54 protein-coding genes (2 of these 54 only partly in view) are annotated in these 56,603 nt (G+C 63.3%); 37 read left to right on the top strand and 17 right to left on the bottom strand.

Translation table 11 applies throughout. The features are described from left to right. From ACU5AZ_RS12195 to ACU5AZ_RS12145, 11 genes are all read left to right on the top strand, one after another. Positions 1 to 42, top strand: partial view of a DeoR/GlpR family DNA-binding transcription regulator gene (locus tag ACU5AZ_RS12195; protein WP_446822632.1) — the final stretch only. 762 nt of this gene lie to the left of the window's left edge; only the last 42 of its 804 coding nucleotides appear in the window; the start codon falls outside the window, past its left edge; the stop codon is at positions 40 to 42. Positions 43 to 78: 36 nt separating this feature from the next. Continuing rightward, positions 79 to 1,068: a rhamnose ABC transporter substrate-binding protein gene (gene rhaS, locus ACU5AZ_RS12190; protein WP_446822631.1), complete on the top strand. Its 990-nt coding sequence runs from the start codon at positions 79 to 81 to the stop codon at positions 1,066 to 1,068. A gap of 107 nt (positions 1,069 to 1,175) precedes the next feature. Beyond that, positions 1,176 to 2,696 carry a sugar ABC transporter ATP-binding protein gene (locus ACU5AZ_RS12185; protein WP_446822630.1) on the top strand — a complete coding sequence of 507 codons (1,521 nt, stop codon included), beginning with the start codon at positions 1,176 to 1,178 and terminating at the stop codon, positions 2,694 to 2,696. After that, positions 2,693 to 3,670, top strand: coding sequence for an ABC transporter permease (locus ACU5AZ_RS12180; RefSeq protein ID WP_446822629.1), 978 nt, complete (start codon positions 2,693 to 2,695; stop codon positions 3,668 to 3,670). Before ACU5AZ_RS12185 ends, ACU5AZ_RS12180 begins: the two co-directional genes overlap by 4 nt. After that, positions 3,671 to 4,672 (top strand): ABC transporter permease, encoded by a 1,002-nt coding sequence (locus tag ACU5AZ_RS12175; protein WP_446822628.1) that lies wholly within the window; start codon positions 3,671 to 3,673, stop codon positions 4,670 to 4,672. Then, positions 4,669 to 4,998, top strand: a complete 330-nt coding sequence (rhaM, locus tag ACU5AZ_RS12170; protein WP_446822627.1) for an L-rhamnose mutarotase — start codon at positions 4,669 to 4,671, stop codon at positions 4,996 to 4,998. Before ACU5AZ_RS12175 ends, rhaM begins: the two co-directional genes overlap by 4 nt. Before the next feature lie 3 nt (positions 4,999 to 5,001). After that, the gene (locus ACU5AZ_RS12165) at positions 5,002 to 6,384 is read left to right on the top strand and encodes an FGGY-family carbohydrate kinase (protein ID WP_446822626.1); all 1,383 of its coding nucleotides are present in this window, start codon (positions 5,002 to 5,004) and stop codon (positions 6,382 to 6,384) included. A gap of 337 nt (positions 6,385 to 6,721) precedes the next feature. After that, the gene (gene kduI, locus ACU5AZ_RS12160; RefSeq protein ID WP_446822625.1) at positions 6,722 to 7,546 is read left to right on the top strand and encodes a 5-dehydro-4-deoxy-D-glucuronate isomerase; all 825 of its coding nucleotides are present in this window, start codon (positions 6,722 to 6,724) and stop codon (positions 7,544 to 7,546) included. After that, positions 7,546 to 8,289: a 2-dehydro-3-deoxy-D-gluconate 5-dehydrogenase KduD gene (kduD, locus tag ACU5AZ_RS12155; RefSeq protein ID WP_446822624.1), complete on the top strand. Its 744-nt coding sequence runs from the start codon at positions 7,546 to 7,548 to the stop codon at positions 8,287 to 8,289. Before kduI ends, kduD begins: the two co-directional genes overlap by 1 nt. Positions 8,290 to 8,548: 259 nt before the next feature. After that, the gene (locus tag ACU5AZ_RS12150) at positions 8,549 to 9,355 is read left to right on the top strand and encodes an HpcH/HpaI aldolase family protein (protein ID WP_446822623.1); all 807 of its coding nucleotides are present in this window, start codon (positions 8,549 to 8,551) and stop codon (positions 9,353 to 9,355) included. 148 nt (positions 9,356 to 9,503) lie between these two features. Further along, complete coding sequence (locus ACU5AZ_RS12145) at positions 9,504 to 10,397, top strand: aldo/keto reductase (RefSeq protein ID WP_446822622.1); 894 nt, start codon at positions 9,504 to 9,506, stop codon at positions 10,395 to 10,397. 106 nt (positions 10,398 to 10,503) lie between these two features. On the opposite strand, the gene ACU5AZ_RS12140 is transcribed toward ACU5AZ_RS12145, so the two are convergent. Beyond that, complete coding sequence (locus tag ACU5AZ_RS12140) at positions 10,504 to 12,540, bottom strand: oxidoreductase (protein ID WP_446822621.1); 2,037 nt, start codon at positions 12,538 to 12,540, stop codon at positions 10,504 to 10,506. Between the two features lie 129 nt (positions 12,541 to 12,669). On the opposite strand from ACU5AZ_RS12140, the gene ACU5AZ_RS12135 reads away from it, so the two are divergent. Next, positions 12,670 to 13,299, top strand: a complete 630-nt coding sequence (locus ACU5AZ_RS12135; RefSeq protein ID WP_446822620.1) for a TetR/AcrR family transcriptional regulator — start codon at positions 12,670 to 12,672, stop codon at positions 13,297 to 13,299. Positions 13,300 to 13,332: 33 nt separating this feature from the next. Here the strand turns inward: ACU5AZ_RS12135 and ACU5AZ_RS12130 are convergent, their stop codons facing one another. The 8 genes from ACU5AZ_RS12130 to ACU5AZ_RS12095 all read right to left on the bottom strand — a co-directional run bounded on the left by ACU5AZ_RS12130 (position 13,333) and on the right by ACU5AZ_RS12095 (position 23,887). Beyond that, positions 13,333 to 14,811 carry an amidase gene (locus ACU5AZ_RS12130; RefSeq protein WP_446822619.1) on the bottom strand — a complete coding sequence of 493 codons (1,479 nt, stop codon included), beginning with the start codon at positions 14,809 to 14,811 and terminating at the stop codon, positions 13,333 to 13,335. 39 nt (positions 14,812 to 14,850) lie between these two features. Continuing rightward, positions 14,851 to 15,981, bottom strand: a complete 1,131-nt coding sequence (locus tag ACU5AZ_RS12125; protein WP_446822618.1) for a M20/M25/M40 family metallo-hydrolase — start codon at positions 15,979 to 15,981, stop codon at positions 14,851 to 14,853. A 31-nt stretch (positions 15,982 to 16,012) separates the two neighbouring features. Beyond that, positions 16,013 to 17,176 (bottom strand): M20 aminoacylase family protein, encoded by a 1,164-nt coding sequence (locus ACU5AZ_RS12120; RefSeq protein WP_446822617.1) that lies wholly within the window; start codon positions 17,174 to 17,176, stop codon positions 16,013 to 16,015. 26 nt (positions 17,177 to 17,202) lie between these two features. After that, a complete protein-coding gene (locus ACU5AZ_RS12115) occupies positions 17,203 to 18,705 on the bottom strand; it encodes a M81 family metallopeptidase (protein WP_446822616.1) in 1,503 nt (500 codons plus the stop codon). A 54-nt stretch (positions 18,706 to 18,759) separates the two neighbouring features. Further along, complete coding sequence (locus ACU5AZ_RS12110) at positions 18,760 to 20,388, bottom strand: ABC transporter ATP-binding protein (protein WP_446822615.1); 1,629 nt, start codon at positions 20,386 to 20,388, stop codon at positions 18,760 to 18,762. Continuing rightward, on the bottom strand, positions 20,385 to 21,263 hold the full coding sequence (locus ACU5AZ_RS12105) for an ABC transporter permease (RefSeq protein ID WP_446826000.1): 879 nt from the start codon (positions 21,261 to 21,263) through the stop codon (positions 20,385 to 20,387). The genes ACU5AZ_RS12110 and ACU5AZ_RS12105 overlap by 4 nt, the downstream gene beginning before the upstream one ends. Before the next feature lie 5 nt (positions 21,264 to 21,268). Continuing rightward, positions 21,269 to 22,210 carry an ABC transporter permease gene (locus tag ACU5AZ_RS12100; protein WP_446822614.1) on the bottom strand — a complete coding sequence of 314 codons (942 nt, stop codon included), beginning with the start codon at positions 22,208 to 22,210 and terminating at the stop codon, positions 21,269 to 21,271. An 87-nt stretch (positions 22,211 to 22,297) separates the two neighbouring features. After that, entirely contained in the window at positions 22,298 to 23,887 is a 1,590-nt protein-coding gene (locus tag ACU5AZ_RS12095; RefSeq protein WP_446822613.1) for an ABC transporter substrate-binding protein, read from the bottom strand. Between the two features lie 183 nt (positions 23,888 to 24,070). Here ACU5AZ_RS12095 and ACU5AZ_RS12090 point away from each other — a divergent pair, with 183 nt between their 5' ends. The 12 genes from ACU5AZ_RS12090 to ACU5AZ_RS12035 all read left to right on the top strand — a co-directional run bounded on the left by ACU5AZ_RS12090 (position 24,071) and on the right by ACU5AZ_RS12035 (position 34,644). Then, positions 24,071 to 25,030 (top strand): LysR family transcriptional regulator, encoded by a 960-nt coding sequence (locus ACU5AZ_RS12090; RefSeq protein ID WP_446822612.1) that lies wholly within the window; start codon positions 24,071 to 24,073, stop codon positions 25,028 to 25,030. Positions 25,031 to 25,232: 202 nt separating this feature from the next. Then, positions 25,233 to 26,159: a dihydrodipicolinate synthase family protein gene (locus ACU5AZ_RS12085; RefSeq protein ID WP_446822611.1), complete on the top strand. Its 927-nt coding sequence runs from the start codon at positions 25,233 to 25,235 to the stop codon at positions 26,157 to 26,159. A gap of 1 nt (position 26,160) precedes the next feature. After that, on the top strand, positions 26,161 to 26,919 hold the full coding sequence (locus ACU5AZ_RS12080) for an SDR family oxidoreductase (protein WP_446822610.1): 759 nt from the start codon (positions 26,161 to 26,163) through the stop codon (positions 26,917 to 26,919). 78 nt (positions 26,920 to 26,997) lie between these two features. Continuing rightward, positions 26,998 to 27,411, top strand: coding sequence for a VOC family protein (locus ACU5AZ_RS12075; protein WP_446822609.1), 414 nt, complete (start codon positions 26,998 to 27,000; stop codon positions 27,409 to 27,411). Positions 27,412 to 27,634: 223 nt separating this feature from the next. After that, positions 27,635 to 28,480 (top strand): transporter substrate-binding domain-containing protein, encoded by an 846-nt coding sequence (locus ACU5AZ_RS12070; protein WP_446822608.1) that lies wholly within the window; start codon positions 27,635 to 27,637, stop codon positions 28,478 to 28,480. Between the two features lie 20 nt (positions 28,481 to 28,500). Next, positions 28,501 to 29,268, top strand: coding sequence for an amino acid ABC transporter ATP-binding protein (locus ACU5AZ_RS12065; RefSeq protein ID WP_446822607.1), 768 nt, complete (start codon positions 28,501 to 28,503; stop codon positions 29,266 to 29,268). A 7-nt stretch (positions 29,269 to 29,275) separates the two neighbouring features. Further along, entirely contained in the window at positions 29,276 to 29,959 is a 684-nt protein-coding gene (locus tag ACU5AZ_RS12060; RefSeq protein WP_446822606.1) for an amino acid ABC transporter permease, read from the top strand. A 10-nt stretch (positions 29,960 to 29,969) separates the two neighbouring features. Further along, positions 29,970 to 30,635, top strand: a complete 666-nt coding sequence (locus ACU5AZ_RS12055) for an amino acid ABC transporter permease (RefSeq protein ID WP_446822605.1) — start codon at positions 29,970 to 29,972, stop codon at positions 30,633 to 30,635. Positions 30,636 to 30,659: 24 nt separating this feature from the next. Beyond that, positions 30,660 to 31,586, top strand: coding sequence for an N-carbamoyl-D-amino-acid hydrolase (locus tag ACU5AZ_RS12050; protein ID WP_261928561.1), 927 nt, complete (start codon positions 30,660 to 30,662; stop codon positions 31,584 to 31,586). A 12-nt stretch (positions 31,587 to 31,598) separates the two neighbouring features. Next, positions 31,599 to 33,059: a dihydropyrimidinase gene (gene hydA, locus ACU5AZ_RS12045; protein ID WP_446822604.1), complete on the top strand. Its 1,461-nt coding sequence runs from the start codon at positions 31,599 to 31,601 to the stop codon at positions 33,057 to 33,059. Then, positions 33,056 to 33,718 carry an aspartate/glutamate racemase family protein gene (locus ACU5AZ_RS12040; protein WP_446822603.1) on the top strand — a complete coding sequence of 221 codons (663 nt, stop codon included), beginning with the start codon at positions 33,056 to 33,058 and terminating at the stop codon, positions 33,716 to 33,718. Before hydA ends, ACU5AZ_RS12040 begins: the two co-directional genes overlap by 4 nt. After that, entirely contained in the window at positions 33,715 to 34,644 is a 930-nt protein-coding gene (locus ACU5AZ_RS12035) for a LysR family transcriptional regulator (protein WP_446822602.1), read from the top strand. The genes ACU5AZ_RS12040 and ACU5AZ_RS12035 overlap by 4 nt, the downstream gene beginning before the upstream one ends. Positions 34,645 to 34,702: 58 nt before the next feature. On the opposite strand, the gene ACU5AZ_RS12030 is transcribed toward ACU5AZ_RS12035, so the two are convergent. Both ACU5AZ_RS12030 and ACU5AZ_RS12025 read right to left on the bottom strand, forming a co-directional pair. Then, complete coding sequence (locus ACU5AZ_RS12030; RefSeq protein ID WP_446822601.1) at positions 34,703 to 35,557, bottom strand: D-amino-acid transaminase; 855 nt, start codon at positions 35,555 to 35,557, stop codon at positions 34,703 to 34,705. 16 nt (positions 35,558 to 35,573) lie between these two features. Further along, positions 35,574 to 36,353 carry a LamB/YcsF family protein gene (locus tag ACU5AZ_RS12025; RefSeq protein WP_446822600.1) on the bottom strand — a complete coding sequence of 260 codons (780 nt, stop codon included), beginning with the start codon at positions 36,351 to 36,353 and terminating at the stop codon, positions 35,574 to 35,576. A gap of 186 nt (positions 36,354 to 36,539) precedes the next feature. Between ACU5AZ_RS12025 and ACU5AZ_RS12020 the strand changes: the two genes are divergently transcribed. The 10 genes from ACU5AZ_RS12020 to ACU5AZ_RS11975 all read left to right on the top strand — a co-directional run bounded on the left by ACU5AZ_RS12020 (position 36,540) and on the right by ACU5AZ_RS11975 (position 45,845). Further along, positions 36,540 to 37,520 (top strand): TRAP transporter substrate-binding protein, encoded by a 981-nt coding sequence (locus ACU5AZ_RS12020; protein ID WP_446822599.1) that lies wholly within the window; start codon positions 36,540 to 36,542, stop codon positions 37,518 to 37,520. Positions 37,521 to 37,594: 74 nt separating this feature from the next. After that, positions 37,595 to 38,137, top strand: a complete 543-nt coding sequence (locus tag ACU5AZ_RS12015; protein ID WP_446822598.1) for a TRAP transporter small permease subunit — start codon at positions 37,595 to 37,597, stop codon at positions 38,135 to 38,137. Then, positions 38,137 to 39,441 (top strand): TRAP transporter large permease, encoded by a 1,305-nt coding sequence (locus tag ACU5AZ_RS12010; protein WP_446822597.1) that lies wholly within the window; start codon positions 38,137 to 38,139, stop codon positions 39,439 to 39,441. Before ACU5AZ_RS12015 ends, ACU5AZ_RS12010 begins: the two co-directional genes overlap by 1 nt. Positions 39,442 to 39,451: 10 nt before the next feature. Beyond that, positions 39,452 to 40,162 (top strand): 5-oxoprolinase subunit PxpB, encoded by a 711-nt coding sequence (gene pxpB / locus ACU5AZ_RS12005; RefSeq protein WP_446822596.1) that lies wholly within the window; start codon positions 39,452 to 39,454, stop codon positions 40,160 to 40,162. Then, a complete protein-coding gene (locus ACU5AZ_RS12000) occupies positions 40,159 to 41,109 on the top strand; it encodes a 5-oxoprolinase subunit C family protein (protein ID WP_446822595.1) in 951 nt (316 codons plus the stop codon). The genes pxpB and ACU5AZ_RS12000 overlap by 4 nt, the downstream gene beginning before the upstream one ends. Beyond that, positions 41,106 to 41,750 carry a GntR family transcriptional regulator gene (locus ACU5AZ_RS11995; protein ID WP_446822594.1) on the top strand — a complete coding sequence of 215 codons (645 nt, stop codon included), beginning with the start codon at positions 41,106 to 41,108 and terminating at the stop codon, positions 41,748 to 41,750. Before ACU5AZ_RS12000 ends, ACU5AZ_RS11995 begins: the two co-directional genes overlap by 4 nt. Next, positions 41,747 to 42,694, top strand: coding sequence for an NAD(P)-dependent oxidoreductase (locus ACU5AZ_RS11990; RefSeq protein WP_446822593.1), 948 nt, complete (start codon positions 41,747 to 41,749; stop codon positions 42,692 to 42,694). Before ACU5AZ_RS11995 ends, ACU5AZ_RS11990 begins: the two co-directional genes overlap by 4 nt. Further along, on the top strand, positions 42,691 to 43,956 hold the full coding sequence (locus tag ACU5AZ_RS11985) for a hydantoinase/carbamoylase family amidase (RefSeq protein WP_446822592.1): 1,266 nt from the start codon (positions 42,691 to 42,693) through the stop codon (positions 43,954 to 43,956). The genes ACU5AZ_RS11990 and ACU5AZ_RS11985 overlap by 4 nt, the downstream gene beginning before the upstream one ends. Continuing rightward, a complete protein-coding gene (locus ACU5AZ_RS11980) occupies positions 43,953 to 44,591 on the top strand; it encodes a GntR family transcriptional regulator (RefSeq protein ID WP_446822591.1) in 639 nt (212 codons plus the stop codon). Before ACU5AZ_RS11985 ends, ACU5AZ_RS11980 begins: the two co-directional genes overlap by 4 nt. Positions 44,592 to 44,678: 87 nt before the next feature. Then, positions 44,679 to 45,845, top strand: coding sequence for a M24 family metallopeptidase (locus ACU5AZ_RS11975; protein ID WP_446822590.1), 1,167 nt, complete (start codon positions 44,679 to 44,681; stop codon positions 45,843 to 45,845). 121 nt (positions 45,846 to 45,966) lie between these two features. Here ACU5AZ_RS11975 and ACU5AZ_RS11970 read toward each other — a convergent pair whose 3' ends face one another. Continuing rightward, positions 45,967 to 46,956 (bottom strand): helix-turn-helix transcriptional regulator, encoded by a 990-nt coding sequence (locus tag ACU5AZ_RS11970; protein WP_446822589.1) that lies wholly within the window; start codon positions 46,954 to 46,956, stop codon positions 45,967 to 45,969. A 187-nt stretch (positions 46,957 to 47,143) separates the two neighbouring features. Between ACU5AZ_RS11970 and ACU5AZ_RS11965 the strand changes: the two genes are divergently transcribed. From ACU5AZ_RS11965 to ACU5AZ_RS11955, 3 genes are read left to right on the top strand one after another with little or no spacing between them, the layout of a single operon-like run. After that, on the top strand, positions 47,144 to 49,303 hold the full coding sequence (locus ACU5AZ_RS11965; protein WP_446822588.1) for a TonB-dependent siderophore receptor: 2,160 nt from the start codon (positions 47,144 to 47,146) through the stop codon (positions 49,301 to 49,303). Positions 49,304 to 49,307: 4 nt separating this feature from the next. After that, a complete protein-coding gene (locus tag ACU5AZ_RS11960) occupies positions 49,308 to 50,408 on the top strand; it encodes an ABC transporter substrate-binding protein (RefSeq protein ID WP_446822587.1) in 1,101 nt (366 codons plus the stop codon). Further along, positions 50,405 to 51,307 carry an alpha/beta hydrolase gene (locus tag ACU5AZ_RS11955; protein WP_446822586.1) on the top strand — a complete coding sequence of 301 codons (903 nt, stop codon included), beginning with the start codon at positions 50,405 to 50,407 and terminating at the stop codon, positions 51,305 to 51,307. The genes ACU5AZ_RS11960 and ACU5AZ_RS11955 overlap by 4 nt, the downstream gene beginning before the upstream one ends. 147 nt (positions 51,308 to 51,454) lie before the next feature. On the opposite strand, the gene ACU5AZ_RS11950 is transcribed toward ACU5AZ_RS11955, so the two are convergent. The 5 genes in view from ACU5AZ_RS11950 to ACU5AZ_RS11930 are tightly spaced (at most 24 nt apart) and all read right to left on the bottom strand, a layout consistent with a single transcriptional unit that may run on beyond the window. Further along, on the bottom strand, positions 51,455 to 52,879 hold the full coding sequence (locus ACU5AZ_RS11950) for an aldehyde dehydrogenase family protein (protein WP_446822585.1): 1,425 nt from the start codon (positions 52,877 to 52,879) through the stop codon (positions 51,455 to 51,457). 17 nt (positions 52,880 to 52,896) lie between these two features. Continuing rightward, entirely contained in the window at positions 52,897 to 54,591 is a 1,695-nt protein-coding gene (locus ACU5AZ_RS11945; protein WP_446822584.1) for a GMC family oxidoreductase, read from the bottom strand. A 4-nt stretch (positions 54,592 to 54,595) separates the two neighbouring features. Continuing rightward, entirely contained in the window at positions 54,596 to 55,384 is a 789-nt protein-coding gene (locus ACU5AZ_RS11940; protein ID WP_446822583.1) for an ABC transporter permease, read from the bottom strand. Positions 55,385 to 55,387: 3 nt separating this feature from the next. Further along, the gene (locus ACU5AZ_RS11935) at positions 55,388 to 56,260 is read right to left on the bottom strand and encodes an ABC transporter permease (protein ID WP_446822582.1); all 873 of its coding nucleotides are present in this window, start codon (positions 56,258 to 56,260) and stop codon (positions 55,388 to 55,390) included. Between the two features lie 24 nt (positions 56,261 to 56,284). Continuing rightward, positions 56,285 to 56,603, bottom strand: partial view of an ABC transporter substrate-binding protein gene (locus tag ACU5AZ_RS11930; protein WP_446822581.1) — the 3' portion only. The gene runs 722 nt beyond the window's last position; the window shows 319 of its 1,041 coding nt (coding positions 723-1,041); its start codon lies off the right edge, out of view — the gene reads right to left on this strand; it ends in the stop codon at positions 56,285 to 56,287.

The following is a 56,603-nucleotide window of genomic DNA, read 5'->3' as shown; positions in this document are numbered from 1 at the left end:
GCGGATAAGACTGCAAGGGAGCGACCTTCGTCCGTGGCATGAGCCCGGGAAGGCATTTATCAGCAAGGGAGGACCAAGATGAGTCTGCTGAAGAAACTGGCAATGACGACCGCGATCGCCGCGGCCATGATGACAACCCAGGCCATGGCAGCCGAGCGCATCGCGCTGGTCGTCAAGTCGCTCGGCAACGGCTTCTTCGACGCCGCGGCCAAGGGCGCGGAAGAAGCCGCCAAGGAACTGGGCGATGTGGAGGTGATCTATACCGGCCCGACATCGGCCACCGCCGAAGGTCAGATCGAAATCATCAACTCGCTGATCGCCCAGAAGGTCGATGCGATCGCGATTTCCGCGAACGACCCGGACGCCGTCGTCCCCGCGCTCAAGAAGGCCATGGAACGCGGCATCAAGGTCATCTCGTGGGATTCCGGTGTCGCCCAGGACGGCCGCATGCTGCACCTGAACCCGTCCGACACCAACCTGATCGGCGAAACGATCATCAAGCTTGCCGCCGACTACATGCCGGATGGCGGCGAAGTGGCCATTCTCTCCGCCTCCTCGACGGCGACCAACCAGAACGCCTGGATCGACGCTGCCAAGAAGGTGCTTCCGGAGAAGTTCCCGAACATCAAGCTCGACGCCGTGGTCTATGGTGACGACGACTCCGTCAAGTCGACCAACGAAGCCAAGGGCCTGATCGCCACCTATCCCAACCTGAAGGCGATCATCGCACCGACGACCGTCGGCGTCGTTGCCGCTGCCCAGGTCGTCACCGACCAGAACCTGATCGGCAAGATCAACGTCACGGGCCTCGCTCTGCCGTCCGAGTTCAAGAAGTTCATCGACAACGGCGCCTCCCAGGCCGTCGCGCTCTGGAACCCGATCGACCTCGGCTATTCGGCCGTCTACCTGTCCGACCAGCTGATCAAGGGCAAGGAAGCCAAGCCCGGCGAGACCTTCTCGATCGGCAAGGTCGGCGAGATCACGCTGGATGACACGAACTCCGCCGCCATGGCAGCGCCGTACCAGTTCGACAAGTCGAACATCGACAAGTTCTCCAAGATCTACTGACAACCGGACGACACCGGCCGGCGGGGCATTGCTCCGCCGGTCTTTTTCCCTCGATTGCAGGCCGCCGAACATTCGGCGCAGCCAACGACGCTCCGATCTCTAGCGCGATGACCATGCAAACCCAGAAGCCACCAAAGATCACGCTCTCGGGCATATCGAAGAGCTTTCCCGGCGTGCGCGCGCTGCACCGTGTCGCCCTCGACCTTTATCCCGGCGAAGTGACCGCGCTGATCGGCGAAAACGGCGCCGGCAAGTCGACGCTGGTCAAGACCATGACCGGCATCTACCAGCCGGACGAAGGCGAGATCAGGGTTGATGGCCGGCCGGTCGCGCTCGCCTCCCCGCATGCCGCTTTCCAGGCGGGCATTACCGCCATACACCAGGAAACCGTCCTCTTCGACGAATTGTCGGTGGCCGAAAACATCTTCCTCGGCCATGCGCCGAAGACGCGTTTCCGGATGATCGACTGGCAGGCCATGAACAGCCGCGCGCGCACGTTGCTTGCCGACATCGGCGCCGGTCATATTCACGCCGAAACGCGGCTGAAAGACCTCAGCATCGCCAACAAGCACCTCGTCGCCGTCGCGCGGGCGCTCTCCATCAATGCGGAGATCGTCATCATGGACGAACCGACGGCTGCCCTTTCGCACAAGGAAATCCAGGATCTCTTCGCGCTGGTCGAGATTTTGAAGTCCCAGGGCAAGGCGATCCTGTTCATCTCTCACAAGTTCGACGAGATCTACCGGATTGCCGACCGCTACACCGTCTTCCGCGACGGCGAAATGGTCGGCCACGGGCTCTTGAAGGACACCTCGCAGGACGAGATCGTGAAGATGATGGTCGGCCGCGCTGTCGACCAGGTGTTTCCGAAGAAGCAGGTCGAGCCCGGCCCGGAAATCCTGAAGGTGGCCGGCTACTGTCATCCCACGGAATTCGCCGATATCGGCTTTTCGCTGCGCCAGGGCGAAATCCTCGGCTTCTACGGCCTCGTCGGCGCCGGCCGCAGCGAGTTCATGCAGTCCCTATTCGGCATCACCAAGCCCTCCAAGGGCGCGGTCAACATCGATGGCCAGATCGCCGTCATCCGCTCGCCGGCCGAAGCCGTCGCGAGGGGCATCGTCTACGTGCCGGAGGATCGCGGCAAGCAGGGCGCCGTCACCGGCATGCCGATCTACCAGAACATCACCCTGCCCTCGCTCGCCTCGACATCGAAGAATGGCTTCCTGCGGCTGGCCGAAGAGTTCAAGCTGGCGCGCGAATATGCCGAGCGGCTGGACCTTCGCGCAGCATCCCTCGATCAGAATGTCGGCAATCTGTCCGGCGGCAACCAGCAGAAGGTCGTCATCGCCAAGTGGCTGGCGACGAAGCCGCGCGTCATCATCCTCGACGAGCCGACCAAGGGGATCGACATCGGCTCCAAGGCCGCCGTGCATGAATTCATGAGCGAACTGGCTTCCCAGGGCCTCGCCGTCATCATGGTCTCCTCCGAACTGCCGGAGGTCATGGGCATGAGCGACCGCATCATCATCATGCGCGAGGGCCGCATCGCCGCGGAGTTCGTCAACGACAAGGAGCTGAAGCCGGAAATGCTGGTGCGCGCGGCCGCAGGCATTGGAGAAGCCGCATGAAGTCCCTGTTCCGCTCACGCGAGATCTGGCTGCTGCTCGTCATCGCCGCAATGATCTTCGCGACCGATCTGCGCGCCCCCGGCTTCGCCTCGCTGCCGCGGCTGGAGGACATTCTCGAGGACACGTCGATCCTGGCGATCCTCGCGCTCGGCCAGATGATCGTCATCCTGACCCGCTCCATCGACCTGTCCATGGCGTCCAATCTGGCGCTCTCCGGCATGATCGTCGCCCTGATCAACCAGTATTATCCCGGCGTGCCGGTTCCGGTCCTGATGGCGATTGCGGCACTCTCGGGCCTTCTGCTCGGCGCCTTCAACGGTCTTTTCGTCTGGCGTCTCGGCATTCCAGCGATCGTCGTCACTCTCGGCACGCTCACCATCTATCGCGGCGTCATCTTCCTGATCGCCGGCGGGCAATGGGTGAATGCCGATGCCTTCACGCCGGATTTCGTCGCGCTCACCCGCATCGAACTGCTCGGCCTGCCGCTGCTCATCTGGTATGCGGCAGCGATCATCGCCGCCTTCTACGTTCTGATGACCCGCACCTCGCTCGGCCGCGCCTTCTACGCCATCGGCGTCAATCCGACCGCGGCGGTCTATGCCGGCATCAATGTCGGCAAGACGACCTTCTGGGCCTTCTGCCTGTCCGGCCTTCTCTCCGGCTTCTGCGGCTATCTCTGGGTGTCGCGCTATGTGATCGGCTCGGTGGAGGTCGCCAAGGGCTATGAATTGACCATTGTCGCGGCCTGCGTCATCGGCGGCATCTCGATTTCCGGCGGGGTGGGCAAGGTGGCAGGCGCCGTGCTCGGCTCACTGTTCCTCGGCGTCATCAACGTGGCACTGCCCGTCATCAACATCTCGCCCTTCTGGCAGATGGCGATTTCCGGCGCCGCGATCATCCTGGCGGTGGTGCTGAACAGTCGCGGCGAAAAGCGCGGCGCGCGGCTGATCCTCAAGACTGCGGAGACTGCATAAGTGACCGATGTAGCGCACGAAACCAGACTGATCCCCGACCGGCTGGAGAAGCCGTGGCGCGCGGCCTTCTTTTCCTGGCCGACGCTGCTCCTTGCCGTCGCCGTGATCCTTTTCATCGTCAATTCCTTCGCATCGCCCTACTTCCTGTCGCCCTGGTCACTTTCGGATGCGACCTTCAACTTCACGGAAAAGGCGCTGATCGCGCTCGCCATGGCGCTGCTGATCATTGCCGGCGAGATCGATCTCTCGGTTGCCTCGATCATCGCGCTTGCCTCCACCATGATGGGCCTTGCCCTGCAATACGGCGTCGACACGCCCGGCCTCGTTGCCATCGGCATCGTCACCGGCATCCTCTGCGGCATGTTCAACGGCTTCCTGGTCACCGGGCTCGGCCTGCCGTCGATCGTCGTCACCATCGGCACGATGAGCTTCTTTCGCGGCATTTCCTACATCGTGCTCGGCGACCAGGCCTTCAAAGGCTATCCGGAAAGCTTCGCCTTTTTCGGCCAGGGTTACGTCTGGTGGGTGATTTCCTTCGAATTCGTACTCTTTCTCGCCTTTGCGGTGCTCTATTACGTGCTGCTGCACCGGACCAATTTCGGTCGCCACGTCTTTGCCATCGGCAACAATCCGGTTGCAGCCCAGTTTTCCGGTATCCGCGTGCAGCGGGTGAAATTCCTGCTGTTCTGCCTGACCGGCGTCATGTCAGGCATCGCGGCCGTGCTGCTGACATCGCGACTGGCCTCCACCCGCCCCTCGATCGCCGTCGGCTGGGAACTTGAAGCCGTCACCATGGTCGTGCTCGGCGGCGTCTCCATTCTCGGCGGCGCCGGCACCATCCAGGGCGTGGTGATCGCCGCCTTCATCATGGGCCTCGTCACCTTCGGCCTCGGCCTTCTCAATGTGCCGGGCATCGTCATGTCGATTTTCATCGGCGCGCTGTTGATCTTCGTCATCGCCCTGCCGATCGTCTATCGCAAGATCAGGGAGCGGCGCGCATGACCCGCGACAGCATGGAAAAGCACGCCTTCAAGATGTTCCTGAACCCCGGCATGATGGCGGAATACAAGCGCCGGCACGACGAGATCTGGCCGGAACTGGTCGACCTGCTGCACGAGGCCGGCGTCTGCGACTATTCGATTTTTCTCGACGAGGAAACGAACGTGCTGTTCGGCGTCCTCTGGCGGCGCAAGGACCACACCATGGCCGACCTGCCGAACACGGCCGTCATGCAGAAATGGTGGGCCCACATGGCCGACATCATGGCGACAAACGAAAAGAACGAGCCGGTCGCCATTGACCTCACACCCGTCTTTCATATGGACTGAGCCATGGGCCACACCGCCGTCATCGATATCGGCAAGACCAACGCCAAGGTGGCGCTGGTGGACATGGACAGTCTCGCCGAGATATCGGTCGCCCGCCGTCCGAACACGGTTCTCGCCGGCCCGCCCTATCCGCACTACGATATCGACGGCCTGTGGACCTTCATTGTCGACGCCCTGAAAACGCTGCAGGCCGATCACGGCATCGACGCGATCACCGTGACGACGCACGGCGCATCGGCGGTGTTGCTCGATGCGAGCGGCGATCTCGCCGCACCAGTACTCGACTACGAGCATGACGGTCCGGACAGCCTCACCGCAGAGTATGACGCCGTCCGGCCGACCTTTTCCGAAACCGGTTCGCCGCGCCTGCCGATGGGCCTTAATCTGGGGGCGCAACTCTTCTGGCAATTCCGCACCTGGCCGGAGATGAAAGCCAGGACGGCGAGGATACTCACCTATCCGCAATACTGGACCTACCGGCTCTGCGGCGTCGCCGTCAACGAAGTGACGTCTCTCGGCTGCCATACCGACCTGTGGGATCCGAATGCCCGGCGCTTTTCCTCACTCGTCGAGCGAGAGGGCTGGACCGCCTTGATGGCTCCGCCGGCGCGCGCAACCGACCGGCTCGGTACGGTTCTGCCGGAGATCGCTGCTTATGCCGGCCTGAAGCCTGAAACCCCGGTCTATTGCGGCATCCACGATTCCAACGCGTCGCTCTACGCCCATCTCGCCCGGCGGCAGGCACCATTCTCTGTCGTATCAACCGGCACCTGGGTCATCTCCATGGCGATTGGCGGCGACAGCGGCCGCCTCGATCCAGCGCGCGATACGCTGATCAACGTGAACGCCCTCGGCGACCCGGTGCCCTCCGCCCGCTTCATGGGCGGCCGCGAGTTCGAGCGCCTGATTGGAGCCGGTTACCAGCCCGGCACCGACGCCGAGATCGAAAGGGTGCTGGCAGACGCGATCATGCTGTTTCCGGCGGTCGAGACGCAGTCCGGCCCCTTCCAGGGCCGCGCCTTCTCCTGGAGCCGCGACGAAAACCTGATTGCGCCCGGCGAACGCCACGCCGCCATGTCCTTCTATCTCGCCATGATGACCGCAACCGGCCTGGATATCACGGGCGCCGCCGGACCCGTCCTCGTCGAGGGACCGTTTGCCGCCAACGCCGCCTATTGCGCCATGCTGGCGTCTGCCACCGGACGCCCGGTCCACGCCGTCTCCGGCACCGGAACAAGCGTCGGCGCCGCATTGCTCACGGCTCGCCATGCGCCGGAGAAGGTGCAGGAGAACGACAGCGAACATCTGCCGCAATCTCGCATGAAAGCCTATGCGGATGCGTGGAACGCGGCTATCGGCGCAAACCCTCACCCGACGACGGACTGAAATATTTTTGCATAATCTCCAACTGGCAATGTGACGACGAAAATCGACATATTCACTGTCATTATCTCCATATGTCCGAACGAAATGCGGATCACTCGAAGCGCTTATTGAAATATTTTCATCGATTTAGATGCGATTTCTTGACGTTCGGGTGCAGACATTCCGCGTAAACTGAACTATCTAGCCTCTGACACTTGAAACGCCGATGCCGGGGTTTCGCGGGCGGATGCAATGACGCCGCATCGTGTTCTTCCGGCAGCCAGGGCAGCAGGTTTCTTGCGGCCGACGGCCCCTGAACAGCCCTGGACCGAGAACAGGAACCAGGAGGATTGCACCCATGCTGAAGGTCGAGACCCGTCACGCCATTCACCCCGAACACGCCAAATCCATGGATACGCAAGCGCTGCGGAAGAACTTCCTGGCCGAGGGCATGTTCGCCGACGGCGAAATCCGCCTGATCTACACCCATTACGACCGCTTCGTCATGGGCGGCGCCGTTCCGGCCGGCAAGTCACTGACGCTCGACCATGTGGACGAAACGAAGACACCCGTCTTCCTCGACCGCCGCGAAATGGGCATCGTTAACATCGGCGATGCCGGCACCGTCGTCTCCGACGGCAAGACCTACGAGATGGCGCGCGGCGACGTTCTCTATCTCGGCATGGGCTCCGGCCCGGTCACCTTTGAAGGTGCCGGTCGCTTCTACATCACCTCCGCCCCGGCGCATCGCACCTTCCCGTCCAGGCTGGTCACGCTGGCCGATTGCCTGGAAGTGAAGATGGGCGACGTCGAGAATTCCAACAAGCGCACCATCAAGCAGTTCATCCATCCCAAGGTCATGGAAAGCTGCCAGCTGATCCTCGGCTACACCTCTCTCGAGGACGGCTCCGTCTGGAACACCATCCCGTCGCACATCCACGACCGCCGCATGGAAGCCTATCTCTACTGGGGCATGGACGAGAAATCCCGCGTGCTGCACCTGATGGGCGAGCCGCAGGAAACCCGCCACCTCTTCATCGGCAATGAGGAAGGCGCGATTTCGCCGCCGTGGTCCATCCATTCCGGCGCCGGCATCGGCAAATACACCTTCATCTGGGCGATGGCCGGCGACAATGTCGACTACACCGACATGGACTTCATCCAGCCGATGGATCTGCGCTGATGCTGAACCTTTTCTCGCTTGAGGGCCGCAAGGCCCTGGTCACCGGTGCCAACACCGGCATCGGCCAGGCGATCGCCGAAACGATGGCCGCCAGCGGTGCCACTGTCGTCTGCGCCGGCCGCCGCGCCTGCGATGAGACCGTCGCCAATATTGAAAAGGCCGGAGGCAAGGCGGAAAGCCTGCTGATCGACTTTGCCGATCCGATGGCCGCAAAGGACATCTTCAAGGATGCCGGCTTCGACCTGCTCGTCAACAATGCCGGCATCATCCGCCGCGAGGACGCTGTCAACTTTTCCGAACAGGACTGGGACGACGTCATCGACACCAATCTGAAGGCGCTGTTCTTCACCTGCCAGGCGTTCGGCCGCGAGCTTATCGCCAGGGAAAAGCCCGGCGCGATCGTCAACATCGCCTCGCTGCTGAGCTTCCAGGGCGGTATCCGCGTTCCGTCCTACACGGCCTCCAAGCACGGCGTCGCCGGCGTCACCAAGGCTCTTGCCAACGAATGGGCAAAGTTCGGGATCACCGTCAACGCCATTGCTCCGGGCTATATCGTCACCAACAACACGGAAGCGCTGCGCAACGACCCGGAACGCTCGAAGGCGATCCTCGACCGCATTCCGGCCGGCCGCTGGGGCGAGGCTGAGGATATCGCGGGCACCGCCGTATACCTCTGCTCGCGGGCCGCGAAATACGTGACCGGCTCGGTTCTCAACGTCGACGGCGGTTGGTTAGCCCGCTAAGCACCCACCGGAACCGAAGTGGAAAATGATGGGGCGTCGTGACCGGTTTCCGGCACCGGCGCCCCTTCTGCATTCTGGGGCTTCGAGAACAATTCGATGATGCAATTCAATCGGAAAATGGGTATCGGTATGATCCCGAAGCCCGACTTGTTTGCCCCGACGGACCGCCACTGACGCCGGCTCGCCGCGGTGAAAAATCCCACGGCAATCTCAATCGCGGCAGCACTGAAAGCTGCCGTCGGCACAAAGGACATTCTTGATGAACGCGTTAAAGCAGCGGCTTCTCGCCGGTGAGTTCGTAACGGCAGCCTGGGCGGAAATGGGATCCGCCGACAATGCCGAGGTCATGGTCTACAACGGCTGGCCGGTCATCGTCATCGACGGCGAACATGGCATTGGCGACCTGGAAACATGGGTCGGCATGTCCCGCGCCATCGAGGCGGCCGGCGGCCATGCCGTGCTGCGCGTGCCGAACAGCCAGCCCTGGATGCTGAACAAGATCCTCGACCGCGGCATCCGCTCGATCATCGTGCCGCGCGTCAATACGCCGGAAGAAGCACAGATCATTGCGGACGCCTGCCGCTATCCGCCGCGCGGCAATCGCGGCTATGCTGCGCCGATCCTGCGCGCGTCCAATTACAGCTCCCGGCCCGACTATGCACTGAAGGAAGCCCATGACGACGTGCTGGTCATGGTCCAGTGCGAACATGTGCAGGCGGTCGAGAATATCGCTGCGATCGCCTCCATCGACGGCATCGACGCGATTTTCATCGGCCCCAACGATCTTGCCGGCTCGATCAACCATCTGGAACGCCTGACCGAGGCAGAGCCGCAGGCGCTGATCAAGCGCGCCGAAAAGGGTTGCCTGGAGAACGGCAAGATGCTGGCGACCATTGCCGGCGCCGGCCGCAGCTGGTCTGATCTCAAGGCGATCGGCTATCGTTTCGTCGTCGGCCCGAACGACGTCTCGCTGCTGATCAGCGGCGCCCGGCAGGCCGCAGCCGAGCGTGATCAATCCCTTGGCTCAGACGCCACGTCCGCTGCCAAGCCCGGCGCTTCCTACTGATCGAAAGATTCGTGCAAACCAGACGGGGCCGGACATTTTCGACCCCCAAGATTCTGCCGCCGCGAAAGATCTGTTCGCGCCGAATGCAATATGGACGCGAGCCGGCGGCAACGCCGGCGACGCCACTCGAAAACGGAGTTCGCCACTGATGGAACGCATCGACATCGCCCCCGGCCTCACACTCAGCCGCCTCGTCTACGGCATGTGGCGGCTCGCGGAAGACACGGACACATCACCGGCGCACATCGAGGCAAAGGTGGAAAAGTGCCTGGAACAGGGTATCACCACCATGGACCACGCCGACATCTACGGCGGTTACACGGTGGAAGGCCTTTTCGGCACCGCACTGAAGGCTGCGCCGGCATTGCGCGACAAGATCGAGATCGTCACGAAATGCGGCATCGTCGCGCCTGCCGGTCGCCATGCCGCCGCCCGCGTCAAACACTACGACACGTCCGCCGCCCACATCAACGCCTCGGTCGAGGCCTCGCTGAGGGACCTTTCGACCGATCGCATCGACCTCTTGCTGATCCATCGCCCGGATCCGTTCATGGATGCGGATGAAACCGGCCCGGCGCTGGACGCGCTGGTCAAATCCGGCAAGGTCAGGAGCGTCGGCGTTTCGAATTTCCGCCCCTGGGATTTCGCGCTTCTACAGTCGTCGATGGAAGAAACGCTGGTCACCAACCAGATCGAACTGAGCCTAACGCACACCCCCGCCTTCACCAACGGCGACCTGGCCTTCCTGCAGGAACGCATGATTGCGCCGATGGCATGGTCTCCGCTCGGCGGCGGTTCGCTGTTTGATGGCTCACGGCCGGACCTGCTCGATGCCCTGAAGCGGATCGGTGCGGAACAGGGTGTCGACGAAACCGCGGTGGCGATTGCCTGGCTGCTCGCGCACCCCGCCCGCATCATGCCGGTGCTTGGTACCAACCGGCTCGACCGGATCGCCCGCATCGCCGACGCCGCAAAGGTCGAGATCGACCGGCAGACATGGTTCGAACTCTACACGATCGCCACCGGAAAAGACGTTCCCTGATCGTGATTGCCGGCAATTGGCCGCCCCGCAAATCGCTCGGCGGCTTCACCACATCGACAGCGCTGAGGCCTGAAAGCCCGACCGAAGCCCCAGCGTCGACGGCAGATCAGATATCCTTGGCGAGCCTCAACGCGTCGTAGATGGCCGCATGCGTGTTGCGCGCGGCAACCGCGTCGCCAATGCGAAACAGCTGGAACGCGCCGTCCGGGTTGCGGACCACCGCCTGCGGGGCTCCGGCAATCAGCGCATCCTGGGCAATCTCGCCCTGGTTGGATGAAAGCGGCTTCAGTTCGAAGTAGAGATCGTCGAGTGGAATGGTGCCGTTGTTGATCACGATCTGGTCGAAGGCCCGTGTCTTGGTGACGCCGCCGTAATCGCTGCCGATATGGGCCAGCAGCTCGTTGCCGCTCTTCTCCACCGCCTCCAGACGGTAAGTGACGGTGAACGTAGCATCCAGCTTCTGCAGCGAGCGCATGTAGGGCGTCAGGTTCATAGCCATCACCTCCGGCGCAAACGACCGGTCCGGCGTCATGATCTCGACCTTGCCTCCGGCCTTGGCAATGAATTCGGCCGCCTGCAGCCCGGCATGGTCGCCAGCATCGTCGAAAATCAGCACGTTGCTTCCGGGCTTCACGTCGCCGGAAATGATATCCCACGCAGAGACGACCAGTTCATTGCCGCGCGACAGGACTTCGGTATGCGGCAGGCCGCCGGTGGCGATGATCACGACATACGGCTTCTCGGCCTGGATGGCATCGGCTTCGGCCCATGTGTTGAAGTGGAAGGTGACGCCAAGCTTTTCGCACTGGCCCATGCGCCATTCGATGATGCTGATCATCTCGCGTCGACGCTCGCTTTGCGCCGTCAGGCGGATCTGTCCGCCCGCCTTGTCCGCGGCTTCGAACACCACGACCTCATGGCCACGCTCGGCGGAAACGCGGGCGGCCTCCAGGCCGGCGGGCCCGGCGCCGACAATCACCACCTTCCGGCGCTTTTCGGCCTTGGGAATGATGTGCGGCATCGTCAGTTCGCGGCCGGTCGCGGGATTGTGGATGCAATAGGCCTCACCCCCCTGATAGATACGATCGAGACAGTAGTTGGCGCCGACGCAAGGACGGATGTCTTCCTCGCGCTTCTCGATGATCTTGCGGACCAGATGCGGGTCCGTCAGGTGGGCGCGGGTCATGCCGACCATGTCGACCTTGCCGGCGGCGATCGCGTGCCGGGCAGTGGCGACATCGGGGATCTTTGCCGCATGGAAGGTCGGGAAGTTGGTCGCGGCGCGGATTTCGCCGGCAAAATCGAGATGCGGCGAGTTTGCCATGCCCTGGATCGGGATGACGTCGGTCAGGCCGGGATCGGTGTCGATATGGCCGCGGATGACGTTGAGATAATCGATCAGGCCGCTGTCTTTCAGGCGCCTGGAAATCTCCATGCCGTCCGATTTGCTCGTGCCACCAGGCAGCCGCTCGTCGGCGGTGTAGCGAACGCCGAGAATGAAGTCGTCGCCGACCCGTTTCCGTATCGCCCTGAAGACGTCGAGACAGAAGCGCAGGCGATTGTCCAGCGAGCCGCCATAGGGGCCGTCGAGTTCGTTGGTCAGCGGCGAGACGAACTGGTCGATCAGGTGTCCGTAAGCTTCCAGTTCCACCCCGTCCATGCCGCCGGCCTTCATCCGTTCGGCGGCGTCGGCGAAATCCTTGATCACCCGCTCGATATCCCAGTCCTCGAGCTTCTTCGGATAGGCCCGGTGCGCCGGCTCGCGGTGATGCGAAGGTGCCAGCACCGGCAGCCAGTCGCCCTTGTCCCAGCGCGTGCGGCGGCCGAGATGGGTGAGCTGGATCATGATCGCCGCCCCCTGCTCGTGCACTGCATCGGTCATCTCCCGCACCCACGGCACGATCTCGTCCTTGTAGGCGAGCAGGTTGTTGAACACGGGCGGGCTGTCCTTCGACACCGCCGCCGATCCGGCGGTCATCGTCAGCGCCACGCCGCCCTTGGCACGCTCCACCGTATAGGCCCGATAGCGCGCCTTCGGCATGCCGTCTTCCGGATAGGCCGGTTCGTGCGAGGTGACGATGATGCGGTTTCTGAGCGTCAGATGCTTGAGCTGATAAGGCTGGAGAAGGGGATCGTTCGACATGGTGCGAGCTCCGCGCGGGCTGTTTCTGAAGCGAAGCTAAGGCGAAATGTACACAGGTGTCAATTTTAAAAATGGACACAGCTGTACATTTTGGTTGAGCGTGTCCGGCAGCGCTGTTAGAAATCGCCCATGGAAGAGACGACGAACGAGAGCGGTTGGCGCGGATCGCGGGAGGGCTGGCTCGACGCGGCCTCGGAAGCCTTGCTGGAGGCGGGCGTCGATTCGGTGAAGATCCTGCCGCTCGCAAAGAAGCTCGGCCTGTCGCGCACCAGCTTCTACTGGTTCTTCAAGGACCGGGAGGAGTTGCTTCAATCTCTCGTCGGAAGATGGCGCGAAAAGAACACCGGCGGCCTCGTGCAGCAGACACTCGCACCGGCTCTGACGCCGGCCGAGGCTATGCTCAATATCTGCGACTGCTGGCTCGACAGCCGCCTGTTCGATTCAAAGATGGAATTCGCGATCCGAAGCTGGGCGCTGCAGTCCGACGACATATCGGCGGACGTGAGAAAAGCCGACCAGGAGCGGCTCGGTGCGCTGCGCCAGATGTTTGTCCGCTTCGGGCTTTCCGAGGTGAATGCCGACGTGCGGGCTCGAACCACCTACCTCGTCCAGATCGGCTACATCACCATGCAGACCGAAGAAGACATCGAGACGCGCATGCAGCGAATTCCCGACTATATCGAGGTTTTGACCGGAACCACGGCAACGCAAGCGGAATTGCAGCGCTTCGCCGCCCGCCACGGTTACCGTCCGGTCTGACCCATCCCGCCGCTGGCCGGCAGGGTTCCCCCGCTAGCGTTCCGCTGTCACATGCGCCATTGACCGGCGGCCCTGGTTCCATTTGCCGTCGATCGCCCGCTCGACCTGTGCGGCAAGCTGCAGCAGCAGCCCGTCATTGCCCTGCCGACTCTGGGCGTGGATGCCAAGCGGCAGGCCGCTCTCGAGCGTTGCCAGCGGCATCGAGATGCCCGTCGTGCCGCAGAGATTTGTGAGCGGCGTATAGGCGAAAAAGCCCCAGAGATTGCCGAACCAGTCGAGCGCCGACGGATTGTCGGTAATCGTCAGATACTCGGTCGTCCCGAGCTTCGGCGTTTCCCGCGCCGTCGTCGGCGTCAGGATCACATCCCAGTCCTCGAAGAAGGCACCGAAGGCGCGGGCGGTATCGTTGAACGCCAACTGCATGTCCGAACGCTCGGTATAAGTCGCGTCCTTGCCCTGCTCCCAGATGCGGATATTCATCGGTTCAATGAGATCGGCAGGCGGCCGATCGAGCCCGCGAGACCGAAGGAGATTGTTCACCGTCTGCGCGAAGTTGGTGATGTAGCAAGTGGTCTGCGCACGGTAGGCCTTCTCGAAATCGACCTTCGGCACGACCCACTCGACACTATGGCCGAGGCTTTCGAGGAAGCGGGCCGCCCGCTCCAGCTCGCCGACGATATGCGGCGTCGCCTTGTAGGCTCCCCATTCGTGCGAGACGGCAATTTTCAAAGGCTTCGGGTCGCGCTCGATGAGCTTGAGGAAGGGAACCTCGGGCGACCAGTAGGGCATGAACTCCCCCGGCGCGCCACCCCGGCAATTGTCGATGAAGGCGGCCGTATCACGCACGCTGCGCGTCAGGCACCCTTGCGTGGAGACCACCGAGGTGAAGTCCGAGCCGTAGGGCGCGATGGAAAACGTGCCGCGGGTAGTCTTCATCCCGATCAGCCCGTTGACGCCGGCCGGGATGCGGATCGAGCCGCCGCCATCGCTGCCATGCGCAATCGGCACGGCGCCGGCTGCAACGGTCACCGCAGCGCCGGCCGACGATCCGCAACTGGTATAATCGGTGTTCCACGGGTTGCGGGTGACATACATGGCCGGGTTCTCCGCCGAACTGCAGCAGCCGAATTCCGGCGTCGTGGTGCGGCCGATGATGTTGAGGCCGGCCCCCTTGATGCGGGTGGTCAGGTGACTGTCGGAGGATGGCCGATTGCCGGTCATGCAGAGCGAGCCCATCTCCTGCAGCCGTCCGCCGACCGTCGGGCCGAGGTCCTTCATGAGAAAGGGCAGGCCGGCAAAGAAGCCGGAAAGATCCGTTCCGATCAGACCGGGATCGGCAACCGTATCCTCGAACACTTCGATGACGCCGTTGATCGCCGGATTGACTGCAGCGATCGCCTCGGCCGCCTGGACTGCGAGCTCGCCCGGCGTCACCTCACCGCGCCTGATCAGCTCCGACAACGCGACGCCGTCGCTTGCAGCCCATTCGTCCCAGCTCATCGTCAGCGTCATCGCCGCAATCCTTTCGTTCCGTCAGTCGGTGTCTTGCAATCAGTCGAGACGCATCATCAGGCCGGCGATCAGCCGGGCCCGCTCGACGAGGCTGTCGATGAAAATGTGCTCGTTCTTGGTATGGAGGCCCCTGCCACGCGCGCCGATCGAATCGAGCGTCGGGATGCCGAGCGCGCCGGTGAAGTTGCCGTCGGAACCACCGCCAGCACTGCCGTGGTCGAGATGGAAGCCGATATCGCCGGCGACCCCCTTGGCGATCTCGTAGAGCGCCATCGTGCCGTCGTCCGGCTCCCAGACCGGCCGCGTCACCGTGCGCCAGACTTCCGTCGTGATGTCGTTTTCCTCGCCCGCCAGCGCCAGCATCCGCTCGACACCACGGTCGAGATCGGCTTGCCGCTTGGCCATCGAGAGAACCTCGATCTCGCAGCTGTCCGCGACGCAGTTGACCCATTGTCCGGCATGGATGACGCCGACCGAGAAGGTGCAGTCCTCGCCCGTCATCGCCTCGATCTCCAGGATCTTGCGGGCCATGCCGTTGATCGCCGATCGGCCGTCCTTCAGGGCCCAGCCGGCATGGCTGGCGCGGCCGCTCGTCTTCACCTTGAAGCGCGCGATGGCATAGCGGCCGGTCACCGCATTGCACTTCGGGTCCGCCGGTTCGGGGACGAGCACATACTTGCTCTTGCGGGCCACCATCTCGATCAGCTCGCGGGTCGAAGGCGTACCAACCTCCTCATCCGGGGTGAACAGGATGGTGACCGGTAGCGGTGTTTCGACGCCGGCTAGCGCCAGACGTCGCATCGCTTCGACGGCAAGGTAGCAGCCGGCCTTCATGTCCTGGATGCCGGGGCCGTAGCAACAGCCGTCCTCGATCCGGAACGGGTTGACCTTGAGCGTGCCGACCGGATGGACTGTGTCGAGATGGCCCGAGATCAGGATGCCGGGCTTGCCATAGTCCTTGTGCGGAAAACGCGCGCGCACCGAGCCGCCATAGCCCATGCGCCCCGGTATGCGCTCGACCGTGGCGCCGGCAGCCGAAAGATCGTAGGCGGCGAGGTCCATCATGCGGTCGACGGCGGCCGGATCGAAGGTCGGGCTCTCGCATTCGACCCAGGGCTTCAGCGCCGTGAGCATTTCGTCTGTATCGAAGGGGATGTCATTGGGGTTCATGTCCATATGGCCCTCAAAGGTAAGAATAGATTTACGCAGCGCCGAGGCGGCGTTCGACGATACGGGCCATGATGGCGGCTCCCACCGGCAACAGGTTGTCGTCGAAGGTGAAACCGGGATTGTGGACGGGCACCGTGCCGGCATGGCCGATGCGGCAGTAGACGCCCGGCGCAGCCGCCAGCATGTCGGCGAAGTCCTCGCTGCCCATCACCGGCTCGACATCGGTGAAGACATTCTCCGCACCGACGATGTCGGCGGCGGCCTCGGCATAGCCGGCAACCAGCTCTTCCGTGTTCATCAGCACGTCGAAGGCGTTGCGGTGATCGAGACGGACATCCAGGTCGTAGGTCGAGGCAATCCCGCGGCAGACGGCTTCCATCCGCTCCTTGACGAGCTTGCCTACCTCGCGGTCGAGGAACCGGACCGTGCCGGTAATCGTCGCCTTTTCCGGGACCACGTTATAGGCCGTGCCCGCATGGATCTGGGTGACGGACAGCACCGCGCTCTTCAGCGGCTTGACGTTACGCGACACGATCGACTGCAGGGCCTGGACCAGCGCGGTCGCGGCGACGATCGGATCCTTCGAATGCTCCGGCATGGCGGCATGCGAGCCGACGCCGGTGATGTGGATGTCGAAGAAATCGGCGCCCGCCATGGCGGCACCGGGCTTGATCTCGACCTCGAAGGGCTTGCCGTTTGGGGAATTGTGCATGCCGTAGATTTCGTCACAGGGGAATTTCTCGAACAGGCCGTCGGCAATCATCTGCCGCGCGCCGCCGAGCCCTTCCTCCGCCGGCTGGAAGATCATCACGGCGGTACCGGCGAAATCCCGATTGGCCGCCAGATAGCGCGCCGCGCCGAGAAGCATGGTCGTATGCCCGTCATGGCCGCAGCCATGGAACTTGCCGGGGACCTTCGAGGAGTATGGAAGGTTGGTCGTCTCATCCATCGGCAGCGCATCCATGTCGGCGCGCACGCCGATCATCTTGCCCTCGCCCTTCGTGCCGCGGATGACGCCGATCACCCCGGTCTTGCCGAAACCCGTATGAACCTCGACACCATAGCTTTTCAGCCTCTCGATGACGATGGCGCTGGTGCGCACCTCCTCGAAGCCGATTTCCGGATGGGCGTGAATATCGCGCCTGATATCGACCAGTTCTCCCTTGAAGCTGTCGATCTTTTCGAGCACGGACATGGCATTTCTCCTTGTTTGCTTGGCATTCAGCCGAAGACGGGACCGTTCGGCGCGAGCTTCATGCCCTTTCTGAGCCGCGTCCACGGCAGCGAGACGGGCGAAACCGGCATCGGGCCGGGCGCGGCGCAGATGATGATCTCTTCGGCGATGGGGGTGAAATCGGCGCGGAAATGCACCGAGCTCTTGTTGACGAGGATCGCCGCTTTTGTCGGCTCGATGCCGACGAAGCGGTACATCGCCTGATCGGCGAGCTGGACCTTGTGCGAACCGACGACGACGCGCACACCGCCGATTTTCAGGCAGGCCGAGAGGCCGAGCTCCATGTCGCTGTCGCCATAGTAGGGACCGGTAGTCCGAAAGCGTCCGTCGGAGAGCTTTTCAACGGTAAACGTCCCTTCGAACGTACTGTCGCCGGGAATGCCGGACTTACCGCCGACGGCAAGCAGCAACGTCGCACCCTCGCCCGCCGCATGCGCAGCCTTGGCGGCATCGACGTCGTAGATGACGCCGATGGCAGCGTTTTCAGCCCCGCAGGCGACCAGCGCCTTCAGCATGCCGGCGGTGTCGCTGTTGCCGCCGGCGCCGGGGTTGTCCTGCGTATCGGCGATGACGATCGGACGGCTTGCGGTCCTTGCCCGCTCCATCGCATAGAGCACGCCCTCTTCCGGCCCATAGACCTTGCCATCGAATGCATCTTCAAAGCCTTCGACAAAAGCCGCAATCTCCGTTGCAGCACGTTCCACCTCGTCCGCCGTGTCGCCATAGGCGATGACGACCGGACCGCAGCCTTCAAAATCGGCTGCCGGAAAGCCGGGGAAGAACGAGAGCGATGTCACGCCGTCCTTTTCCATTGCAGCAACGCGCTCGTAGATGGTCCGGCAGGGTTCGGCCTCCGTCGCCTGCCAGGAAATCGGGATCAGGAACGGCATGGTCACCAGCGCCTTTTCCGGCCGCTTTCCGCTTCTCAGGATGCGGTCGAGTGCCGCCGCCGTCCGCTGGCCGGTCTCGGCCATGTCGACATGCGGGTAGGTGCGATAGCCGACCATGACGTCCGAATTTTCAACCATCAGCGGGGTGATGTTGCCGTGCAGGTCGAGGCTGACGGCAATCGGGACATCCGGGCCGACGGCCTGCCGCAGGCGCCGCAGGAGCTCGCCCTCGCCATCATCGGCATTTTCCGCCACCATGGCACCATGCAGGTCGAGATAGATGCCGTCGAGCGGTCCGAGGGCCACGATCCTGTCGATCAGTTCGGTGACGATCTTTTCGTAAGCCTCGGCTTCCACATGGGCGGACGGCGTCGCACCGCACCAGAGCGTCGGCAGGACCTCCCAGCCAGCCCTGGCGGCATAGTCGGCCGCTCCGGCGATGCCGATATTGACGCCTTTGACCTTCACCGGGATCTCGCCGCCGCGGACCATCGGCAAGGGACCCCATCCCTTCTCGAAATCCGCATAGGTCGCCTTGCTCGGCGCAAACGTGTTGGTCTCGTGCATGAAGCCGCCGATGGCGATGCGTTTGGCGCACATGAAAAGTCTTCCTCCGTCACCCGGCTTCTCCGGCCGGTAAGGATGTCAAATGGATCAGGCGGGGATCGCAGTGCCGAAGGCGCGTCCCTTGCCGGGGGCGGCGTCGAACAGCGACCTTGTGTATTCGTGCTGCGGATTGGCAAAGATCGCGGCAGTCTCGCCGAGTTCCACCACCTCGCCGCGATGCATGACCGCGATCCGGTCGCACACCTGCGCCGCGACCCGGAGGTCGTGCGTGATGAAGAGAACGGCGAGATTGAATTCCTCGCGCACTGTATCGAGCAGCTCCAGCACCTGCTTTTGCACCGAGACGTCGAGCGCGGAGACGGATTCGTCGGCGATCAGGATCTCCGGTTCCATCGCAAGCGCACGGGCGATGCAGATGCGCTGGCGCTGGCCGCCGGAAAACTGGTGCGGCAACCGGTCGAGCGCGTCCGGCGAAAGCCCCACGAGGCCCATCAGCTCCCGCGCCTTTTCAAGCGCCTGCTTCTCCGGCACGCCGAAATTGACCGGCCCCTCGATGATCGACTGGCCGACGCTGACGCGCGGATTGAGCGAGCGATAGGGATCCTGGAAAACGATCTGCACCTTGCTGCGCATCGGCTTCAAAAGCCGCTGGCTGAGATTGGCGATATCCTGCGAACCGACCAGGATGGCACCGGACGTCGGATCGACGAGCCGGACGACGCAGCGCGCCAGCGTCGACTTCCCCGAGCCGCTTTCGCCGACGATGCCGAGGGTTTCGCCCTTGCGCACCCTGAGGTCGACGCCCTTCAGCGCATGGACGACCCGCTCCTTCTTCAGGAAGCTCTTGCCGCCATAGGTCTTCTCCAGCTTCACCGTTTCGAAGGCGACCTTGTTGGCCGATTTCGACGGACGGCTCGGCGGCGTCATGCCCGGCACGGCGGCCATCAGCATCTTCGTGTAGTCATGCTGCGGCCGCGACAGCACGTCGTCGACCGCGCCCGTCTCCACCACCTCGCCGCGCCGCATGACGACGACGCGATCGGCGATCTCGGCCACCACGCCGAAGTCGTGGGTGATGAACAGGACGCCGGTGCCGCGCCGCTCCTGGATGTCGTTGACGAGGCTCAGGATCTGCGCCTGGGTGGTGACGTCGAGCGCCGTCGTCGGTTCGTCGGCGATCAGCAGGCCCGGATCGAGCACCAGCGCGCTGGCGATCATGATGCGCTGCCGCTGGCCGCCGGAAAGCTGGTGCGGATAGGCGCCCGCCATCGCCACCGGATCGGGCAGGTTGACCGCCTTCATGATGTCGATCACCCGCTCGTAGCGTTCCTTCGCCGACAGGCTGGTATGGATGCGCAAGACTTCGTCGATCTGCTCGCCGACCTTGATGACCGGATTGAGCGCCGTCATCGGCTCCTGGAAGATCATCGCCATCTCGGTGCCGCGCATGGCGCGCAGTTCCCTGAGGCTCTTTTCGACGACGTTCTTGCCGTTGACGAGAATGCGACCGGAGGCGACCTGCAGCTCCTTCGGCAAGAGACCCATGATCGCATGCGAACTGACCGATTTTCCCGATCCGCTTTCGCCGACGACGCAGACGATCTCGCCGCGATTGACCGTCAGCGATACATTGCTGACGGCGTTTTCGCGGTCCGCGCCCTTCGGCAACCGGACGGTCAGGTTTTCGATCGACAGGACTGGTCCTTCGCCGCTCATGCCATTTTCCTTGCAATGCGGGGGTCGAGCCTGTCACGCAGGCCATCGCCGAGCACATTGACGGCGAGGATGGTGAGCGCGAGGGCAAGCCCCGGAAACAATACGATCCAGGGGGCAAGCGGAAAGAAGACGCGGCCTTCCGCCATCATGTTGCCCCAGCTTGGAAATTCAGGCGGCGTGCCGGCGCCGAGGAAGGACAGGATCGCTTCGGTCAGCATGGCGTTGGCGCACACATAGGTCGCCTGCACGATCAGCGGCGGCACCGTGTTGGGGAAGATGTGCCGATAGAGGATCTTCAGGAGCGGCGTACCGAGCGAGACGGCGGCTTCCACATAGGGTTCCTCTCGCACCGTCAGCACCACGGAGCGCACAAGCCGGACGATGCGCGGGATCTCCGGCACCGAAATCGCGATGATGACGGTATAGAGATTGGCCGTACCGGACACCGCCACCAGCGCGATGGCGAGAAGAATGCCCGGGATCGACATCAGGCCGTCCATGAAGCGCATGACGATCGCGTCGACGGCGCGGAAATAGCCGGCGAACAGACCCGTCACCAGGCCGATGACGACGCAGATCAGCGAGGCGCAGATGCCAACCGTCAGCGAGACCCTCGTGCCGTAGACGACGCGGCTCCACACGTCGCGGCCGAACATGTCGGTTCCGAGCCAGTGCTCGGCCGACGGCGGTTTCAGCCGCTGCGACGGCGTCATGGCGATCGGATCGACCGTGCCGAGCCACGGCGAGAAGACCGCCGCAAGCACCATGATCGTGATGATGACGCCGCCAGCGAAAGCGAAGGGATAGCGGCGTGCGACCCGGATGAGACCGGCGGCAAAGCCACCGGTGCGGCCGGGGCTGATATTTTCCGGCACGGTGCTCAATAGCGTATCCTCGGGTCGACCAACGTGTAGATGATGTCGATCAGCAGGTTCAGCATCACATACAGGAAGGAGAAGAACAGGATGAGGCCCTGGATGATCGGATAGTCGCGCTTCTGCACGGCATCGACCACAAGACGGCCAAGGCCGGGAATGTTGAAGACCGTCTCGGTGACGACGACGCCACCGATCAGGAGTGCGACGCCGAGACCGATGACGGTGATGATCGGCACGGCCGCATTCTTCAGCGCATGGACAAGCAGGACCTTGCTTTCAACCTGTCCCTTGGCGCGGGCGGTGCGGATATAGTCCTCCTGCAGCACTTCCAGCACGCTGGCGCGGGTCATACGGGCAATCAGCGCGATGAAGATCGCCGAGAGTGCCAGAACCGGCAGCACGGACTGGCGCAGGAAGCCGAAGAGGTCCGTAAACGGGCTCTTGTAGCCCTGCACCGGCAGCCATTTGAGCTGGATCGAAAAGCCGTAGATCAGCACGTAGGCGACGACGAAAACCGGTACCGAGAAGCCGATGACCGAGAGAATCATGATCGCCCGGTCGATCCAGCTGCCTTCCTTCCACGCGGCCAGCACCCCGAGCGGCACGGCGACCAGCGTCGAATAGATGATCGTCACCAAAGACAGCATCATCGTCGGCTCGAGCCGCTGGCCGATCAGGGTCGTGACGGGCAGGTTGGTGAAGATCGAAATGCCGAGATCACCGCGAAGCAGACGCCCTGCCCAGATCAGGAACTGCATGAGCAGCGGCTGGTCGAGACCGAGGCGCTCGCGGATGGCGGCGATCTGCTCGGGCGTTGCATAGTCGCCGGCAATGACGACCGCCGGATCTCCGGGCGCGAGCCTCAGGAGAAGGAAAACGATGAAGGCGACGATGACCAGGACCGGTATCGTTGCCAGCACCCTTTTCAGGATGAAGAACCACATGGGCGCTCCCTGCTGACTGGAATTCGATGTCCGGGGCGGGGCTTCTTCAGCCCCGCCGCCATTGTCGTTCTATTCGAGGGGCCGGTGTCAGACCTTTTCCATGTTCCAGAAGAACTGGACAGGCGACTGGATCATGCCCTTGACGCTGTCGGAATAGCCGCAGGGAACGAAGAAGGTCCCGAGGTTTGCAAAAGAGGCGATCGCGAAGATGCGCTTCTGCACTTCGGCGGCGATCTCCTTCTGCTTGTCGAGGTCGGTCGCCTCGGCGAACTGATTGCGCAGTTCCTCGAGCTTCTCGTCGGATGCCCAGCCGAACCATCCCTTTTCGCCGTTGCCGCCGAACTGGACGTTGGCCAGCGGATGGACGGAATCGCCGCCGATCCACCAGGTGAAGAAGATGCTCCAGCCGCCATTGTCCATGTCTTCCTTAGACGCGCGGCGCGACAGAACCGTCGACCAGTCCATCGCCTGCAGGTCGACATTGATGCCCATGGCGCGCAGCTTTTCGGCAGCGACCAGCGCGAAAGCCGAAAGGACCGGGTTGTCGGTCGATTGCAGCACGACCAGCTTCTCGCCCTTGTAGCCGGATTCGGCGACCATCTTCTTGGCGGCTTCCATGTCTCCGTCCACCTTGTCCGCATCCGCGTCGGTGGCAAAGGTGGAGCCGGCCGGATAGATGCTCGGGCTGACCTTGTAGTACTCCGGATTGCCGATCGCCGACTGCAGGAAATCTTCCTGCTTGAAGCCCTTGGCGATGGCGACGCGCAGCTTCTCGTTGGCCGTCGGGCCGACAAGGCTGTTGAAGCGAGCCATGCCCATGGAGCCGAGCGTATCGAGAACCGCCGTCGAAATGCCCTCATTGCCGCCGACCAGCGGCGCCAGATCCGGCTGAACCTGTTCCCAGTAGTCCACTTCACCGGAGATCAGGGCGTTCATCGCCGTCGTCGGATCGCCGATCGTCAGCCACTCCACGCGATCGGCCTTGGCAACCTTGCCGCCGGCGGCGGCCGATACCGGCTCCGAACGCGGAACGTATTTCTCGTTGCGCAGATAGACGACCTTGGAGCCCGGCACCCATTCGTCGGCCTTGAAGATGAACGGTCCCGAGCCGATCGACTCCTTGATCTGCTCGCTGGCATCCGTCTCGGCGATGCGCTTCGGCATCATGAAGGGCACGTTGGAGGAGATCTTGCCGAGCGATTCCAGCACCAGGCCGTAGGGCTTGGACAGCGTCATGACGATCGTCTTGTCGTCGGCGGCTTCGAGCTTGGAGATGACGCCGAACAGGCGCTGGCCCATGCCGTCGCGCTTGCCCCAACGGGTGAGCGACACGACGCAGTCTTCGGCGGTCACCGGCGGTCCGTCGTGCCAGGCGAGGCCGTCACGCAGCTTGAAGGTCCAGGTCAGCCCGTCGTCGCTCTTCTCGTAGGTGTCGACCATCTGCGGCTGCGGCTTCAGGTCCGCATCCATCGCAAACAGCGTGTCGTAGATCATGTAGCCGTGGTTGCGGGAAATGTAGCCGGTCGTCCAGATCGGATCGACGATCTTGAGGTCGGCATGGGGAATGACCTTCAGGAGCGGCGTGTTGGCATAGGCCGAGCCGATCCCGAAAGGCAGGACCGTCGCGGCTGTTGCGGCGGCTGCCGTGCCCAGAAACTGCCTGCGTGAAATGTGCATCTGTCAGTTCTCCTCGTTATATTTTTTGATCTGTCCGACATCGGCTACCGCTTTGGGTCGTGGCGCCGCATCGCGATTTTATGCTCAAAAAGTGAGCTTCCAAGAGTGTTGCCTATTTCTTGTCGCTCCATAAAGTGTATTCTGATTAGATTGTTTCTCTATTTTATGTAGTAATAGACCCCCATGAATTTGACGCTACGGCAAATCCGCTACGTGTGCGAGGTCGCCCGCCAGGGTAGCATACAGAAGGCCTCGCAAGCGCTGCGAATATCCCAGTCATCGATCCTGGCGGCAATAGCGATGGCGGAAAGCCAGCTCGACGCCAAGATCTTCGACCGCCGGCAGTCGCGCGGCGTGCTCGTCACATCGGAAGGCGAACGCTTCCTCAATGCCGCCCGCGCCCTGATGACCGCCGAAGGCGAATTCTCGCGATCGATCGGGCTGCTTGGGCAGGGCAAGCCGGACAATGCCCGCATCGGCTGCTTCGTGCCGTTCGGGCCTGCTTACATGATAGACGTGCTGAAGGCCTACCAGGAGCGCTGCGGCATCGGGTCCATCGACCTGATGGAAGGCGGGCAGCCGCAATTGCGTGAATGGCTGGCGACCGGAGAGATCGAATTCGCCGTCACCTACGACATCGGCCGCGGCATGGGCGACGGCCATACGCCGATCTGCGAACTGCCGGCGCATGCCGCCCTGCCCGCTAGCCACCCGCTGGCCAACCGGGAGAGCGTCGCTCTGGCGGACCTGGTGGACACGCCGTTCATCCTGCTCGACCTGCCGGAAACCTCGGTCTACCTGATGACCCTTTTCGACGTCATCGCCAAGCGCCCGCATGTCGCGCTGCGCTCCACGTCCTACGAGACCGTCCGGGCGGCGATCGCCAACGGCATGGGATTCTCACTGCTCAACACGATCCCGCGTAACGATTTCAGCCGCGACCGAGCCCATATCGTCCGCGTTCCGCTGACCGACCAACTGCCGGCGCCCAAGGTCATCGTCGCCGACCTCTACGGACACCGGAAGCCTGCCCACGTCACGATGTTCATCGAGATCCTGAAAGACTACTTCAGCCACCTCCCCCGCGTCGGCATCGGCACCCCCTCTGGACGGCAGGAGCCCCAGTCCCCGGCTGCACAGTGAAAGGCGGAAACGTCGAAAGCGACCACCTTGCCTGAAGCGGTCGCGTCTTGTTTTTGAAATACCGTTGGTATACTGAAAATTGAAGTTGATTCAGTTTCGTCCCGTGGCAGCGTGCCGATATGCGCGCTGGAGCGGTCGCGGCAGCTCCATTCTGTCGCGATGACTGCCCCGCGGTTCCGACAAAAATGAAGAGGAAAGCCTCATGAGCCTGCTGACCAGCGACGCCAAAGGCGTTTTCGTGATCGCAGTGACACCATTCACGGAGACGGGCGCGATCGACGCCGCCAGTGTCGACAGCATGGTGGACTTCTATTTCGACAAGGGCGCGGACGGGCTGACGATCCTCGGCATTATGGGCGAAGCGCCGAAGCTGACACTGGCCGAGTCGGTCGAGGTTGCCCGTCTGACGCTGGCGCGCGCCGAGGGCCGCCCCGTCGTCGTCGGTGTATCGGCGCCCGGCCTGGCTGCGATCGGCGAACTGACGGCAAGGGTCATGGATCTTGGTGCGGCAGGCGTGATGGTCGCGCCGCCCGGCTCCCTGAAGACCGACGAGCAGATCGTCACCTATTACGGCAACGTGGTCGAGACGATCGGCAAGGACGTGCCTCTGGTGCTGCAGGACTTTCCGCTGACCACCGGCATCCACATCTCTCCCCGCACCCTGACCGCAATCTTCGACGCCCATCAGAGCATCGTGATGCTGAAGCACGAGGATTGGCCCGGACTGCAGAAGATCACGGACCTGCGCAAGGCCGAGGCCGAGGGGCATCGCCGGGTCTCCATTCTCTGCGGCAATGGCGGCGTCTTCCTGCCAGAAGAGATGCGTCGTGGTGCCGATGGCGCTATGACCGGCTTCGGCTATCCGGAGATGATGGTCGATGTCTGCCGGCTGACCGGTTCCGGAGACTTTGACGCCGCGCAGGACGTGTTCGACTGCTACCTGCCGCTGGCGCGATACGAACAACAGCCCGGTGCCGGTCTGGCGGTGCGCAAATACGTGCTTGCCAAGCGTGGCGCTATCGCCAGCGCCGCCCAGCGCAAGCCGGGTGCTGCGCTGTCGCCGGCAGCCATTGCCGAAGTCGAAAACCTCATCACCCGTCAGACGGCCAAGCTCGCAGGATTGAAGTAACATGGATCTCGGATTGAAGGGACGCAAGGCGCTGGTTCTCGGCGCCAGCCGGGGACTGGGCGCCGCCATCGCCGCGGCACTGGCGGAAGAAGGTGCCATCGTCTACGCCGCAGCCCGCAATGTACCGCAGGACGGCATTGCAGACGGCATCACGCCGGTGACGCTTGATCTCGCAGACCGGGGCTCGGTCGAGGCATTGACGGCACGCCTCGTCTCCGAAGGCGGCGTCGACATTCTCGTCAACAATACCGGCGGACCGAAGCCCGGACCTGCGGCCGGACAGGACATGTCCGCCTGGGCATCCGCGTTCGAACAGATGGCGCTGTCGATCTTCTCCATCACCGACGCCCTCCTCCCCGCCATGATCGAGCGGCGCTGGGGCCGCATCATCACGGTCGGCTCCTCCGGCGTCGTCCAGCCGATCCCCAACCTCGCTCTGTCCAACGGCGTGCGCGGCGCGATCGGCGGCTGGTCGAAGACGCTGGCCGCGGAGGTCGCCGGACATGGGGTCACCGTCAACATGATCCTGCCCGGCCGCATCGAGACCGACCGCCTGCGTGAACTCGACGCCAACAAGGCGGCCAAGACCGGCATGTCGGCGGAGGACGTGCGAAAAGCCTCCCACGGCGACATCCCCGCCGGCCGCTACGGCACGCCCGAAGAATTCGCCGCGGTTGCGACCTTTCTCGCCAGCGAGAAGGCAAGCTATGTGACCGGAACCCAGATACGGGTCGACGGCGGTCTCGTCAGAGGGTTCTGACATTCCCCGCCTTTCGGTCGCTCCGCAACGGAGCGGCGCCTCTCCACGAATATGCGAACGACACAAACGGAGCCATCAATGCGTTCTCTCTTCCATCTCGCCTACCACGTCACCGATCTCGACGCCTCGCGCAAATTCTACGGCGACGTGCTCGGCTGCGAAGAAGGCCGATCGACCGACACCTGGGTCGACTTCGACTTTTTCGGCCATCAGATCTCGCTCCATCTCGGCAAGCCCTTCGAAGTCACCCGCACCGGCAAGGTCGGCAATCACATGGTGATGATGCCGCATCTCGGCGTCATCCTGCGGCTCGATGACTGGTTCGCGCTCGCAAAGCGGCTGGAGGATGCCGGCATTGCCTTCGACATCCCGCCTGTCGTCCGCTTCGAGGGCGAACCGGGCGAACAGCGCACCATGTTCTTCTTCGATCCGTCCGGCAATCCGATCGAGGTTAAGGGCTTCAAGGATTTTGAGGGCGTTTTCGCGCAATAACGGCCATTGCCAGGCATACGACTTTTGACAAACGGCGCGGGCTGCCACCGCGCCGTTTACTGCAATACCCCGCCGGAGCATGATCGGCGCCTTCATATAACAAAATCATATAATTCAAGTCATATTATAATTATCAATTATATTGCACCGCAACATCCGGTGTGAAAGCATGCCTGCCAGAAAAAGAGGCCGAAAAGGCCACAACCACCAGCAGGAGAACAAAATGAACAGTTTTTTGAAGGCCGGACTTCTCGGCCTGTCCCTCATTGCCATTCACGCACAAGCCAACGCCGAAGAGACCCTGAAAACCGCATTGGACGGCACCTTCGCTCCGCATGCCATGCCGACACTCGACGGCAAGGTCGAAGGTTTCAACGTCGATCTTGCCGACCTCATCGGTGAGCGGCTCGGAAAGAAGATCGACCTGACGGCCGCCCAGTTTTCGGGCCTCATTCCAGCCCTCCAGGCAGGCACCTACGACTTTCTCGCAGCACCTGTGACGGTGACCAAGGAGCGCGCCGCCAACCTTCTGTTCACCGAAGGCTTCATGGACACCAATTTCGCATTCGTGGTCCCGACGGGTGCCCCCGACTACGATGAACTGGATGCGTTCAAGGGCAAGACCATCGCCGTCAACAAGGGCTCGGTCTACGAGAGCTTCCTGCGTGACAAGGCTGGCGAGTATGGCTGGACCGTCGAAAGCTATGGCAGCAACACCGATGCCGTGGCGGCTGTCCTTGCCGGACGAGCCGACGCCAACATGGCGGGCGCCACCGTTTCCGCATGGGCCGTCAAACAGAATCCCAAGCTGCAGCTGTCCTTTGAATACCCCACCGGTCTCGTCTGGGGCCTGGCGCTGCGCAAGGACGAAGTCGACCTGCGCAACACCATCGACAAGGCGGTCGAATGCCTGAAGATCGATGGCTCCATGGCCAAGCTGTCGGAAAAATGGTTCGGCGTCACGCCGAAGCCCGGTAGCACGATCATCACCCCGGTCAAGGGCTACGGCACACCGGGTTTCGAAGGCTATGTCGAAGACGATCACACGCCTTCCTGCGACCTGAAATAAACGGCGTTCAACAACCCTGAATGCCGACGGAACGGAGAAGCAGCGTGACCACACGTCCCATGCTCGAGATCGCCGCCCTGGAAAAGTGCTTCGGCGACAATGCCATCCTCAAGGGCATCGATCTCAAGATTGCCAAGGGTGAACTGGTTTTCATCATCGGGCCTTCGGGCTCCGGCAAGAGCACGATGCTGCGCTGCTGCAATCTCCTGGAACAACCGTCCGCCGGCGATATCATCGTCGACGGACGGAACATCATGCACGGCACCAGCCGGGACCTCGACCGCATGCGCCTTCAGGTCGGCATGGTGTTTCAGGGCTTCCATCTCTATCCGCACATGCGCGTCCTCGACAATGTGACGCTTGCCCAGCGCAAGGCGATGGGGCGCAGCAGGGCGGAAGCCGAGGCGCGCGCCGTCGAGATGCTCGAACAGGTCGGCATGGCGCACAAGACCGACGCCTATCCCGCCGAACTCTCCGGCGGCCAGCAGCAACGCGTGGCCATCGCCCGGGCGCTGGCACTCGATCCCAAGGTCATGCTCTTCGACGAGCCGACCTCCGCGCTCGACCCCGAACTCGTCGGCTCTGTGCTCAAGGTGATGAAGGACCTGAAGGCGAAGGGGATGACGATGCTCGTCGTCAGCCACGAGATGAGCTTTGCCCGCGAAACCGCCGACCGGGTGGTTTTCATGGATGGCGGCGTCATCGTCGAGCAGGGCCGCCCGGAGGAAATCTTCGGCAATCCCAAGGCCGCGCGGACGCAGGAATTCCTCGCCCGCGTGATCCACTGAGGCAAACATGTCCGGGCTCGATCGCTTCCTCCAGACCTTCTTCAACCCCGTCGTCATCGCCACCTACTGGCGCGACATCCTGGCGGGTGTCGGCACCACCGTCGCGGTCGGCGTCGCGACGATCATCGCCGGCATCGCGCTCGGGCTCCTGCTCGCCTGCATCCGCTGCTACCGCTTCAAGCCCGTCAACTTCGTCATCATCTGCTTTGCCGATATCTTCCGCTCCCTGCCGCCGCTGATCCTGATCCTCATCCTGTATTTCGGCTTGCCCTCGACGGGCGTGATGATTCCCGGCCCCACGGTCCTGTTCATAGCGCTGAGCCTCACGCTTGCGGCCTTTGCCGAGGAGATCTTCTGGGCCGGCTTTGCGGCCGTCGAGGCGGGACAGTGGGAGGCCGGCATCGCGACGGGGCTCGGCTACAATCGGACGCTCCTCTATGTCGCCCTGCCGCAGGCCGTGCGGCTCGCGACACCGCCGCTGGTCAACCGGGCGCTTGCCATCACCAAGATGACGGCGCTCGGCTCCGTGATCGGCGTGCCGGAAATCCTTTCCGCCGCAACCTCCGCCCAGAGCTTTTCCGGCAGCGCGACGCCGCTGTCGCTCGCCGCCATCGCCTATCTCCTGCTTTTCCTGCCGCTCGTCTTCCTCGCCCGCTACCTCGAAACGCACCAGCGCTGGAAACGGAACTAGGAGAACGGCCGTGCAGACACTGATCGACGAATTCTTCAACCTGGAGATCATGATCAAGGCTTTCCCCCTGATGATGAAGGGGTTGGTCATGACGCTGCAGCTTTGCGGCGCGGTGATCCTTCTGGGCCTCGTCGGCGGGCTGTTCGTCGCGCTCGCCAATCTCAGTCCGCGGCGCTGGCTGCGGCTAACGTCGATCGTCTTCACGGATATCTTCCGGGCCCTGCCGCCGCTTGTCCTACTGATCTTCGTCTATTCGGGCCTGCCGTTCGCCGGCGTCGAGATCTCGCCCTTCACTGCGGTGGTGCTTTCTTTCTTCCTCAACAATTCGGCCTATTACGCGGAAGTCTACCGCGCCGGCATCCAGTCGGTCTCAAAGGGACAGTGGGAAGCGGCCCGCTCGACCGGCCTGACGAAGGGCCAGATGCTGCGCTACGTCGTCCTGCCTCAGGCGATCCGCAACGTCCTGCCCGACCTTCTGTCCAATACGATCGAAGTGGTCAAGCTGACCTCGCTTGCCTCCACCGTGTCATTCGCCGAACTGCTCTACAACGCCAACATGGCGCGCTCGATCACCTACAACGCCTCGCCGCTGGTCCTCGCGGCGCTGATCTACCTCGTCCTGCTCTGGCCCCTGGTCCGGCTTGTCAGCCGGTTCCAGCGACGCCTGGCGCAGTGACGCACAAAACATGAAAGGAACACCATGACACGCATGCATATCGCCGGAGCCCAGATGGGCGCGATCCAGAAGGCCGACAGCCGCGCCCAGGTCGTCGCGCGCATGCTCGACCTCATGAACGAAGCAGCCTCCAAGGGCGCCGACATGATCGTCTATCCGGAACTCGCCCTCACGACCTTCTTTCCCCGCTGGTACATGACCGACCCGGCGGAGGTCGATAGCTGGTTCGAGACCGAAATGCCGAATGCAGCCACCATGCCGCTGTTCGAGCGTGCGCGCGAACTGAACATGGCGATGACTTTCGGCTATGCGGAGAAGACGCCGGAAGGGCTGCATTACAACAGCTCTATCCTGACCAACCGCAAGGGCGAGGTCGTCGGCAAGTACCGCAAGATCCATCTGCCCGGTCACTCGGAATACGACAACGAGCGCGCCTTCCAACACCTCGAGAAGCGCTATTTCCTGCCGGGCGATCTCGGCTTCAACGTCTGGCGCAACGAAGGCGTGATCATGGGGATGGCGATCTGCAACGATCGCCGCTGGCCGGAAACCTTCCGCTGCATGGGCCTCCAGGGTGTAGAGCTCGTGACGATCGGCTACAACACGCCGTCGGTCAATTCGCAGATGAGCGCCGAGGGCCTGGAGAAGCGGCTGTTCCATTCCGACCTCTCGCTGCAGGCCGGCGCCTATCAGAATGCCACCTATGTCGTCGGCGTCGCCAAGGCCGGCGTCGAGGACGGGCATCCGCTGATGGGCGGCTCGATCATCGTCGATCCCGACGGTTTCGTGCTGGCCCGCGCCGAGACCGAAGAGGACGAGCTGATCATCGCCGAATGCGATTTCGCCAAATGCGCCTTCGGCAAGGCCACCATATTCGACTTTGCCCGCCATCGTCGCGTAGAACATTATGGCCGCATCACGTCGCAGACCGGCGCCATCATCGAGGTTTAGGAGATCAGTCCCGTGAACACGTTCGACACAGTCATCCATGGCGGTCGCGTGGTGACGGCCGCAGACACGTTCGAGGCCGATATCGGCATCCGGGACGGACGGATCGTGGCGGTCGCGGAAGGCCTTGAAGGTAGCGACCGTCGCATCGACGCGCGTGGCCGTCTCGTCATGCCCGGCGGCATCGAGGCCCATTGCCATATTGCCCAGGAAAGCTCCTCTGGCATCATGACCGCCGACGACTATTATTCCGGCTCGGTGTCGGCGGCCTTTGGCGGCAACTCGACCTTCGTCCCGTTCGCCGCACAGCACCGCGGGCAGACGATTGCCGACGTGCTGTCGACCTATGACGGACGGGCCGCGCCGAACTCCGTTCTCGACTATTCCTACCATCTGATCATTTCGGACCCCTCTCCGTCCGTCCTTGACGAGCTTCCCGGTGTCTTCGAGCGCGGGATTACCTCCTTCAAGGTGTTCATGACTTACGATCTCATGAACATCGGCGACGGCGGCATGCTCGACATATTGACGGTGGCGAAACGGCATGGTGCCCTGACCATGGTGCATGCCGAAAACAACGACATGGTCAAATGGATGAACCGGACGCTTCTCGCGGCCGGGCTCGATGCCCCCCGGTATCATGCCGTCAGCCGGCCGGAGCTCGCCGAGGAGGAGGCCATCAACAGGGCCGTCTCGCTTGCCAAGCTGGTCGACGCGCCACTCTTCATCGTCCATGTGTCGACGCGCGGTGGCGCCGAGATCGTCCAGCGCGAGAAACTGGCCGGCACGAAGCTTTTCGCCGAGACCTGCCCGCAATATCTCGCCTTCACCCGCGATGATCTTGATCGACCCGGCATGGAGGGCGCGAAATACATCTGCTCTCCGCCTCTTCGCGACAGTGAGACGCAGGCCGCCCTCTGGCGGCATGTGCAGGCCGGCACATTCGAAAGCGTGTCGTCCGATCACGCTCCCTACCGCGCCGACGAGACGGGCAAATTCGCAAACGGCCCGAACGCGCCCTACCCGAAGATCGCCAACGGCATGCCGGGCATCGCCATGCGGCTACCCTATCTGTTCTCCGAAGGCGTTCTGAAAGGCCGCATCACGCTGCAGCAATTCGTCAGACTGTCGTCAAGCAATGCGGCGAGAACGTTCGGGCTGACAAAAAAGGGCGCCATCGCCCCCGGTTTCGATGCGGACATCGCCATCTGGAATCCGGACGAGACGCGCACAGTCACCGCCGCCGACCAGCATGACAATATGGACTATACACCCTTCGAGGGACTGTCCGTGACCGGCTGGCCAGAAACGGTGATCAACCACGGCGACGTGATCGTCGACAAGGGCACCCTTGTGGCAAGCCGCGGACGCGGACGCTTCATCGCCCGTGCGCCAACGGATCTCGTTGGCCTGCCCGGCCACATGGCCACGGAACTGAAGGTTCTTCAGGCTCAGGGAACGGACATCTCGTCATGAAACGCTCGATCGTCGTCATCAATCCCAACAGTTCGGAATCAGTGACCGAAGGGCTGCGCGAGGCCCTTTCCGGCTTCATGTATCACCCCGATATCGAGATCGAATGCGTGACGATCCCCGAGGGTCCTCCGGGCGTAATCACCCAGCGCCACGTGGACGAGGCGGCGTTGAATGTCGGCAAGCTCGTCGAGGAAAGGCCGGACGCCGGCGCGTTCGTCATCGCCTGCTATTCGCAGCCCGGCCTCGAACTCGCCCGATCGCTCACCGACGCGCCGGTCTACGGCATTCAGGATGCCGGAGCGCTGACCGCGCTTGCCTGCGCCGACAGTTTCGGGGTGATCGCGGTGTCTCCGGCATCGATACCGCGTCACCTGCGAACGCTTCGCCGCCTGGGCATCGAACAGAGGCTTGCCGGAGAAGTCGCGCTCAGCGGCAACATCAGCGTTGCCGACAGTGGTCATGGCGAAGAAAGCTTCGCCGGCCTGCTGGAAGCAGGCGAAGAACTGAAAAAGATGGGCGCCGAGGCCATCGTTCTCGGCTGCGCCGGCATGTCCGGCCATCGCCTACGCCTGGAAGCGGCACTTTCACTGCCGGTCATCGACCCCACACAGGCAGCCGTAGCCATGGCCTTCGGCGACATGGTAACCAAGAGCGCATGAAGGAAGACCTGCCGGACACCGACGTTTCGCTGAGACTGCTCGAAATTTTCGGGGCGATGATGCGCTGCGAGACGACGGTCGAGGCGGCCGAACAGCTCGGCATTTCCCAGCCGGCGGTATCGAACGGCATCCGGCAACTGGAAAGCCAGCTGGGCGTCACACTGTTCGAACGCCTGCACCGGCGACTGCAGCCGACGGAAGAAGCCCTGCAGCTTTACGAGGAGGTGCGGCCGGTCTTCGGCCTGCTGCGATCGTTTTCAAATCGGGCGCGCAGCATCCGGCAGGGTCTTTCCGGTCGCCTGCGGATCATCGCCACGCCGCCGCTCGGACACACGGTCGCGCCGCTTGCGCTGAAGCACTTCCTGTCCACCCGTCCGGACGTGATGGTGTCCTACGACGTCCGCCGCCTCGAACATGTCGTCGAAGCCGTGCAGAACGGCACCGCCGACCTTGGGCTGGGGCTCGCCCTCGACAGGAAGAACCATTCCGTCAATGTCGAGCACCTGGCGGCAGGGCATCTCGTGGCGCTCGTGCCGAAGGACCTGCCGCTCGCCAGAGAAAACAGCATCTCGCCGCGGAACCTGACGTCCGGCACCTTCATCGGCCTCGAAGCGGAATCCCGCATAGGCCAGATGCTGCGGCAGGCATTCGAGGGCGACGAGGCGATCTACGATCCCCGGGTGGAAGTGCGCTATTGCTCCACGGCCACCGTCCTGGCAGGCGCCGGGCTCGGCATTGCCGTGGTCGACCCCTACAGCGCCGTCACCCGCGATGCCGAAAAGATTGCCCTTCTGCCTTTCCAGCCGCCGGTGGAAATCAGCGCATGCCTGATCACCCGCAAGGGCGTGCCCCGCTCGCGCCTGCTGCACGCCTTCATCGCCGACCTGAAGCGCACGATGTCGGAAGCGAAGAACTTCGCCCCCTGACGGCCAGCCCATCTATTCCCGGAGATCGCCGCCGCCTTCGTGACGGCGGCGAAGCTCGTCAGATAACCCCCTGCCGGCGGCTTTCGATATAGAGATGTCTGAGGTTCGCCGAAGCCGGCCCAGGCTTTCCGGTGCCGATCGGCACACCGTCGATTTCGACGACGGGAAGCACGAAGTTGGTCGCCGAGGTGATGAAGGCTTCGGCTGCGCCCTTCGCCTCTTCTGGTGTGAAAGCACGTTCCTCAACCGGCATGCCGGCCGCGCGCGCCAGGTCGATCACGGAAGACCTCGTGATCCCCGGCAGGATTTCCCGTCCCAATGGCCGGGTTACCAGACGACCGTCGCGGGTGACGATATGCGCAGTTGCAGAACTTGCCTCCGTCACCAGACCGTCGGCAACGAGCCAGGCATCGTCGGCGCCGCGGCGCTTGGCCTCCATCTTGGCGAGGCTCGGATAGAGCAGCTGGACGGTCTTGATGTCGCACCGCTTCCAGCGCTGGTCCTCCAGCGTCACGACCGAGATCCCGGTCCTCGCCTTGGGATTGTCGATGACGGATTTGGCCTGGGTGAACAGGCTGAGCGTCGGCTGCATGTCTTCCTCGAACAGGAAATCGCGGTCGGCGACGCCACGCGACAGCTGCAGATAGATGAGGCCTTCCCGCAGGCCGTTGCGCTCGACAATCTCGCGATGCACGGCCAGCATGTCCTCGTCGGAGAGCGGGCAGCTGATGCCGATTTCACCAAGCGACCGCTTCAGGCGGGCGGCATGGCCGGCGTAGTCGAGCAGCTTTCCGTCAAGGACGGCGGTCACTTCATAAATGGCGTCGGCGAACAGGTAGCCCCGGTCGAAGATCGAGACCTTGGCATCGGCTTCGGCCAGCCAGTCACCGTTCAGGTAGACAATACGCGTCATGGAATGTTCTCTTTTCTTATGCTGTTGCAGGCAATGCGAACGGCCTGATGGCTATGCCTTCGGCTTCAAATGAGGTGCGCAGGATGCGGGCGGTGGCGACCGCGCCGGGCGTGTCCCCGTGGACGCAGACCGTTGCCGCCTCCACCGGCAGCCGGGTTCCGTCAGTGGTCGGAATGTAGCCGTCCTTGACCATCGTCAACGCGTGGTCGGCGCTGCGTTGCGGATCATGGATCACCGCGCCCTCCACCTTGCGGGAGGTCAGCATGCCCTTGGCGGTATAGGTCCGGTCGGCAAAGACCTCGCAGGCGATCGTCAGCCCGGCCCTCTGCGCGGCCTTCATCGTCTCGGAATAGGGCAGCGTCACGAAGACCAGGGACGGGTCGACGGCCATGACGGCACGCACGCACGTCTCCGCCATTCCGCTGTCTTCCGCCGCCATGTTGCCGAGCGCGCCATGTGTCTTCACATGCGTGATCGGCCAGCCGAGCGCACGCGCCATGCCCTGCATTGCGGCAATCTGGTAGATCAGTTGCGCCTCCAGGTCCTGAGGACTGTCACCGACGATGCGGCGGCGCCCGAAACCATAGAGATCCATGAAAGAGGGATGCGCGCCGACGGCAACGCCTCTCGCCTTCGCCGCCAGAATGGTATCGCGCATCACGACTGGATCGCCGGCGTGGAAACCGCAGGCGACATTGGCCGTCGTGATGATGTCGAGCATGGCCGCATCGTCACCGATGGTATAGGCGCCGAAACTCTCCCCCATGTCGCAGTTCAGATCGACTGTCAGTGTCATGCCGGCTCCTTTCAAGGGGCTCGCCACAGGGCCTCGCATATTTTCTATGCACCCTATTGCATTGAACAAAAAATCGCCTTAGCGTCATTTCCTATTGGACATACAAGCGGTATACTGAAATCGCAAGTCCGTAGTTTTCCCATAACGCATTCATGCGAACAAAAATTATCGAGGGGTAGATATCAGATGAAGAACACCTTCCGTGCGCTGCTGACGGCAGCAGCAATGACCGTGGCCGCACAGGCGCACGCCGAAACCAAATGGGACATGTCGGTCGTCTGGCCGGAAAGCAATTTCCATACGCAGGACGCAATGAAATTTGCCGAGGCGGTGAAGACGGTGACGAACGGCGAAGTCGTGATCACCGTGCACGCCGGCGGCGCGCTCGGCATCAAGGGCCCGGAAGGAATGACGGCGGTCCGCGACGGACTGGTCCCGATTGCGGATATCCTGATGAGCCAGCAGGTCGGCGAAGCGCCGGTGCTGGGTGTCGAAAGCCTTCCCTATCTCGCCCCGACGATGGGCGACCTCGCGCTGCTGCACAAGTTCTTCCGACCCAAGATCGAGGAGGTCGCCGCCTCCATGAACCAGAAGCTGCTCTACATGGTGCCGTGGCCGGGTCAGGCCGTCTACTCCAAGAAGCCGATCAACACGATCGAGGACCTTGCCGGCCTGAAGCTGCGCGTCGTCGATGCGAACGGCCAGGCTTTCTTCACCGCGCTGGGCGCCGCCCCGCTGCAGATGCCCTGGGGTGAAGTGGTGCCCTCGCTGGCAGCCGGCACGATCGAAGGCGTGACCACGTCCTCCTCGTCCGGCGTCGACGGCTCCTTCTGGGAATTCCTGAAGAACATGAGCGCCTTCAACTGGCAGGCCTCCAGCAACATCGTCACCGTCAACCTGGACGCCTGGAACGCCCTGTCGGCGGAGGACCAGAAGGCGATCGAAGACACGGCGAAGAAGATGGAAGGCGAGTTCTGGCTGGCAAGCCGCGCCGAAGACGACGCCAAGATCGCCGTCCTGAAGGAGCACGGCATGGACGTCACCTCGCCCTCTCCTGAACTCAAGGCCGAACTCATCAAGCGCGCGCAGCCCCTCTGGGACGCCTTCAAGGAGCGCGTCCCGGACGCCGCCCCCTATATCGACGCCTATCTCAAGGCCAAGAACTAAGGCCCAGGCCTGCCCGCACTTAACTGTACGGGCAGGCCCCTGAACTGCAATTCCCTGCCAGCTGGAAACGGATCATGCACACACGCCAGGATCGGAAATTCGGCGCGATCATCGGCCCGATCGACCGCCTGACCTTCGCGGCAGGCGCGCTCGGGGGTCTGTGCCTCGTCGGAATCTTTGCCTTCATCTTCGCGGAGATCGTCAGCCGGAACCTCTTCGGCGTCAGCCTGCCCTTCAGCTGGGACTACGCCGCCTACATGATGGGCGCCTGCTTCTTCCTGGCCGCCGGCGCGACACTGAAAAGCGGTGGCCACGTGCGGGTCACCGCGATCCATGACTATCTGCCACGCCGCGGCGTCCTGTTGCTGGACGCCTGCGCGACCGTGGTCGGCCTGCTGATCGCCTGCGCCATGATCTTCGCGATCGGTGACATGGCCTACCTCTCCTTCATGCGAGGCTCAGCCGCGTCGTCCGTGGTCAGGACCCCGCTCTGGATCCCGCAGGGCGTCATGACGATCGGCGCGGTCATCTTTGCCCTGCAGATGCTTGCGCAACTTCTCGGCATCCTGGGCGGAAAGCCTCTCGCCGGAGAAGCGGCCTCCGAGGATCAACTGTAATGGGTAAGCTTTCACTGACACTTCTCGGGCTGCTTGTCCTGCTGCTGGGCGCCGGCGTCTGGGTCGGGCTTGGCCTGATCGGGTCCGGCATCATGGTCCTGTCGATCTTCCGACCCAACATGCCGGTCGAAAAGCTCCTCGCCCAGCAGATCTGGAACTCGGCGGTCAGCGCCGAAATGCTGGCCCTGCCGCTGTTCATCCTGATGGCAGAAATCCTGTTCCGCACCAAGCTTTCGGAAGCGCTGTTCAGCGGACTGGCGCCCTGGACCCGCAGGCTGCCCGGCCGCATGAGCCACATCACCGTCCTGGCTTGCACGCTGTTTGCCGCCGTATCCGGCTCCTCTGCCGCCACGACCGCCACCGTCGGCCGTATCACCGCGACCGAGCTTTTGAACCGGGGCTATGACCGGAAGATGGTGATCGGCAGCCTCGCCGGGGCCGGAACGCTCGGCTTCCTGATCCCTCCCTCGGTGATCATGATCATCTACGGGGTGCTGGCGGAAGAATCGATCCTGCGCCTCTTCATGGCCGGCATCATTCCCGGAGGCCTTCTGGCCGCCGCCTACATGGGCTACCTGGCCATCAGGTCGATCCTGGATCCGACGCTGGTCGGCAAGGCGCCGCCGTCGACGGGATGGTCGGAAAAGCTCGCGGCACTGCGCGGTCTCGGCCCGGTGCTGCTGCTGATCCTCAGCGTCATAGGCTCGATGTATGGCGGCATCGCCTCCCCGACGGAAGCAGCGGGCGTGGGTGTCGCCGGCTCGGTGCTCATCGGGCTCTTCCAGCGCTCACTCACCGTGCGCAACATGGCGGAGGCCGTCTACCATGCGGCGCAGACCTGCGCGATGATCGGCTTCATCATCATCGGCGCGATGTTCCTGTCGGTCGGCCTCGGCTATCTCGGTCTGCCCGCCTATATCGCCGCCAGCATACAGTCGCTCAACCTCTCGCCCTTCGTGCTGGTGATCGTTCTCCTGATCTTCTACGCCATCCTCGGCTGCATCATGGAAGGCATGTCCGCGATCGTCATGACATTGCCGATCACCCTGCCGCTCATCCTGGCGGCCGGCTACGACAAGGTCTGGTATGGCGTCTTCCTCGTTCTTGTTGTGGAAATGGCCCAGATAACGCCGCCTGTCGGCTTCAACCTCATTGTCATACAGCGCCTGACAGGGGACAGGATCGGTACGATTGCACGCGCGGCCTTGCCCTTTTTCTTCATCATGGCCGCATTTGTACTTCTCATTGCAGTCTTTCCGGGCATAGTCACATGGCTTCCGGATACACTGTCACAACGAAACTAGGTCCTTGAGAATGCGCATACTACCGGCCGGCGACCAGGCGCTGACTGTGGAACTTTCCAATGAGGTGGACGACGCCACGAACCGGCGCGTGATCGCCCTTGCCGAAAATCTCGCCGCTCGATCCGTCGACGGCATTACCGAGACTGTTCCCACCTATCGCTCCCTGCTGGTCTGCTACGACCCCGCCATCGTCCGCGCCTCCGCGCTCGCCGACACGCTGGCGGAAAGACTGGCATCGCTGGATGTCGAACATACCCCGTCACGCCAATGGACCGTTCCGGTCTTCTATGGCGGCGCCGCAGGCATGGACCTCGAAGAATTGGCCGATATGAAGGGCCTCGGCGTGGACGAGGTTATCAGCCTTCATTCCGGTGCCGAATACCGGGTCTACATGATCGGATTTGCGCCCGGCTTCGCCTATCTCGGCGGACTGCCGGAAGTCCTGCACACGCCGCGGCTGACGACGCCGCGCCAGCACATCGTCGCCGGCTCCATCGGGATCGGCGGCAAGCAGGCCAGCATCAATTCACTAGCCGGTCCAAGCGGCTGGCGCTTCATCGGCCGCACGCCGCTGCAGCTCTTCGACCCGCAGCGCGAGGAGCCCGCGTTGTTCCGGGCCGGCGATACCGTGCGCTTCGAGCCCGTCAACGAAGCTGAATTCGAACGGCTGGAGGCACGTGTCGCGGCCGGCGAGACGATCGTGGAGCCCGTATTGCCATGAGCAAGCTTCACGTCGTAAAGGCCGGCATGATGGTCTCGGTTCAGGATCCCGGCCGAAAGGGCATGCTGCACAGCGGCATTTCCGCCTCCGGCCCGATGGACCCTGCGGCCTTCGCCTTCGCGCAAGCGCTCGTCGGCAATGCGCCTTCGCTGGCTGCGCTGGAGTTCGCCCATCTCGGCGGCAGCTACCAGGTCGATCGTCCGACCCGCATCGCGGTGACGGGCGGGCGGGTCGACATCCGCATCGACAACCGGCAGGTCTCAGCCTGGGAAAGCCATTGGCTGCGGCCCGGAGAAACGCTGACCGTCGGCGCCATGGTCGGGGCCGTCTGGGGCTATATCGCCTTTTCCGGCGGCATCGACGTGCCGCCCGTCCTCGGATCGCGCTCGACGCATCTGCGAAGCCGCATCGGCGGCCTGGACGGCCGCACGCTGCAAACCGGCGACGATCTGCCGCTTGGGTCTGCTGCCGATGCACCCTGCCTGCGCCTCACACTGCCCATTCATCGCGGGCGCGGACCTATCCGCGTCGTCCCCGGCCCCCAGGACGACTATTTCGACGAAGCCACCTGGGCGACATTCCTGCAGTCTGACTTTCGCGTTTCCTCCAAGCGCGATCGCATGGCGACCATGCTCGAGGGAGCTGAGATCAAGGCCTTCAGGGGTCACGATATCGTCTCCGACGGCACCCCGCTCGGCTCCATCCAGGTGCCGGGCTCTGGCCAGCCGATCGTCCTGACGGCGGAACGCCAGACGACCGGCGGCTATCCGAAGATCGCGACGATCGCCTCCGTCGATCTGCCGCGGCTCGCGCAGACTCCCTCCGGTGCCAGCATCCGCTTCGCCCGCATATCGCAGGCAGGCGCCGAGGAACTGCTCGTCGCCGAGCGCACGCGCTTCACGGCCAGCCTGGAACACCTTCAGCCCATGGAGATGGCGACGCCATGACGGAACCACTCGCCAAACGCGCCCATGCGCGCATCATCGGCATGATCTTTTCCGGCGAACTGGTCGCCGGTGACGCCTTGCAGGAAGCAAAGCTCGGCGAGGCACTGAACATGTCGCGCACCCCGGTGCGCGAGGCGATCAAGCGGATCGAGGCCGAAGGCCTGGCCGAGCGGGACGGCCGCTTCCTGCGCGTGCGACAGCTCAGCGCCGTGGAAGTGGAAGAGATCTTCTTCCTGCGCGAAACGCTGGAGGCGCACGGCGCCCGCATGGCAACGAGACTGCCGAAATCGACGCTGGACGGCATGAAGGCCCGCATCCACGCCCTGATGCAAGCCGGCCCCGGCGAAGGCGAGGAACACTGGCGGGTCGACAACGACTTTCACCGCATGCTGGCCGACGCCGCCGGCAACGAAACGCTGATCCGCACCATCGACGACCTCAGGCTGCGCACCTGCATGTTCGACCATACCCGCGTCCCGCAACGCTTTCTCAAGGGTTGCGAGGAACATCTCGCCATTATCGCCGCGCTTGAAGGGGGAGAGGCCGACCGCGCCGGTGACCTGATGGCCGGACACATACGCAATGCCCGCGACGCCATCCTCGGATGGCTCACGGCCTTCAATGAAGGAAAATCTGCATGAAGTGCCTCATCGTCCAGCCGATTCACCAGGATGGCATTGCCATGCTGCAGGAGGCCGGGATTACGCCGGTCATCTGCCCGACGGCGGACATGGAAACCGTAAGCCGTCTAGTACCCGGCTGCATTGCCGCCATCACCCGTGACGCAGGGTTCTCCGCCCAGGCCTTCGCCGCCGCCGACAGCCTGAAGGTCGTCGTCGTCCACGGTGCCGGCCACGATGCGGTGGACAAGGACGCAGCAACGGCCCGGGGCATACTGGTATGCAACACTCCAGGTGCCAATGCGCGCTCGGTTTCGGAACTGGCCCTCGGCCTGGCGCTTGCCGCCGCGCGGCTGATCCCCGCCGCAGACCGCGCCGAACGCGACGGTCATTCCGGCTTTCGGGAACGGGAAAGAACACTCGAACTCTTCGGTAAGACCGCCCTCATCGTTGGCTGGGGCAATATCGGCTCCGAGCTCGGACGCATGCTGCGTTCTGCCTTCGGCATGCGCGTTCTGGTACACTCACCCCGCGTCGCCGATATCGGTGATTTCGAGCGCACCGCCTCACTTCATGACGGGCTCGCCCAGGCGGACCTGATATCCCTGCACACGCCGATGCGTCCGGAAACGAAGGGCCTGATCGGCCGGGAGGCGCTGGCGCACGTCCGGCCGGGTGCCATTCTCGTCAACACTGCCCGTGCCGGCCTCGTCGACGAGGTCGCGTTGACCGAAGCGATTGCGACAGGCCGCCTGTCCGCCGCAGCACTCGACGTCTACAGCCATGGCGCGCCACAGGGTCCGCTGGGACAGAGCGGCCGGGTGATCTTCACGCCGCATCTCGGCGGTGCCACCGAGGAGGCCTTGCAGCGCATGGCGGTCGCCACCGTCCGCAATGTCCTCACCGCACTTTCGGGAGAGCGGCCGGCCACGGCGCTCAATGAGCCGACAACGGTGGCCGCATGAGTGACGTCATTCAGGAAACCATCGATCGCCTGCTCGAAGCCGTCAACGCACTGAGCGAGCCCGGCCCCGGCTTTACGCGGCCGTCCTACAGCCCGCTGGAGAGCGCCGCCCACGCCATCATCGAGCGGGAAGCCCTGGCGCTTGGGCTGGAGGTCTGGCGCGACGCGGCGCTCAATCTCTTTGCGCGGCTGCCCGGACGCGACCGGCAGGCAGCTCCTGTCTATATCGGCTCCCACCTCGACACCGTTGCCATGGGAGGCGCCTATGACGGAGCCGCGGGCGTTGCCGGCGCCATGGCGCTCGCCACGGCCTTCGTCAGGAATGGCGAGACGCCGCCGGTCGATCTGATCGTCACCGTCACCCGGGCCGAAGAAAGCGTCTGGTTCCCCGTCTCCTATGCCGGCGCGCGCGGCGCGCTGGGACGACTGACGCCTGCCGAAATGCTCTCCCCCCGCAGCGACACCGGCCGCAGCCTCGCCGACCACATCCGCGACGAAGGTGGCGATCCCGACAAGGTCCTGGCGGGATCGAACCTTTCGCCTGCCAATTTCATCGAGCTCCATATCGAGCAGGGCCCGATCCTCTTCGAAGCGGACGAACCGTTTGCGCTTGTATCGGGTGTGCGCGGCGGGCTGCGCTACCGCAACGCGGCGATAGAGGGTGTCTGGGCGCATTCCGGGGCGGCTCCCCGTGCGCAACGCTCCGACGCGGTCTTCGCGCTCGCCGACCTGATCACCGCCATGGACAGAGAGTGGGAACGGGTCCTCGAAGACGGCCATGATCTCGCGGTCACCTTTGGCCGCGTCGATGCGGCAACACCCGAGCACGCATTCGCCAAGGTTCCCGGACGCGTGGAGTTCTGTGTCGATATGCGCAGCGACGATGTGCTCGTGCTCGACAGGATCGACGCCTTCATGGCGGAGACGATTGCTGCCATCGAAGCCCGGCGGTCGGTCACGTTTCACATGGGCGCGCAGTCGCGCAGCCAGCCATCGGCGCTTTCAGCTCCGCTTGCGGACCGGATCGCCTCCGCAGCCGCCGGGCTTGGGCAGCGCCCGAGAATGATGCTGTCGGGCGGCGGACATGACGCGGCCGCCTTCGCGCAGGCGGGATGGTCGTCGGTCATGGTGTTCCTGCGCAACTGGAACGGCAGCCACAATCCGGACGAAGCTATGGACAGCAGGGATCTCGCTGCGGCGGTTCGCGCATTGCATGCCGCCTTCGGAGACACACAGGCGCTGCCCGGGACGGTGCGGACATGAGCGACAAGGAAACACTGGCTCAGAAAGCCTATCAGTCGATCAAGACCCACATTCTGGAGGCAGGGTTCAGTTCTGACCAGATCCTGACGGAGAGAAATCTCGCCGCCGCCTCCGGCATTTCGCGCACGCCCCTGCGCTCCGCCATTTCGCGGCTGGAGAAGGAGGGCGTGGTCGAAAGGCTCGACAACGGCGCACTCGTCGTCCGCCGCGTATCGGTCGAGCAACTGCTGGAGATCGTCCAGATGCGCCGCCTGCTGGAAGGCGCCGCCGCCGCGCGCGCCGCCGAGCGCGGCATGACCGAAAGGCTCGGCAAGGCGCGCGACATCATGCAGGGCTACGCCGACGGCAAGGACGCGGCCTTTGACGACTTCTGGGCGCATGACGACGACTTCCACACCGCCGTCGTCGAAGCGGCCGACCTGCACCTCCTGCCGGACATGATCAAGGAAATGCGCGCCATCGCCAGACGCTGCACGATCACGCGGGTTCATGATCGCTTTGCCGATCAGGCGCGCGAGCACATCGCCGTCATCGATGCGATCGCCGCCGGCAATGCCGATCAGGCACGCGCCGCGATGGAAACGCATTTCGACAGCGTGCGCAGCCGCTTCCTCGGCTGGCTTGCGGGCCAGTAGGAACCTTCGCTCGATCCCGGCGCGTGCCCGCAACCGAATCCGCCTGCGGCGCTCGCCTCGTCGCTCAGACCGACACAAGGATGTCCTGTGACAGAACTCAATTTTCTCAGCGGCCGGGAAGCCGCCTTTCCGGCCGAAGAATTCGAACGCCGCCAGCAGCTTGCCCGGCGGCGGCTCGAACAGGCCGGCCACGGAGCCCTGATCGTTACCTCCCCCGAAAACATCTACTGGCTGACCGGTCGCCAGACGGCGGGCTATTTCGCCTTCCAGGCGCTCGTCCTTTCGCAGGATACGCAGCCCTTCCTTCTCGTCCGCCAGCTCGAGCTTCCCGGCGCCCTGGCCAACACATGGCTCACGGACATTCACGCCTATCAGGATGCCGAGGACCCGGCCACGGTCCTGGCCGGACTTCTGAAGCAGAACGGCATAAGCCGCCCCGCACTCTCCCGCGACGGCTGGTTCGTCTCGGCCGGCTTCCTCGACCGCTTGCAGGATGCGATCGGTCTTGGGCCTCTGGCAGACGGCAGCGGCCTGATCGAGGCCTTGCGGGCGGTCAAGTCGGCGCGGGAGCTGGACGCCATACGCCTCGCCGCGACCTATGCCGAAGCGGGCCTTCGCGCCGGCATTGGCGCCTGCATGCCCGGCACGGATGAGAATGCCGTGGCAGCCGCGATGCTGTCGGCCGCCGTCAGGGCCGGGTCAGAAACCATGGCGATGGAACCACTCGTTTCCTCCGGCCCCCGCTCCGGACTGCCCCACATGACATGGCGCCGGAGAACGCTGGAGCGCGGCGACGCGATCTTCCTGGAGTTGGCCGGAAGCCATGACCGCTATCACTCGGCGCTGATGCGCAGTGTCTGGCTGGGCCGCCCGCCGGCCGAGGCCCAGGCCATGATGGACTGTGCGGAACGCGCGCTCGATGCAGCGCTCGATGCCATGCGGCCGGGCGTTTCCTGTGCCGCGGTCCACGATGCCGCGCAAGCGGTCATCGACGAAGCCGGATACCATGACGCCTTCCGCAAGCGCATCGGTTACTCGATGGGGGTCGCCTTTGCGCCCGACTGGGGGGAAGGCGCCATCCTGAGCCTGTTTTCGAATGTCGACCGCGTGCTTGAACCGGGCATGGTCTTCCACCTGCCGGCAACGCTTCGCCGCTACGGCCACTGGACTGTCGGCGCATCCGAAACCGTCATCGTCACCAATTCCGGCATCGATGTCCTCTCCAGCCTGCCAAGGTCGCTGACGATCCGGTAGTAGGGTCGACACCCGCATGCGATTGGATCACTTTGGCAGGGCGCACCTTCGGCAAAGAGGATACCGGGTGCGATGAAGTCATGGGTGGAGACACGCCCGAGATCGGCTGCCTGTTTGGCCGTCACGAAAACAGGCCCTTGTTGCGGAGCGAGCCCGGCGTATAGCCGAATTGCCGCTTGAACGCGGTCGAAAAGTTGGCCGCACTGGTATAGCCGGCCAGAAAGGCAGCCTCTGAGATGGTCACGCCATCCTCGATCATCGCCTTTTGCGCGGCTGTGAGTTTCACCGTTCGCATGTACTGATAGGCGGTCATCCCGTATGCGGCATGAAAGAAGCGCTGCAGCGTGTTGACGCTGACATTGATGGCCGCTGCCATTTCCTCGACCGTCGGCAGACTGCCCCTGGCATTGGCCACCAGTTCCTCGGCCTTCGTCAGCTTCTGCCATTCGCGGATGCTCAAGCTTTTGGAACGCTCCGAAAGCCCGTTGCGGCCGGATAGCTGTTCGAATGCTTCCGCGATGATCGGCAACACGCAGCTTTCGACATAAAGGCGATGCATATGGGGCATGGTCTCCCGCGGTCGCATGGCCCGTTCCGCAAGCGCAAGCGCCCCCGCGCTCGGCTTCCAGCTTGTGCAGGCGAGATGTTCCCGGCAGAAGGTGGCGACCTCCTCCGCACCCCCATCGGCGAGTATGCCGCAATCGCTCAGCCATTCCGGCAGGATGGAGATATTGAACTTGGTGATCCGTTCACCCTTCGCCACGCGGCGCCGGAAGATCTCCGGCTCCCTCTGTGCGAAGATGACACCCCTCGGCGCTCCGCATCCGTCGTCGGCTCCGGCAAAGGTCCGGTCGCCGATCCTGCCTTCCACGAGGCCTCCCATCAGCAGCTTGATGCTGAGATGCGGTTCCAGTTCCGCCTCCGTCTCCATGTCGTAGTGATTGATGATGTTGGAGAAGTGCACGCTGAGGCCCGCCCGCAGTTCGATCTTCCCGAACCGGCCGCTCATCATCGGTTCGCTGTCTTCAAAGCCTTTGCTCAGAAGCCGTACGGAGCCGTTCTCGCGTTTGATATGACGGAAAAATTCAGCGGTGGTCAGGGCCGCTTCCATATCTTGTCCTTTTTTGTGAACTGCTGCCCATTTTGCTGTCCGACAAAGGAAATTGGCGGTTTGGCAAAAGTCCCCGGTGTGGATTCGGTGCCTGATCCCGACTATAGGCACTAACATGATAATTTCAATCATGTTTAAGCGCAAAGCCGTGCGGGGCTTCGCGTTTCCCGCGTTCACGGAGTACGGAATGTCTTTTCGTCGGACTGAAGTCTATCTCTTGCTCGCCGGGGTGAGCATTGCTGCCCTGTCTGCTGCCGGCCCCGTGCGGGCCGAGGACGCAACAATTCTTGACCAGATCACGGTGGAGGGACAAGGCGATGCGGACGCCGGTTTTGTCGCTGAAAGCGCGTCGTCGGCGACAAAAACGCGCCGTCCGCTGATCAAGACCCCGCAGGCGGTGTCGGTTATCAACCGCAAGGAATTCGAGGAGCGGACGGCGACCAGCGCACAGGAGGCCCTGCGCTATACCGCAGGCGTCTCGGCCGATCTTCGCCCGAACGATCGCTACGATATCGTTCCGGTCCGCAATTTCGGCGGCTACCAGAACTTCGTTCAATACCTTGACGGACTGAGGATCCTTAAGGGCATCTCCTACGCCGAGCCGACAATCGACATCTACGACCTCGAGCGCATCGAGGTGGTCAAGGGCCCGTCTTCCGTCCTCTACGGGCAGATGACGCCCGGCGGGCTGGTCAACCTCGTTTCCAAGAAGCCGACGGAAGAGGAAATTCGTGAAACCGAACTGACATTCGGCACGGACAACTACCTCAAGGCCGGCATCGATATCGGCGGAAAGGCAAACGAGGACGGCTCGGTGCTCTACCGTTTCGTCGCCTCCGGTCGATACAACGAGAGCAATATCGACGGTGTGGATTCGCGCCGCGTATCGGTTTCGCCATCGCTGGAATACAAGCCGGACGATGGCACGAGCCTGACACTTCTCTTCAACTATTCGAAGGACCCTTCCAGCAGCTATCCCGGCTTTCTGCCTGCTCAAGGCACGGCGTATGCCAATGGCGCCTACGGCTATATCCCGTATGATTTCGACTCCGGCGACAGCGACTACGACACCTTCACCCGCGAAACGGCGCGTGTCGGCTACGAGTTCGAACACCAGATCAACGACTACCTGACCTTCCGCCAGAACCTGCGCTTTTCGCATATCGACACCTACCACCAGGCCCTCTACTTCCGCAGCATCAGCGGCAGCACGCTCAATCGCGGTGTTTCGCGGCTGGATGAACATGCCAATACGCTTGCGGTCGACAATCAGCTGGAAGCAGACTTCAAGACGGGCACCCTCGACCACGTTGCCCTGATGGGGATCGACTATCAGTATATCTACGCCACCCGCCTGATGGGCACGGGCCTGGCGCCGTCGATCGACTATCTCAATCCCGATTACGACCAGGCAATCGCCACGCCTGCCTACACGAGCAAGACCCGGCAGACGACGCAGCAGGCCGGCATCTACGCGCAGGATCAGATCGAATTCGGCAAGCTCAATCTCGCGGCCGGCGGCCGCTACGACTGGTATTCCATCGAGGCGGATACGACGACCCTGTCCAGCGGCGCCGTCTCCAACTCCAAGCAGGACAACCAGGCCTTCACCGGCAGGGTCGGCGCGACCTATCTCTTCGACAATGGGATAGCGCCCTATGCGAGCTATTCCACCTCATTCGAACCGCCATCGGGCCTTGGCTATTCCGCATCGGGCGGGACTGTCCTCAAGCCGGTGACCGGCGAACAATACGAGTTCGGCGTCAAGTACCAGCCGGAAGGCTGGGACAGTTCGCTGACCGTCTCGCTGTACGACCTGACGCAGAAGAATGCCGTCTCGTCGGACTCCGCACATTCCGGATATTATGTGCAGACCGGAGAGGTTCATTCCCGCGGCGTCGAAGTGGAAGGCAAACTCGCGCTCGGTTCCGGCTGGAACATGACGGCCGCCTACACCTATACCGACGCGGAAGTGACCGAGAGCGCGACCCCCGCCTATGTCGGCAACACACCGACGGGTGTTGCGCGCAATACCGCCTCACTGTGGCTACGCTATGCGGCGCAAACCGGTCCGCTGGAAGGCTTGGGGATCGGCGGCGGCGTTCGTTATGTCGGCTCCACCTACGGCGACGATGCCAACAGCTTCAAGGTTCCGCAAGTCACCCTGTTCGACGCGGCCATCAGCTATGATTTCGGCGCACGGAACCCGAAATATGACGGGTTGACCTTGAATGTCGCGGCAACGAACCTGTTCGACAAGGAATATGTCGCCTCGTGCTCGGCCACGACCCGATGCTTCTACGGGACCGGCAGATCGGTCCTGGCGACGCTCAAATACAGCTGGTGAGGCGATGATCCGGTTCGTCCCTCTCCTCAAGGGTATCCTGCTGGCGGCGGTGCTCGTCGCCGCAGCATTGCCTGCCCGTGCGGAGGTCGCGCTGACCGATCTCAAGGGGCGCCATGTCGTGCTGCAGAAGCCGGCAGCGCGTCTCGCCGTCGATGACGGGCGGACCATCATCGCGCTGTCGTTCCTCTCCGATGAACCGGTCGCGCTGCTCGCCGCCTGGCCGCATGACGTGAAGCGGCTCGGCGTGGAGCAGCACGGTGCTCTTGCCGCCCGGTTTCCGGCACTCGACACCCTGCCGACCATCGCCAGCAACGCCGGTGACCTCTCCGTAGAGCAGGTGATCGCCGCCGCGCCCGACCTTCTTGTCCTTTCGGTTTTCTCGAAGGTCTCCGACCAACAGTTGCTACAGCTGGATGCCGTCGGAATTCCCGTGATCTATGTCGATTTTCTCCTCGATCCGCTGGCCAACACTGATCGCAGCCTGACATTGCTCGGGAAAGCCATCGGAAGGATCCAGGCTGCGGCGACGGTTGTCGATGTCCGCCGGCGCCATCGCGACGCGATCGAGCAGAGGCTTGCAGGGCGCGACCCTGGACGGAAAAGACCTTCCGTCTTCCTGGAGACCCACGCCTCGACCGCGGAAGCCTGCTGCAATTCGCCCGGCACCGGCAATCTCGGCCTCTATATCGACCTCGTCGGCGGACATAACATCGGCGACATTCTCAGCGGGCGCCCGTTTGGACAGATCAGCATCGAGCATGTCGTCGCCTCCGCGCCCGATGTCTATATCGCCAGCGGCGGAGCCTACATGCAACAGCGCGGCGGCCTGCTGGTCGGACCCGGCTACGACGAGGCGACGACCAGAGCGTCGCTCGACCGGCTTCTCGCCCGGCCCGGCATGTCCGGCCTGCCTGCTGTCAGATCCGGCAATGTCCATGGCCTTGCCAAGGCACTGTTCAACCCGGTTTGGGACATTCTCTCGCTCGAGCTTCTGGCAAAATGGGTCAATCCAGACCTTTTTGCCGATCTTGACGTCGACCGGACGCGCGAGGAGCTGAATACCCTTTCTTCCGTTGATCTCGCGAAGGGATATTGGTTCAATTGAGGAGCGATGACTTCACGTCCGGCGACTGCATCCTGCCGGAGCCCATGCAGCTGCCGGACTGCTATCGTTTTTCCCTGTCTGCCGTCGAAAGCCGGTCGGCCTACGAGATCTATGTCCACGTACCGGACTGTCCGACCCCTGCGACGGGCTTCCCGGTCGTCTATCTGCTCGATGCCAACGCCGACTTCCTTCTGGTCGTTGAGGCGATGCGGCGACTTTCGCGACGACCGGGAGCCACCGGTGTCGCCCCGGCCATCGTCGTCGGGGTCGGCTATCCCAGAACAAGCGCCTACGGCGTGGAGCGGCGTCACTACGACATGACGGCCGGACCGCCCGCGGACGACGATTTCGCCCGATCCCAAGACCTGACATATGGCGGCCAGACCGCATTTCTGGACTTCATCAAAGGCCGGTTGAGACGGGTGATCAACGGCCGCTATTCCACCGATCCAACCCACAATATCCTCATCGGACATTCCCTCGCCGGCTATTTCGTGCTGGAGGCACTGGCTCGAGAACCGGACGTTTTTGCCGCCTATGCGGCGGTCAGCCCTTCCATCTGGTGGGATCCGTCGAGGCTTGACGCGGCAATCGTGAAGGCGGCGGAAAAGAACGGCACCGAAGGCGTCAGGCTTTATGCGGCCGTCGGCAGCTATGAAGAGGAATTGGCGCCCTGGCAGGCGAGTATCCGCGCGCCGTCGAGCTACACGGTGCTCCGTCGCAGCCGCCGCATGGTGGAGAACACCCGCCAGTTCTGCGATCGCATTTCCGACTTGTTCGAAGAACGCGCCAATGTCCGCTTCGACCTCGCGCAGGGAGAAGACCACGCCAGCGTCTTCATCGCCTGCCTTGGACGGGCTCTTCGCTTCACCCTCGGCGGCAAGCGCCGAACGCGTTGACCGCCGGCAGAAGATCAGCACTGTCGCCGGAGCAAGGATCGAGAAGAAGCGGTCGGGGATCGATCATATCCGGCAAGGCAAAGTTGCGCCGGTGAGAGCCTGCGGGCGGCGACGTTGTCGGCGCCCATCGCGCTCCTCTTGCTCCCCTCAATCCCCGAAGCCGACGATCCCCTTGATCTCCGTGAACTCGTGCAAGCCGAACTTGCCATATTCGCGACCATTGCCAGATTGCTTGTAGCCGCCGAACGGGGCAGCCCCGTCCCAGGCGGAGCTGTTCAGGCGAACGATGCCGGTTCTCAGCCGCCGCGCAAAGGCGCGCGCCTCCTCCGGCTCGCCCTGGATGTAGGAAGCCAGGCCATAGGGCGTGTCGTTGGCAATCTCGGCTGCCTCGTCCTCGCTGCCATAGCCGAGGATCGAAAGGACCGGCCCGAAGATCTCCTCGCGGGCAATCGTCATGTCGTTGGTGACGCGGGCGAAGACCGTCGGGCGCACATAATAGCCGGCGTTGAGGTGTGCCGGCCGGTCCGGGCCGCCTGCGACCAGTGTCGCGCCCTCTTCGATGCCCTTGCGGATCAGCGTCTGGATCTTGTCGAACTGCACCTGGCTGACGACGGGCCCGATATCGGTCGATGCGTCTGCCGGAGATCCGACACGGACCCCGTCCGCCGCCTCCCGAGCAACGTCGATCGCGCGGTCCATGGTTTCCTCCGGCACCAGCAAACGGGTCGGCGCATTGCAGGACTGACCGGAGTTGGCAAAGCACCTGGCAACGCCGGCGCGCACAGCCGCATCGAGATCGGCGCTCCGGAGCACGACGTTCGGCGACTTGCCGCCGAGTTCCTGATGCACGCGCTTGACCGTCGGTGCCGCGGCCTCGGCCACGGAAATGCCGGCACGGGTCGAACCGGTAAAGGATACCATGTCGATGTCGGGGTGACGGGCAAGCACAGCGCCCACCGTTGGCCCGTCGCCGTTGACAAGGTTGAACACGCCCTTGGGCACGCCCGCCTCATGCAGGATTTCAGCAAACAGGATCGCGTTGACGGGCGCGATCTCGGAGGGCTTCAACACCATGGTGCAGCCGGTGGCTAGCGCCGGCGCCACCTTGCAGGCGATCTGGTTGATCGGCCAGTTCCAGGGGGTAATCATCCCGACCACGCCGATCGGCTCGTGCACGATGCGGGTCGTGCCCTGCATGTATTCGAACGGGAAGTCCTGCATGGCGCGGATCGTCTGCTTGAAATGGGCAATGCCGATGCCGGCCTGCTCGTCGCGCGCCATCTGCAAGGGCGCGCCCATCTCCCGCGAGATCACGTCGCCGAGTTCGTCGCGGCGGCGCGTGAGGATGTCGAGTATCCGCTGCAGGAGAGCGAGTCGCTCGTCATGCGCGGTAAGCGAGAATGTCGTGAAGGCGCGGCGCGCCGCCGCGATCGCCCGCTCGGCGTCCGCTGCGGATCCCATGGCAATTTCCGCAAACGGCTGTTCCGTCGCGGGATCGATGACCGGCAGACGGTTCTCGCCCACCGGTTCGACCCAGGCCCCGTCAATATAGAATTTCAGATATCTGTCCATGTCGTTCTCCGATCCCTTCAGCGGCCCGCCAGAATAAAGTCTGCGACGCGCTCGGCAATCATAATTGTCGGAATGTTGGTGTTCGCACACGGAATTGACGGCATCAGCGAGGCGTCGCAGACACGCAAGCCCTCGACGCCGTGCACACGCCCGGTTGGCGACGTGACCGCCGCATCGTCGTCAGCGTGTCCCATCCGGCAGGTGCCCGACGGATGCCAGGTGCCGCCGACATGGCGGCGGACGAATTCCGTCAGCGCCGCGTCGTCGTTAAGCAGCCCTTCCATGGTGGTGCCGAGGGTAATGGCCGAATGCACCAGCGCCGCGCGGAACGGCCCTGCCACGTCGAGCAGGCCGGACAGCATGCCACGCTGCAATGCGTTCCACCTGCCCGGCGCGGCAACCCTGGCGACGCGCGGTGAATAGCTGGACGGAAAGACGGTGCCGCGATGGCCGTCCATATGAGGGTCCGCTAGCGCTTCGGCGCCCATCCGCAGGGCAAACTTGAGACGGACGAGATCCCGCTCGTCGTTCAGCATGCGAAAGTCGACGTCTGGTTCACCGTGCGGGTCGGACGCAGAAAGCCGCACGGACCCGCGCGAGTAGGATTTGTTGACCCAGAAGAACAGGCTGCCGAGACGCATGCCGACCGAATGCCATCCGGACCGGGACAGGATCGCGGCGTGCATGTCGCCAGCAGGCGCGCCCTCCAGGCCCGAGGAGAAGCGCCAGATCGCCTGCTCGTGATGCTCTGCGGGGTCACGGACACGCATGTACGGCGGAAGGTAGGCGGCGACGGCGATGGAGGGATGTTCCATCAGCTTGCGACCCACGCCGCTGCGCGCCGCGATCACGTCGATCCCAGCCGAGACGAGTTCGCCGACGGGCCCTATGCCGGACCGCATCAGCAGCGCCGGGGTGTGTATGGCGCCGGCCGAAACGATCACCTCGTTCGCAAGGACGGTTTCGGTCGCCGCGCCGGAAAGCGCGGCCCCGATGGCGCGGCGACCACCAAACAGGATGCGTTCCGCAACGCTCTCGGTGATGATCCGCAGATTGGGACGCTTGCGGACATCGGGGGTGAGATAGGCGAGCGACGTCGGCAGCCGTTCACCCCGATCGCTGACCGCAATGGCGCCACGGAAAGCGCCGTCCTCCCAGATGCCGTTCTGGTCTGCCCGGATCGGGTGGCCGCGCCGGTCGAGTGTCTTCATCACCCGGTCGACGAAGGGCGAGATCCGGTCATCCGAAATGCGGCGGATCGTCAGCGGGCCGTCCTGCCCGTGCAGCGGCCCTTCGAAGTCCCGATCCGTCTCGATCCTGAGGAAATAGGGCAGGCACTCATCCCAACTCCAGCCGTCGGCTCCGAGCGCCTGCCATTCGGCGTAATCGGCTGGCGCCCCGCGATTGGCCATCAGCGCATTGATGGCCGAACCTCCGCCGAGGAGCCGGGCTTGCTCATAGCGGCGCGAGGATCGGGATGAGACATTGGAGCGGGAATAGCCCATCAGGGCCGTCAGCTGCGACCAGATATTGCGCGTGTCGAGATAGGCCCTGCCGGGATAGCGGCTGCGGATGTCGTCCGGGATGTCGTCCGCTGAAATGTTGCGACCCGCTTCGACCAGCACCACCGTTCGCTTCGGATCGGCGGAAAGCCGGGCGGCCAGCACGCAACCGGCCGAACCGCCACCCAGGATCAGATGGTCCACGATCATGCGGCTAGCCCTGCGAACGCTCGGCCGAGCGTGCATTCAGCGCCGCCAGCATCAGCAGGATGAAGGAGATCGTCGTCAGCAGCGAACTGATCGAGGCGATCGTCGGATCGATCTCGTCGCGAAGCGCGGTGAACATCTTCTTCGTCAGGGTCTGGTATTGGCCGCCGGAGATGAACAGCGAGACCACGGTCTCGTCGAGCGCCGAGATGAAGGCGAACAGAAGCCCGGAGATCACGCTCGGCCGGATCTGCGGCAGCGTCACGGCGAAGAATGTGCGCCAGCGGTTCATGCCGAGGCTGCGCGAAACCATCTCCTGCGTATGGTCGAACTTGCGCAGGCCGACGAGAACGGAGGTGACTACGTAGGGCAGGCCAAGCATGACATTGGCGAGGATCAGGCCGGTCATCGAGGCCAGCAAGCCGACTTGGGCGTAGACGAGAAAGACGCCGACGGCGGTGATGACGATCGGCACGATCAGCGGCAGCAGCAGCAGCGCCTGCAGGCTGCGCACGAGGCGCGACTGCGTGAGGTTCAGCGCATAGGCCGCGGCGGTGCCGAAGACGGTGGCGACGACCGAGGCGCAAACCGCGACGATCAGGCTGACGCGTGTCGCCTGCATCCATGAGGCGCTTGTCAGATATTCCTCGTACCAGCGCAATGACCAGGACGGCGGCGGAAACGCGAGAAAGCGCGCGCCGGAGAAGGACATCGGCAGGATGATGAGGATCGGGATGATCAGCCCGGCGAGGATGAGGGCAACGAAGCCGTAAAGGAGAATTTTCGGAAGGCTCATGCGTCACCTCGTTCCCATGATGCGTTCAAAGGGGATGAGCAGGCTCGCCAGGCGGAAGATCAGGAACACGCAGGCCATCAGCACCACGCTGATCGACGAGGCGGCGCCCCACTCGTTGTAGACTTCAATGTTGCGGGAGACGAGCATCGAGACCATGTAGGTGCGCCCTCCGCCGAGCAGCTCGGGCGTGATGTAGAAGCCCAATGTCAGCACGAAGACCAACACCATGCCGGCGATCATGCCCGGCAGCGAAAGCGGCAGGAAGACACGCGTGAAGACATGCAGCGGCGTGCCGCCCAGGCTGGCGCCGGCCAGTGTCAGCTCGCCGGGAATCTTTTTCATCGTCGCATAGAGCGGCAGGACCATGAAGGGCAGCAGGATATGGATCGTGGCGATGACGGTGCCGAACTCGTTGTTGACGAGCTTCAGCGGCGTGTCGATCAAACCGGATCCCGTCAGCGCGGAATTGATGATGCCGTTGCGCTGCAGCAGAATGAGCCACGCATAGGCGCGGACCAGCACCGAGGTCCAGAACGGCAGCAGGACCATCGCCAGAACGAGAATGCTCCAGCGCTGTGGCAACCCCGCCGCCACATAGGCGACGGGATAACCGAGCAACACGGTCATCAGCGTGACGATGGCCGCGATGCGGAAGGTTTGCAGGAAGGTCTTCCAATAGACCGCATCCGTCAGAAACCGCTGATAATGCGCGAGCGTAAAGCCCCCGTCCTGGCGTATCGACTGCCAGGCCAGCCACAAAAGCGGCAGGACCAGCAGTGCGACGACGACAAGGACGGCCGGCGTCAGCAGGATCAGCATGAGTCTCTGCTCGCGCCGGTCGTGCAGTTCAGACGGGGTTAGTGTCGGCTGCGTCATCAATGACCCTCCGGACCGGTGTGATTACTGCTGGATGAACTCGGCCCAGCGCTTCTGCGCATCCTCGCCTGCCGGGGAACTCCACCAGTCAACCGAAACCAGCACCTGAAGGGCGGCGTTCTCCGGAGAGCTCGGCATTTCAGCGGCGCGCTCCGGCGAGATCTTGCCGGTCTTGTAGGCCTCGGGATTGCCCGGGCCATAATCGATATAGGCAGGGAAATTCGCCTGGATGTCCGGCGTCAGGGCCGCATTGACGAATTTGACGGCGGTGTCGAGGTTCGGCGCCCCTTTCAGGATGCAGAGCGACGTGTACTGCAGGAAGCCCTGGTTGAAGGAGTGACCG

Source organism: Rhizobium sp. PAMB 3182 (assembly GCF_052908355.1).
This window is presented reverse-complemented; position numbering and strand designations above follow the sequence as displayed.

Excerpts from the sequence above, each read along its gene's own strand:
- rhaS (WP_446822631.1), top strand. The coding sequence starts at position 79 with ATGAGTCTGCTGAAGAAACTGGCAATGACGACCGCGATCGCCGCGGCC.
- ACU5AZ_RS12185 (WP_446822630.1), top strand. The coding sequence starts at position 1,176 with ATGACCATGCAAACCCAGAAGCCACCAAAGATCACGCTCTCGGGCATA.
- ACU5AZ_RS12180 (WP_446822629.1), top strand. The coding sequence starts at position 2,693 with ATGAAGTCCCTGTTCCGCTCACGCGAGATCTGGCTGCTGCTCGTCATC.
- rhaM (WP_446822627.1), top strand. The coding sequence starts at position 4,669 with ATGACCCGCGACAGCATGGAAAAGCACGCCTTCAAGATGTTCCTGAAC.
- ACU5AZ_RS12165 (WP_446822626.1), top strand. The coding sequence starts at position 5,002 with ATGGGCCACACCGCCGTCATCGATATCGGCAAGACCAACGCCAAGGTG.
- kduI (WP_446822625.1), top strand. The coding sequence starts at position 6,722 with ATGCTGAAGGTCGAGACCCGTCACGCCATTCACCCCGAACACGCCAAA.
- kduD (WP_446822624.1), top strand. The coding sequence starts at position 7,546 with ATGCTGAACCTTTTCTCGCTTGAGGGCCGCAAGGCCCTGGTCACCGGT.
- ACU5AZ_RS12150 (WP_446822623.1), top strand. The coding sequence starts at position 8,549 with ATGAACGCGTTAAAGCAGCGGCTTCTCGCCGGTGAGTTCGTAACGGCA.
- ACU5AZ_RS12145 (WP_446822622.1), top strand. The coding sequence starts at position 9,504 with ATGGAACGCATCGACATCGCCCCCGGCCTCACACTCAGCCGCCTCGTC.
- ACU5AZ_RS12140 (WP_446822621.1), bottom strand. The coding sequence starts at position 12,540 with ATGTCGAACGATCCCCTTCTCCAGCCTTATCAGCTCAAGCATCTGACG.
- ACU5AZ_RS12135 (WP_446822620.1), top strand. The coding sequence starts at position 12,670 with ATGGAAGAGACGACGAACGAGAGCGGTTGGCGCGGATCGCGGGAGGGC.
- ACU5AZ_RS12130 (WP_446822619.1), bottom strand. The coding sequence starts at position 14,811 with ATGACGCTGACGATGAGCTGGGACGAATGGGCTGCAAGCGACGGCGTC.
- ACU5AZ_RS12125 (WP_446822618.1), bottom strand. The coding sequence starts at position 15,981 with ATGAACCCCAATGACATCCCCTTCGATACAGACGAAATGCTCACGGCG.
- ACU5AZ_RS12120 (WP_446822617.1), bottom strand. The coding sequence starts at position 17,176 with ATGTCCGTGCTCGAAAAGATCGACAGCTTCAAGGGAGAACTGGTCGAT.
- ACU5AZ_RS12115 (WP_446822616.1), bottom strand. The coding sequence starts at position 18,705 with ATGTGCGCCAAACGCATCGCCATCGGCGGCTTCATGCACGAGACCAAC.
- ACU5AZ_RS12110 (WP_446822615.1), bottom strand. The coding sequence starts at position 20,388 with ATGAGCGGCGAAGGACCAGTCCTGTCGATCGAAAACCTGACCGTCCGG.
- ACU5AZ_RS12100 (WP_446822614.1), bottom strand. The coding sequence starts at position 22,210 with ATGTGGTTCTTCATCCTGAAAAGGGTGCTGGCAACGATACCGGTCCTG.
- ACU5AZ_RS12095 (WP_446822613.1), bottom strand. The coding sequence starts at position 23,887 with ATGCACATTTCACGCAGGCAGTTTCTGGGCACGGCAGCCGCCGCAACA.
- ACU5AZ_RS12090 (WP_446822612.1), top strand. The coding sequence starts at position 24,071 with ATGAATTTGACGCTACGGCAAATCCGCTACGTGTGCGAGGTCGCCCGC.
- ACU5AZ_RS12085 (WP_446822611.1), top strand. The coding sequence starts at position 25,233 with ATGAGCCTGCTGACCAGCGACGCCAAAGGCGTTTTCGTGATCGCAGTG.
- ACU5AZ_RS12080 (WP_446822610.1), top strand. The coding sequence starts at position 26,161 with ATGGATCTCGGATTGAAGGGACGCAAGGCGCTGGTTCTCGGCGCCAGC.
- ACU5AZ_RS12075 (WP_446822609.1), top strand. The coding sequence starts at position 26,998 with ATGCGTTCTCTCTTCCATCTCGCCTACCACGTCACCGATCTCGACGCC.
- ACU5AZ_RS12070 (WP_446822608.1), top strand. The coding sequence starts at position 27,635 with ATGAACAGTTTTTTGAAGGCCGGACTTCTCGGCCTGTCCCTCATTGCC.
- ACU5AZ_RS12065 (WP_446822607.1), top strand. The coding sequence starts at position 28,501 with ATGCCGACGGAACGGAGAAGCAGCGTGACCACACGTCCCATGCTCGAG.
- ACU5AZ_RS12060 (WP_446822606.1), top strand. The coding sequence starts at position 29,276 with ATGTCCGGGCTCGATCGCTTCCTCCAGACCTTCTTCAACCCCGTCGTC.
- ACU5AZ_RS12050 (WP_261928561.1), top strand. The coding sequence starts at position 30,660 with ATGACACGCATGCATATCGCCGGAGCCCAGATGGGCGCGATCCAGAAG.
- ACU5AZ_RS12040 (WP_446822603.1), top strand. The coding sequence starts at position 33,056 with ATGAAACGCTCGATCGTCGTCATCAATCCCAACAGTTCGGAATCAGTG.
- ACU5AZ_RS12035 (WP_446822602.1), top strand. The coding sequence starts at position 33,715 with ATGAAGGAAGACCTGCCGGACACCGACGTTTCGCTGAGACTGCTCGAA.
- ACU5AZ_RS12030 (WP_446822601.1), bottom strand. The coding sequence starts at position 35,557 with ATGACGCGTATTGTCTACCTGAACGGTGACTGGCTGGCCGAAGCCGAT.
- ACU5AZ_RS12025 (WP_446822600.1), bottom strand. The coding sequence starts at position 36,353 with ATGACACTGACAGTCGATCTGAACTGCGACATGGGGGAGAGTTTCGGC.
- ACU5AZ_RS12020 (WP_446822599.1), top strand. The coding sequence starts at position 36,540 with ATGAAGAACACCTTCCGTGCGCTGCTGACGGCAGCAGCAATGACCGTG.
- ACU5AZ_RS12015 (WP_446822598.1), top strand. The coding sequence starts at position 37,595 with ATGCACACACGCCAGGATCGGAAATTCGGCGCGATCATCGGCCCGATC.
- ACU5AZ_RS12010 (WP_446822597.1), top strand. The coding sequence starts at position 38,137 with ATGGGTAAGCTTTCACTGACACTTCTCGGGCTGCTTGTCCTGCTGCTG.
- pxpB (WP_446822596.1), top strand. The coding sequence starts at position 39,452 with ATGCGCATACTACCGGCCGGCGACCAGGCGCTGACTGTGGAACTTTCC.
- ACU5AZ_RS12000 (WP_446822595.1), top strand. The coding sequence starts at position 40,159 with ATGAGCAAGCTTCACGTCGTAAAGGCCGGCATGATGGTCTCGGTTCAG.
- ACU5AZ_RS11995 (WP_446822594.1), top strand. The coding sequence starts at position 41,106 with ATGACGGAACCACTCGCCAAACGCGCCCATGCGCGCATCATCGGCATG.
- ACU5AZ_RS11990 (WP_446822593.1), top strand. The coding sequence starts at position 41,747 with ATGAAGTGCCTCATCGTCCAGCCGATTCACCAGGATGGCATTGCCATG.
- ACU5AZ_RS11985 (WP_446822592.1), top strand. The coding sequence starts at position 42,691 with ATGAGTGACGTCATTCAGGAAACCATCGATCGCCTGCTCGAAGCCGTC.
- ACU5AZ_RS11980 (WP_446822591.1), top strand. The coding sequence starts at position 43,953 with ATGAGCGACAAGGAAACACTGGCTCAGAAAGCCTATCAGTCGATCAAG.
- ACU5AZ_RS11970 (WP_446822589.1), bottom strand. The coding sequence starts at position 46,956 with ATGGAAGCGGCCCTGACCACCGCTGAATTTTTCCGTCATATCAAACGC.
- ACU5AZ_RS11965 (WP_446822588.1), top strand. The coding sequence starts at position 47,144 with ATGTCTTTTCGTCGGACTGAAGTCTATCTCTTGCTCGCCGGGGTGAGC.
- ACU5AZ_RS11960 (WP_446822587.1), top strand. The coding sequence starts at position 49,308 with ATGATCCGGTTCGTCCCTCTCCTCAAGGGTATCCTGCTGGCGGCGGTG.
- ACU5AZ_RS11950 (WP_446822585.1), bottom strand. The coding sequence starts at position 52,879 with ATGGACAGATATCTGAAATTCTATATTGACGGGGCCTGGGTCGAACCG.
- ACU5AZ_RS11945 (WP_446822584.1), bottom strand. The coding sequence starts at position 54,591 with ATGATCGTGGACCATCTGATCCTGGGTGGCGGTTCGGCCGGTTGCGTG.
- ACU5AZ_RS11940 (WP_446822583.1), bottom strand. The coding sequence starts at position 55,384 with ATGAGCCTTCCGAAAATTCTCCTTTACGGCTTCGTTGCCCTCATCCTC.
- ACU5AZ_RS11935 (WP_446822582.1), bottom strand. The coding sequence starts at position 56,260 with ATGACGCAGCCGACACTAACCCCGTCTGAACTGCACGACCGGCGCGAG.